Source organism: Gilliamella sp. Gris3-2, from assembly GCF_001690345.1.
In the GTDB taxonomy this organism is placed as follows: domain Bacteria; phylum Pseudomonadota; class Gammaproteobacteria; order Enterobacterales; family Orbaceae; genus Gilliamella; species Gilliamella bombi.
Genome location: NZ_LZHB01000023.1, coordinates 115,343 through 173,013, shown reverse-complemented (window position 1 = coordinate 173,013; position 57,671 = coordinate 115,343). Strand labels below are relative to the sequence as shown.

At 34.7% G+C, this 57,671-nt stretch carries 50 protein-coding genes and 2 pseudogenes (2 of these 52 running past the window's edge); 18 read left to right on the top strand and 34 right to left on the bottom strand.

Annotated elements, in window-relative coordinates; genetic code table 11:
- Positions 1 to 566, bottom strand: the 5' portion of a protein-coding gene (gene recA / locus A9G32_RS04150) for a recombinase RecA (protein ID WP_034913207.1). Its footprint begins 481 nt before the window's first position; the window shows 566 of its 1,047 coding nt (coding positions 1-566); its start codon is at positions 564 to 566; the stop codon falls past the left edge of the window.
- A gap of 516 nt (positions 567 to 1,082) precedes the next feature.
- Between recA and A9G32_RS04145 the strand changes: the two genes are divergently transcribed.
- Genes A9G32_RS04145 through A9G32_RS04135 form a run of 3 tightly spaced genes read left to right on the top strand, consistent with a single transcriptional unit; the run spans position 1,083 to position 4,564 of the window.
- A complete protein-coding gene (locus A9G32_RS04145; protein WP_065589839.1) occupies positions 1,083 to 2,327 on the top strand; it encodes a PqiA/YebS family transporter subunit in 1,245 nt (414 codons plus the stop codon).
- A 15-nt stretch (positions 2,328 to 2,342) separates the two neighbouring features.
- Positions 2,343 to 3,980, top strand: a complete 1,638-nt coding sequence (gene pqiB / locus A9G32_RS04140; RefSeq protein ID WP_065589838.1) for an intermembrane transport protein PqiB — start codon at positions 2,343 to 2,345, stop codon at positions 3,978 to 3,980.
- The gene (locus A9G32_RS04135) at positions 3,977 to 4,564 is read left to right on the top strand and encodes a PqiC family protein (RefSeq protein WP_080702350.1); all 588 of its coding nucleotides are present in this window, start codon (positions 3,977 to 3,979) and stop codon (positions 4,562 to 4,564) included. The genes pqiB and A9G32_RS04135 overlap by 4 nt, the downstream gene beginning before the upstream one ends.
- Before the next feature lie 44 nt (positions 4,565 to 4,608).
- Here the strand turns inward: A9G32_RS04135 and pabB are convergent, their stop codons facing one another.
- The 3 genes from pabB to A9G32_RS04120 form a co-directional block, all read right to left on the bottom strand.
- Positions 4,609 to 6,366, bottom strand: a complete 1,758-nt coding sequence (pabB, locus tag A9G32_RS04130) for an aminodeoxychorismate synthase component I (RefSeq protein ID WP_176701312.1) — start codon at positions 6,364 to 6,366, stop codon at positions 4,609 to 4,611.
- Position 6,367: 1 nt separating this feature from the next.
- Positions 6,368 to 6,943: an anthranilate synthase component II gene (locus A9G32_RS04125; RefSeq protein WP_081296748.1), complete on the bottom strand. Its 576-nt coding sequence runs from the start codon at positions 6,941 to 6,943 to the stop codon at positions 6,368 to 6,370.
- A 472-nt stretch (positions 6,944 to 7,415) separates the two neighbouring features.
- Positions 7,416 to 7,871 (bottom strand): CHAP domain-containing protein, encoded by a 456-nt coding sequence (locus A9G32_RS04120; RefSeq protein ID WP_218055829.1) that lies wholly within the window; start codon positions 7,869 to 7,871, stop codon positions 7,416 to 7,418.
- A gap of 357 nt (positions 7,872 to 8,228) precedes the next feature.
- Between A9G32_RS04120 and yccX the strand changes: the two are divergent.
- The 5 genes and pseudogenes from yccX to A9G32_RS04095 all read left to right on the top strand — a co-directional run bounded on the left by yccX (position 8,229) and on the right by A9G32_RS04095 (position 11,851).
- Positions 8,229 to 8,507: pseudogene (gene yccX, locus A9G32_RS04115) on the top strand (acylphosphatase).
- 80 nt (positions 8,508 to 8,587) lie between these two features.
- The gene (lptC, locus tag A9G32_RS04110; protein ID WP_034913230.1) at positions 8,588 to 9,151 is read left to right on the top strand and encodes an LPS export ABC transporter periplasmic protein LptC; all 564 of its coding nucleotides are present in this window, start codon (positions 8,588 to 8,590) and stop codon (positions 9,149 to 9,151) included.
- A gap of 3 nt (positions 9,152 to 9,154) precedes the next feature.
- On the top strand, positions 9,155 to 9,709 hold the full coding sequence (gene lptA, locus A9G32_RS04105; RefSeq protein ID WP_065589835.1) for a lipopolysaccharide transport periplasmic protein LptA: 555 nt from the start codon (positions 9,155 to 9,157) through the stop codon (positions 9,707 to 9,709).
- 1 nt (position 9,710) lies between these two features.
- A complete protein-coding gene (gene lptB / locus A9G32_RS04100) occupies positions 9,711 to 10,436 on the top strand; it encodes an LPS export ABC transporter ATP-binding protein (RefSeq protein ID WP_034913235.1) in 726 nt (241 codons plus the stop codon).
- The gene (locus A9G32_RS04095) at positions 10,436 to 11,851 is read left to right on the top strand and encodes an RNA polymerase factor sigma-54 (protein ID WP_065589842.1); all 1,416 of its coding nucleotides are present in this window, start codon (positions 10,436 to 10,438) and stop codon (positions 11,849 to 11,851) included. Before lptB ends, A9G32_RS04095 begins: the two co-directional genes overlap by 1 nt.
- A 62-nt stretch (positions 11,852 to 11,913) precedes the next feature.
- Here the strand turns inward: A9G32_RS04095 and leuD are convergent, their stop codons facing one another.
- The 4 genes from leuD to leuA all read right to left on the bottom strand — a co-directional run bounded on the left by leuD (position 11,914) and on the right by leuA (position 16,781).
- Positions 11,914 to 12,516, bottom strand: a complete 603-nt coding sequence (leuD, locus tag A9G32_RS04090) for a 3-isopropylmalate dehydratase small subunit (protein ID WP_065568790.1) — start codon at positions 12,514 to 12,516, stop codon at positions 11,914 to 11,916.
- Between the two features lie 13 nt (positions 12,517 to 12,529).
- A complete protein-coding gene (gene leuC, locus A9G32_RS04085; RefSeq protein WP_065589834.1) occupies positions 12,530 to 13,930 on the bottom strand; it encodes a 3-isopropylmalate dehydratase large subunit in 1,401 nt (466 codons plus the stop codon).
- 156 nt (positions 13,931 to 14,086) lie between these two features.
- Positions 14,087 to 15,166, bottom strand: a complete 1,080-nt coding sequence (leuB, locus tag A9G32_RS04080; protein WP_065561213.1) for a 3-isopropylmalate dehydrogenase — start codon at positions 15,164 to 15,166, stop codon at positions 14,087 to 14,089.
- Positions 15,167 to 15,233: 67 nt separating this feature from the next.
- On the bottom strand, positions 15,234 to 16,781 hold the full coding sequence (gene leuA / locus A9G32_RS04075) for a 2-isopropylmalate synthase (RefSeq protein ID WP_065589833.1): 1,548 nt from the start codon (positions 16,779 to 16,781) through the stop codon (positions 15,234 to 15,236).
- Positions 16,782 to 17,226: 445 nt separating this feature from the next.
- On the opposite strand from leuA, the gene nfsB reads away from it, so the two are divergent.
- The 5 genes from nfsB to ettA all read left to right on the top strand — a co-directional run bounded on the left by nfsB (position 17,227) and on the right by ettA (position 24,725).
- Entirely contained in the window at positions 17,227 to 17,871 is a 645-nt protein-coding gene (nfsB, locus tag A9G32_RS04070) for an oxygen-insensitive NAD(P)H nitroreductase (RefSeq protein WP_065589832.1), read from the top strand.
- A gap of 154 nt (positions 17,872 to 18,025) precedes the next feature.
- Positions 18,026 to 18,373: an HTH domain-containing protein gene (locus tag A9G32_RS04065; protein WP_065589831.1), complete on the top strand. Its 348-nt coding sequence runs from the start codon at positions 18,026 to 18,028 to the stop codon at positions 18,371 to 18,373.
- Between the two features lie 639 nt (positions 18,374 to 19,012).
- Positions 19,013 to 20,056: a hypothetical protein gene (locus A9G32_RS04060; protein WP_065639517.1), complete on the top strand. Its 1,044-nt coding sequence runs from the start codon at positions 19,013 to 19,015 to the stop codon at positions 20,054 to 20,056.
- Positions 20,057 to 20,510: 454 nt separating this feature from the next.
- Positions 20,511 to 22,130 (top strand): hypothetical protein, encoded by a 1,620-nt coding sequence (locus A9G32_RS04055; protein ID WP_141672723.1) that lies wholly within the window; start codon positions 20,511 to 20,513, stop codon positions 22,128 to 22,130.
- A gap of 927 nt (positions 22,131 to 23,057) precedes the next feature.
- A complete protein-coding gene (ettA, locus tag A9G32_RS04050) occupies positions 23,058 to 24,725 on the top strand; it encodes an energy-dependent translational throttle protein EttA (protein ID WP_065640641.1) in 1,668 nt (555 codons plus the stop codon).
- Positions 24,726 to 24,817: 92 nt separating this feature from the next.
- Here ettA and A9G32_RS04045 read toward each other — a convergent pair whose 3' ends face one another.
- The 5 genes from A9G32_RS04045 to A9G32_RS04030 all read right to left on the bottom strand — a co-directional run bounded on the left by A9G32_RS04045 (position 24,818) and on the right by A9G32_RS04030 (position 29,849).
- Positions 24,818 to 26,446 (bottom strand): DUF2813 domain-containing protein, encoded by a 1,629-nt coding sequence (locus A9G32_RS04045; protein WP_065590054.1) that lies wholly within the window; start codon positions 26,444 to 26,446, stop codon positions 24,818 to 24,820.
- A gap of 15 nt (positions 26,447 to 26,461) precedes the next feature.
- Positions 26,462 to 27,265, bottom strand: a complete 804-nt coding sequence (gene rfaP, locus A9G32_RS04040; protein WP_065590055.1) for a lipopolysaccharide core heptose(I) kinase RfaP — start codon at positions 27,263 to 27,265, stop codon at positions 26,462 to 26,464.
- Positions 27,258 to 28,382 carry a glycosyltransferase family 4 protein gene (locus tag A9G32_RS04035; protein WP_065590056.1) on the bottom strand — a complete coding sequence of 375 codons (1,125 nt, stop codon included), beginning with the start codon at positions 28,380 to 28,382 and terminating at the stop codon, positions 27,258 to 27,260. The genes rfaP and A9G32_RS04035 overlap by 8 nt, the downstream gene beginning before the upstream one ends.
- A 240-nt stretch (positions 28,383 to 28,622) precedes the next feature.
- On the bottom strand, positions 28,623 to 28,907 hold the full coding sequence (locus A9G32_RS13565) for a DUF2645 family protein (protein ID WP_176701131.1): 285 nt from the start codon (positions 28,905 to 28,907) through the stop codon (positions 28,623 to 28,625).
- 15 nt (positions 28,908 to 28,922) lie between these two features.
- Positions 28,923 to 29,849: a TIGR01212 family radical SAM protein gene (locus tag A9G32_RS04030; RefSeq protein ID WP_065590061.1), complete on the bottom strand. Its 927-nt coding sequence runs from the start codon at positions 29,847 to 29,849 to the stop codon at positions 28,923 to 28,925.
- A gap of 218 nt (positions 29,850 to 30,067) precedes the next feature.
- On the opposite strand from A9G32_RS04030, the gene glyA reads away from it, so the two are divergent.
- Positions 30,068 to 31,324: a serine hydroxymethyltransferase gene (glyA, locus tag A9G32_RS04025; protein ID WP_065590058.1), complete on the top strand. Its 1,257-nt coding sequence runs from the start codon at positions 30,068 to 30,070 to the stop codon at positions 31,322 to 31,324.
- A 48-nt stretch (positions 31,325 to 31,372) separates the two neighbouring features.
- On the opposite strand, the gene A9G32_RS04020 is transcribed toward glyA, so the two are convergent.
- The 6 genes and pseudogenes from A9G32_RS04020 to A9G32_RS04000 form a co-directional block, all read right to left on the bottom strand.
- The gene (locus A9G32_RS04020) at positions 31,373 to 33,550 is read right to left on the bottom strand and encodes a phage holin family protein (protein WP_065590059.1); all 2,178 of its coding nucleotides are present in this window, start codon (positions 33,548 to 33,550) and stop codon (positions 31,373 to 31,375) included.
- A gap of 57 nt (positions 33,551 to 33,607) precedes the next feature.
- Positions 33,608 to 33,805, bottom strand: coding sequence for an integrase core domain-containing protein (locus A9G32_RS13560; protein ID WP_442902812.1), 198 nt, complete (start codon positions 33,803 to 33,805; stop codon positions 33,608 to 33,610).
- Between the two features lie 245 nt (positions 33,806 to 34,050).
- Positions 34,051 to 34,680 (bottom strand): annotated as a pseudogene (locus A9G32_RS04015) (IS3 family transposase); the annotation flags it as partial.
- 12 nt (positions 34,681 to 34,692) lie between these two features.
- Entirely contained in the window at positions 34,693 to 34,875 is a 183-nt protein-coding gene (locus A9G32_RS04010; protein ID WP_065590062.1) for a hypothetical protein, read from the bottom strand.
- Positions 34,876 to 35,003: 128 nt separating this feature from the next.
- On the bottom strand, positions 35,004 to 36,485 hold the full coding sequence (locus tag A9G32_RS04005) for an MFS transporter (RefSeq protein ID WP_065590063.1): 1,482 nt from the start codon (positions 36,483 to 36,485) through the stop codon (positions 35,004 to 35,006).
- A gap of 11 nt (positions 36,486 to 36,496) precedes the next feature.
- A complete protein-coding gene (locus tag A9G32_RS04000; RefSeq protein WP_065640640.1) occupies positions 36,497 to 37,045 on the bottom strand; it encodes a hypothetical protein in 549 nt (182 codons plus the stop codon).
- A gap of 466 nt (positions 37,046 to 37,511) precedes the next feature.
- On the opposite strand from A9G32_RS04000, the gene A9G32_RS03995 reads away from it, so the two are divergent.
- Positions 37,512 to 38,138 carry a TetR family transcriptional regulator gene (locus tag A9G32_RS03995; protein WP_218055827.1) on the top strand — a complete coding sequence of 209 codons (627 nt, stop codon included), beginning with the start codon at positions 37,512 to 37,514 and terminating at the stop codon, positions 38,136 to 38,138.
- A 238-nt stretch (positions 38,139 to 38,376) separates the two neighbouring features.
- Here the strand turns inward: A9G32_RS03995 and A9G32_RS03990 are convergent, their stop codons facing one another.
- From A9G32_RS03990 to glmU, 3 genes are all read right to left on the bottom strand, one after another.
- On the bottom strand, positions 38,377 to 38,805 hold the full coding sequence (locus tag A9G32_RS03990; RefSeq protein WP_065590065.1) for a hypothetical protein: 429 nt from the start codon (positions 38,803 to 38,805) through the stop codon (positions 38,377 to 38,379).
- 93 nt (positions 38,806 to 38,898) lie between these two features.
- On the bottom strand, positions 38,899 to 40,731 hold the full coding sequence (gene glmS / locus A9G32_RS03985; protein WP_065590066.1) for a glutamine--fructose-6-phosphate transaminase (isomerizing): 1,833 nt from the start codon (positions 40,729 to 40,731) through the stop codon (positions 38,899 to 38,901).
- Positions 40,732 to 40,734: 3 nt separating this feature from the next.
- Positions 40,735 to 42,132 (bottom strand): bifunctional UDP-N-acetylglucosamine diphosphorylase/glucosamine-1-phosphate N-acetyltransferase GlmU, encoded by a 1,398-nt coding sequence (gene glmU, locus A9G32_RS03980; RefSeq protein WP_065590067.1) that lies wholly within the window; start codon positions 42,130 to 42,132, stop codon positions 40,735 to 40,737.
- A 139-nt stretch (positions 42,133 to 42,271) separates the two neighbouring features.
- Here glmU and hemG point away from each other — a divergent pair, with 139 nt between their 5' ends.
- Both hemG and typA read left to right on the top strand, forming a co-directional pair.
- Positions 42,272 to 42,805, top strand: a complete 534-nt coding sequence (gene hemG / locus A9G32_RS03975) for a menaquinone-dependent protoporphyrinogen IX dehydrogenase (RefSeq protein ID WP_081296739.1) — start codon at positions 42,272 to 42,274, stop codon at positions 42,803 to 42,805.
- Between the two features lie 165 nt (positions 42,806 to 42,970).
- Positions 42,971 to 44,797: a ribosome-dependent GTPase TypA gene (gene typA / locus A9G32_RS03970; protein WP_065567901.1), complete on the top strand. Its 1,827-nt coding sequence runs from the start codon at positions 42,971 to 42,973 to the stop codon at positions 44,795 to 44,797.
- A 34-nt stretch (positions 44,798 to 44,831) separates the two neighbouring features.
- Here typA and A9G32_RS03965 read toward each other — a convergent pair whose 3' ends face one another.
- Positions 44,832 to 45,248 (bottom strand): RnfABCDGE type electron transport complex subunit B, encoded by a 417-nt coding sequence (locus tag A9G32_RS03965; protein ID WP_065590068.1) that lies wholly within the window; start codon positions 45,246 to 45,248, stop codon positions 44,832 to 44,834.
- On the bottom strand, positions 45,248 to 46,948 hold the full coding sequence (locus A9G32_RS03960; RefSeq protein ID WP_218055826.1) for a formate--tetrahydrofolate ligase: 1,701 nt from the start codon (positions 46,946 to 46,948) through the stop codon (positions 45,248 to 45,250). The genes A9G32_RS03965 and A9G32_RS03960 overlap by 1 nt, the downstream gene beginning before the upstream one ends.
- Positions 46,949 to 47,115: 167 nt before the next feature.
- On the opposite strand from A9G32_RS03960, the gene sohB reads away from it, so the two are divergent.
- Positions 47,116 to 48,231: a protease SohB gene (gene sohB, locus A9G32_RS03955; RefSeq protein ID WP_065590070.1), complete on the top strand. Its 1,116-nt coding sequence runs from the start codon at positions 47,116 to 47,118 to the stop codon at positions 48,229 to 48,231.
- A 103-nt stretch (positions 48,232 to 48,334) separates the two neighbouring features.
- On the opposite strand, the gene A9G32_RS03950 is transcribed toward sohB, so the two are convergent.
- The 10 genes in view from A9G32_RS03950 to A9G32_RS03905 are tightly spaced (at most 33 nt apart) and all read right to left on the bottom strand, a layout consistent with a single transcriptional unit that may run on beyond the window.
- A complete protein-coding gene (locus tag A9G32_RS03950) occupies positions 48,335 to 49,561 on the bottom strand; it encodes a beta-ketoacyl-ACP synthase (RefSeq protein WP_065590071.1) in 1,227 nt (408 codons plus the stop codon).
- On the bottom strand, positions 49,558 to 50,289 hold the full coding sequence (locus A9G32_RS03945; protein ID WP_065590072.1) for a 3-ketoacyl-ACP reductase FabG2: 732 nt from the start codon (positions 50,287 to 50,289) through the stop codon (positions 49,558 to 49,560). Before A9G32_RS03945 ends, A9G32_RS03950 begins: the two co-directional genes overlap by 4 nt.
- 5 nt (positions 50,290 to 50,294) lie before the next feature.
- Entirely contained in the window at positions 50,295 to 50,768 is a 474-nt protein-coding gene (locus A9G32_RS03940; protein WP_065590073.1) for an ApeP family dehydratase, read from the bottom strand.
- Positions 50,768 to 51,949, bottom strand: a complete 1,182-nt coding sequence (locus A9G32_RS03935; RefSeq protein WP_065590074.1) for a beta-ketoacyl-[acyl-carrier-protein] synthase family protein — start codon at positions 51,947 to 51,949, stop codon at positions 50,768 to 50,770. Before A9G32_RS03935 ends, A9G32_RS03940 begins: the two co-directional genes overlap by 1 nt.
- Complete coding sequence (locus tag A9G32_RS03930) at positions 51,950 to 52,522, bottom strand: DUF3261 domain-containing protein (protein ID WP_065590075.1); 573 nt, start codon at positions 52,520 to 52,522, stop codon at positions 51,950 to 51,952.
- Between the two features lie 33 nt (positions 52,523 to 52,555).
- Complete coding sequence (locus A9G32_RS03925; RefSeq protein WP_065590076.1) at positions 52,556 to 54,877, bottom strand: MMPL family transporter; 2,322 nt, start codon at positions 54,875 to 54,877, stop codon at positions 52,556 to 52,558.
- Positions 54,855 to 55,463, bottom strand: a complete 609-nt coding sequence (locus A9G32_RS03920; RefSeq protein ID WP_065590077.1) for an outer membrane lipoprotein carrier protein LolA — start codon at positions 55,461 to 55,463, stop codon at positions 54,855 to 54,857. The genes A9G32_RS03925 and A9G32_RS03920 overlap by 23 nt, the downstream gene beginning before the upstream one ends.
- A gap of 2 nt (positions 55,464 to 55,465) precedes the next feature.
- Positions 55,466 to 55,882, bottom strand: a complete 417-nt coding sequence (locus tag A9G32_RS03915; protein WP_065590078.1) for an acyl-CoA thioesterase — start codon at positions 55,880 to 55,882, stop codon at positions 55,466 to 55,468.
- Entirely contained in the window at positions 55,872 to 57,623 is a 1,752-nt protein-coding gene (locus tag A9G32_RS03910) for a glycosyltransferase family 2 protein (RefSeq protein ID WP_065590079.1), read from the bottom strand. Before A9G32_RS03910 ends, A9G32_RS03915 begins: the two co-directional genes overlap by 11 nt.
- Positions 57,614 to 57,671 carry the 3' portion of an ApeI family dehydratase gene (locus tag A9G32_RS03905; protein WP_065574790.1) on the bottom strand. The gene runs 305 nt beyond the window's last position, so only the last 58 of its 363 coding nucleotides appear in the window; the start codon falls outside the window, past its right edge — the gene reads right to left on this strand; it ends in the stop codon at positions 57,614 to 57,616. Before A9G32_RS03905 ends, A9G32_RS03910 begins: the two co-directional genes overlap by 10 nt.

Here is a 57,671-nt window from a genome sequence, read left to right as displayed (position 1 = left end):
ACAACTAAACAATTTGCATTTTTGATATTCGCAGTTAGTTTACGTAATGCTTGTGACATTAAGCGAGCTTGTAATCCCATATGAGAATCGCCCATTTCACCCTCAATTTCAGCTTTTGGAGTTAATGCTGCGACTGAGTCGACAATAATAACATCAACAGCACCAGAACGAACCAAAGCGTCGCAAATTTCAAGGGCTTGCTCTCCTGTATCAGGTTGAGAAACTAATAAGTCGTCAACTTGAACGCCTAATTTAGCTGCATAAATTGGATCGAGTGCATGTTCAGCATCAATAAATGCACAAGTCTTACCTTCTTTTTGAGCTTGTGCTATGACTGATAAGGTAAGTGTTGTTTTACCAGATGATTCTGGCCCAAAAATTTCAACAATTCGACCCATTGGTAAACCGCCAATACCTAGAGCAATATCAAGACCTAAAGAACCTGTAGATACAGCATCTACATCTAACGTTTGGGTGTCCCCTAAACGCATAATTGAACCTTTACCAAATTGTTTTTCGATTTGACTTAATGCAGCAGAAAGTGCGCGTTGTTTGTTTTCGTTCATATTATAAAATTCCAATGAGTTAGGATTGGTAATATTATACTGTATTGTTATACAGTATCAAGTTTTTTTCTCAACAATTATTTAGTTAACTATGGAAATTAAGACACAAATTTTATGGATGATTTGTTTTATGTAATAATTGAAACTAACAAATGGTGATGAAATATTGATATTCAAGATTAAATTTATTGAATTATTTTGTTAATTTTATAGCTGTGAATTTTTATCAAACCTAAATTAATATTGATTATTTTAGTATAATGAAAAGAATAACGCATTTTATAAAGATTATATTTGATAATAATCAAAACCCACTAATTTAATTTAGTAATACTTTCATAAAAAAATGTCATTTGATATGATTAGCTTTGGAGCTAATATAACCAACTTTTATTCATTAAAATATTTGTTCTTCAAGAAACTATTTAATAATAACTCATTAATTTCATACTCAAATGTTATATTACTCTGAAATATTTATTTAGGTTAAAATATATTTCGAAATAAAGGAAAACAATGACCATTGATAAACAACATTATGTTTTATGCTCACACTGTGATTTGGTCATAGAATTGACTGATATAACAGTAGGGCACAAAGCTGTTTGTCCACGCTGTAATACTACATTAGCTAAAAATAGTAGCAATATGAAATTTAGAGCTGCTATGTATGCAGCTTGTTCATTAATTATGATTATTGTCGCCTGCGGCTTTGTCTTTATTGATATCCGAATTGTAGGAAATTACATTGGCGTTAGCGTATTAGATATTCCTAAGACCCTTTATTTTGATAAATATAGCTATGTTTCAGCGCTTTTTATTTTATTTGTTTTACTTTTCCCTATATTCAATTTATTAATCATCGTCCTGCTTTGCTCCAGAATTCAATTAACAAAATATCGCAAACGCGATCTACTTATTGTTTATGAAAAATTTCAACATTGGTGTATGCCGGAAATCTTTCTTACTGGTGTTTTGGTCAGTTTTGTTAAATTAATGAGTTATGGCAGTATTGGGGTCACTGGTACGTTTTGGGCGTTTTGTCTATTTGTCTTTTTTTATATAAAATCTTTAGTTATTTTCTCGCCTGAAGTAATTTGGAACGAAATTCATCGTAATAACTTTGCTGTTAATTCATTGAAAGTTGGAAAAACAGGAATTAGTCAAAATCTAAAATTATGTAATTGTTGTCAGGCTATATTACCCATACATTATAAAAAATGCCCTCGATGTAAACAAAAAAGTAAAATTAGGGATCGTGATAAAATACAATGGACTATAGCTTTATTAATTACTTCATTAATTCTTTACATTCCAGCTAATTTATTTGGAATTATGATAACCGTTGTTTTGGGGGCTGCATCAACTTCAAATATCATGGATGGAGTTATTTATATGTGGCAAGCAGGTGATGTACCTGTTGCTCTTGTTATTTTTCTCGCTAGTGTTGTTATACCAATTTTAAAAATTATTTCACTAAGTTGGCTTTGTTATTTTGCATTAGCAGTAAAACGAAAAAATAAGAATAATTGTTTAAAAATGAAAAAATTATATAGTGCAGTTGAGTTTATTGGTAAATGGTCAATGATAGATATATTTGTTGTTTCTGTCGTTTGTTCTTTAGTGAGAAATCAGCAAATGATGGGTGTTTATCCTGATATTGGCGTTACATTCTTTGCAACTGTCGTTATTATCACAATGATTGCATCACAAAAATTTGATCCTCGTTTAATTTGGGATCGTCCGCAAAATAGAAAATAGATTAATAGGAACAATATGGCAACATCAAGTAAATTGGCAAAAATAATTAAAATTAGAGCTATTTCAGCAATATGGATTATTCCCATTGTCACTGCAATTGTTGGTCTATGGATAATCTACTCTCATTATGCTGATAGAGGTACCTCGTTCACATTACTTGCAAAAGACGCAAGTGGCATTGTTGCTGGCAAAACGGTAATTAAAAATCGCAGTGTTGATGTGGGTATAGTCGATGAAGTGACTTTATCTGATGACTACCAGCAAGTGGTTATAAAAGGCCGTGTTTATAGCGATATGGCTCCATTGCTGAAAAATGATTCGATTTTTTGGGTCGTCAAGCCAGAAATTGGTCGTGATGGGGTAACGGGATTAGGTACTATTTTATCGGGTGTCTATATAGAATTAGCCGCAGGGAACGATAATCATAGTTTTCAAAATAAACCTTTTGTGCTTTCTGATGCGCCTCCGTTGTCTGATCCTAGTATCAAAGGTATTCGTCTAAAATTAGAAAGTGAGCAAAATGGTGTGATTCCTCGAGGGGCAGCTATCATGTTTCATGGTTATCGTGTAGGGAATGTGGAGACCTCGGAATTTGATGTTGAATCGCGTAAGATGAAATATCAAATTTTTATTACTAAACCTTATGATGTGTTAGTAACACAAAACGTACGATTTTGGAAAGAAGGAGGTATCAATTTAACTCTTTCATCTCGAGGTGCAAGCCTGGATGTCCCTTCTCTGGATGTATTAATGTCTGGAGGAATTAGTTTTGATTTACCCGAAGGCTCCAAATTAGGTGCACCCGCTGAGCAAAATGCAGTTTATACATTATATGAAGATAAAAAATCTATCCAAGATTCGCAATATACTGAATATAAAGAATTCCTTATTATGCTTTCTGATTCTATATCGGGGTTAACAGAGGGAGTACCAGTTGAATATCATGGTATTAGATTAGGAACAGTGTCTAAAGTACCATTTTATACCGCTGAAATGTTAGAAAAATCATCAATTTTAAATAAAAGGGTGCCGATATTAATTAGGATAGAGCCTGATCGTTTATCTGAATTAGTTGATGAGAAAATCGATATTGCCGCTTTGATAATGAAAGAACAAAAAAATGGGTTAAGAGCGTCATTAAAAACTTCAAATATGTTCACTGGTGCGCTATATATAGATCTTGATTTTTATCCTGAGTTAAAAAATAAGTATGATCCACAACTAGCGAAGCAGTTTGGTTACGATACAATTGAGGCTACTTCGACAGGAATTGCGCAAATTCAGGCAAAAATTATGCAGTTACTTGACAATTTTAATAATTTGCCACTTAACAACACACTATCACAGTTTAATCAATCACTAGCTTCAAGCGAACAGTTAATGAAATCATTAAATCAGATTATGGCAAGTAAAGAGATGCAAAATATGCCAAAAGATCTGCAAAAGACATTACGATCATTAAATGAAACAATGAAAGAATTACAACCTGGCTCTGAACTAAATAACCAAATGAAAGAGAGTTTACAAAAAGTGCAACAGATGATGGATGAATTAACGCCATTACTTAATACTCTCAATGATAAGAGCAATGCACTGATTTTTTCTGCTCCAGCGAAGAAAGATCAAGAGCCTAAAGCAAAAGGTAAAAAATGATGAACAAAATATATAAAAAGCTACTTACAATCATATTTATGCCATTACTTGCAATATTAGTCGGTTGTTCAGCTAACAACCCAAGTAAAAGCTATTTTCAACTAACTAGTAATTTACAGAGTTCAGTATCGCAAAAAATAAAAACTACCAAATATTTTATTTGGATTGAGTCGGTAGATGTGGTGAGTTTTTTAAATAAACCAGGTATTGTATTACAAACTGATAATATCAAATATGAAACAGCAACGCATCATTTATGGGCATCAACACTATCTCAGCAATTGCAAGAACGATTGACGCAAGATTTAACGGTCATGTTACCAAATTATTTAGTCTCTAGCAGATCAATTACAACGCCAACATTGACGGTAAAGTTATTTATTGATGGGTTTCATGGAAGCTATACTGGTGATGCGGTGATTAAAGGACGGTGGGTTGTTACTGATAGTAAAAATAATATTGAAAGCAAACCATTTGAACGCTATGTTCCTTTAGCAAGTAATGGATATGATGCTTTAGTTAATGCGCTATCTAAAGGTTGGCAGGATGAAGAACTAGACTTTGCAAACTCAATAAAACTTTAATGTCATAATAATATTCCGCCATAATGTTGGCGGAATATTTGAATTTAAACGGTAATTGATCTTAATGATCGTTTGAACTGACTAAAAACCTTGTCATCAATTTCTATCCATTTACGAACACTATTGATAAATGCGATTTTATCGGCTTTTAAAAGGTCATCTTTTAAAATCGTTTTTTCTAACAATTGATTGTGATCTAAATAAAATTGTCTCATGGTGCCAGCTAGTAACCCCGATTCTTTTTTAGGGGTAATCCATTGATTATTAATCCGCAATGCGAGGTTACCGTTAACAAATTCAGTTATTTCATTGTGTTGGTTAAAATTAATATATTCTTTTCCTGTAATTAAATTAGGAAAATGCTCCCGATTAGACGTTTTATGATACAAATATACGTTTTGGTTATGAACGCACTGCTTTGCAAATTCGATTTCATTGATCTGCATTGGCGAGTTAATTGTATTCTCGCTAATGGTATATAGCCCATTTTTTTGCAGTAAAATTCTGACTTTATAGATATTTCCAATATTTTTATTAGTTGCATTTGCCAACTTAATAAGTTGCAACTTAATTGCATTGATATCATAGTTAAAATCAAAATAATCAGCTGATTGAGAAAGTCTGCTTAAATGTTCTTCCAATAAGAAAAATTGTCCTTTTTCAAACAATAATGATTCAATGATATATTTGGGAAAAGAAGTGGTACGAGTTAAAATTGCTGTTTTAGCTAAAATCTCATTATATTCATCTTGTGAGGTTGAATCCCAAGTGATCCCACCGCCAACACCATAATGCATTTGTTGATTGTGTATGGTTAAAGTCCGAATTGGGATATTGAATATAGCTTTGTTCATATATGGTTCAATATATCCAATTGTCCCGCAGTAAACTCCACGTGGTGAGTTTTCAATATCTGCAATAATTTGCATTGTACTGGTTTTAGGCGCTCCAGTTATCGATCCACAAGGAAATAGTGCTTGAAAAATATGATATAAATTAACATGTTCTTTCAATTCACCTTGAATCATAGAAGTCAATTGCCAAACGGTTGGATATTTTTCGGCTGAAAATAATTTTGGAACTGTAACTGATCCTGCCTTTGCAACCCGACTTAAATCATTACGTAATAAATCAACAATCATCATATTTTCAGCTTGGTTTTTTTCAGAGAATAATAATTCTAATTGTTGTTTATCTTGATGATTATTTAAACCGCGCGCAGTTGTTCCTTTCATTGGTTTTGTTGTAATAATTTTATTTTCTAACTTAAAAAATAATTCTGGCGAAATTGATAAAATACAATAATCGTCAAACTCAATATAAGCGCAATAGTCGGCTTGATTGTTCTTTTGTAGAAAGTGGTAATAATTAATAGCACTTTCATTAAATGGAGTGGTAAATTGAATTGTATAGTTGGTTTGATAAGTATTGCCTGATTCAATTTGAGATCGAATAAAGTTAATTTTTTGATTATATTCCTCAATTGATGTATCGCTCATCAAATCAAAATTTGGTGGAGTGTAATCACTTATTTCTACATGTTTTTGCTCAATGATAGAAAATTTATCAAAAATACCAAATATCAATAGCGGCAAATCATAATTCTGTTTTGTTTTATTTTCACTATTGAACCCCATTGCGCTTTCATAAGCGAGATATCCAACCGCATAATAGCCTTGTTGTGTGAATTTTTCGATTGAATCAAATTGTTGTTTGATTGTTGAATAATCATCAGACTTTAAAATGGCGATAGGGTTGCAAAAATATTTATGTTGACCTTCAAAGTCGATATGAATTTTCATTTTAGTATTGCTCATGGACAAAATTATGAATCATTTGTAAACCAAATTCGGTTTTAATTGCTTCAGGGTGAAATTGGACTGACTCGATGGGTAACTTTTTGTGACGTAATCCCATAATCAATCCTTGATTGTTTCTTGCTGTTACGATTAATTGAGAGTCTTTTGGTAAAAGCTTATCACAAGCAATTAATGAATGATAACGAACAACCGAAAGAGGGCTTTTGATCCCTTTAAACACGCCTTGACCATCGTGCGTTATCTCATCGACTTTTCCATGCATAGGTGTTGGTGCTTTGATGATCTTATAACCATAATATTGAGCAATCGCTTGGTGCCCTAAACAAACTCCCAATATTGGGCAAATATGACTAAATTCGGCAATAGTTGCGAGTGATATTCCAGAATCGGCAGGGGATCCCGGACCAGGCGAAATGATAATCTTAGAAAAGCTAATTTCTTTTATTTGTTCAATTGTCATTTCGTCATTTTTAATCACTTTAACTTCTGCGCCAACTTGACACAAATAATTGTGAATATTGAAAGTAAAAGAATCATAATTATCTATTAATAATATCAAAATAGAGCCCATTAATTACATAGCGTATTGCTTTAAAACCATTGGCATTTATAACAGCCAAATTCCAGTCATACCCAGAGTTATTATACCGTTAATACAGTTAAAAACAGATATGATTGCCAGTTTGCTATCTTTTTATTTCCTTTTTTATACTGAAACATAGTGTTACCTGAAACTTTTTACCAAAAATTCTCTTTCTCTGTGATAAATCTCACAAAGACATACAGCTCTACTTGTATGGTAGTATTTGTGTTACTTATTACGTTAGCCGAAGCTGGGATTGTCAAAATTTTTTTGCAATAGCTCAACATGAAAACCTTTCGGCTATTTTGGAGACTATAAAAATAGTATCAAAACAGAAGAATGAATGGTTTGTTGATTAATCTTCATTAACGATCTGAATTATTATTTTGAATATTTTCTGTAATTATGCCATTTGTTTTTTTGTTGTAGTTTATTCTGGTGCAGGCAATTATTTATTTTTACGTAAATAACCTAAAACGCCAAAACCTTCTATTATCCATTTTCCATCTTTAAAGATTAAAGGAAAAGTTGCTCTACTACTTGCATTTGGTCCGGGGTTTTGTTGCACAATTTCAATTTCGTTGTCTGTTACTTTACTTATAATGGCAACATGCCCATAATTTGACCAATTAAGGATAATAATATCTTCAACTTTTGGTTTAGTTGGTGAACCATTATGAAACTGTAATAAATTACGTTGACGATTAATTTTTCCATCAACGATTGAAGGGTCAAAGAAATCTTTTGCATGCCCATAGCTATTGGGCATTTTGTGATTGAAGCGTTGATAATAATAGCGTTTGATGAATTCAACACATTGATATTTCAGACCTAAGTTATAGCCGTCTTTAGCAATATTTCTTCCACTTACATTATTGATGCTACCATTATAATAGACTTTCACACCATTAAATTCATCAACGACTTTGCCAATTTTCTGTTTATCAATTTCAACATTAGCAAAAGCACATGAATTAAGTGTATAGTAGCTTAATACTGATAATAGCCAAAGTAAAAAAAGCTTTTTTTTTATATTTTAATAACATATTTATTTCCATTGTTTTAATTATTTATTATTGTTTATTTTATTGAAAAATAAAATTTAGTCGATAAGTAAAAAACTTACTAGTTGCAAGATTATTAATGAATCTAACATTTAACCATGATAAAAAATTATGTTCTGTATTTTCAACCTAAATTAGTATTTCATCATTAAAATTAATATGTTTGAATCCAGGTTATAATAAAATGAGGTCGCAAGATGATTAAGAAAGTTAAGATAAATGTTAGCGGTCGCGTGCAAGGTGTAGGATTTCGTTTTTTTACTTATCAGCAAGCCCAAAAACTGGGTTTAGTTGGTTATGTTCAAAATTTAGATAATGGCGATGTTGAGATTATAGCTCAAGGTGATAGTTTACAAATAAGCAAATTAATAAAATGGATTGAAAATGGCGGTCCTGCATCTTAACGCATTTTACATGTTAATATTTTTGAATTATTACCACAAAACGATTTAACTTCTTTTAATGTTCGATATTAATTTAATAAAAAATAAAGTAGAATAATTAAAATTTTGGCATTCGAAATAATAATTTCTAATTAATGTGAAAAACGTATGTTATGAATAAAAAAAATCTAATCTGTTTTTTACTTCTCATTGTTGTTATCGGTGTTTATTATAATTATCAAAAAGGAGATGAGGTTGTAAATCAATCCACTCTAAATATATCAGATAAGCCGATTTATCAAAGTGATAAAATGTTAACAGATATTTATGACTTATCTGGGGATCTTATTTATAAAATTGAGTCCAGTAATGTAAGACATTTTGATGACTCAAATAATACTGAATTTGATTTGCCCAATTTTACGTTTTATGAACAGAATCATTCAGCTACATGGCATATTAAAGCAAAGAAAGCAACGTTGACAAAAGATAAACTTCTTTACCTTTATGATGATGTTCAATTAGATAATTTGACACAAGAAGCTCAATTGAAACAAGTAAAAACTGATAATGCCGTGATAGATTTAACTTCACAACTAGTCAAATCAAAAGATCCTGTCATCATTAATGGGGTGGGATTTTATTCAACTGGTATTGGTTTAGCGGGTGATTTACATGCCAAAACGGCTAACATACTTGAAAATGTAAAAACATATTATAATACAGAGGCAAAATAAAACATGAGTTCGCTAAAACAGGTTGTTTTTTCATTAATTTTACTGCTACCAATCTCTTTAAGTAGTTTCGCTAATGAACTTACTTCGCAATCTATAAACTCTAAAGAAGAACATAAAATGTTCGCTGATAATAAACCCATTACGATAGATGCAGATAATCAAAAAATTGATATTGAAAATAATACAATTACATTTATTGGCAATGTTGTTATTATCCAAGAAGGATTAACTATAAAAGCTGATAAAGTGGTTATCACTGACACGCAAGATAAAAATAAGCAAAAAATTACAGCTTATGGTAAACCTGTGAATTATAAACAAATTTTACCAGAAAAAAATAAGATTGTAACGGGTCATTCTTCACAAGTTATTTATGATGTAAAACAAAATAATGTTATTTTACGCGGTCATGCTGAATTATTTCAACAAGATAATCATATTGTTAGTGATCTGATTACATACGATGTCAAAAAACAGCAAATATTAGCCAATCCAGGTAAGAATATGCGAGTAAAAAGCACTATTATCCCAAACCAAGTTAAAGGGATGAACAAATAAAATGTCAATTTTAAAAGCGGAAAATCTGGCCAAAGTATACAAAAAAAGACGAGTTGTTGAAGATGTAAGTTTAACTGTCAACTCAGGCGAAATTGTTGGATTATTGGGCCCCAATGGTGCGGGTAAAACGACTACTTTTTATATGGTGGTTGGTATAGTGACATTAAATGCAGGTAAAATTTACCTTGATGATCATGATATCAGCATTTTACCTTTACATGAGCGAGCTCAAAAAGGTATTGGCTATTTACCACAAGAAGCGTCTATTTTTAGAAAATTGTCTGTTATAGATAACATTATGGCGATTTTAGAAACGCGCAAAGATATTGATAAAAATGAGAAAATCGATCGTGCCGAAGAATTACTCGAAGAGTTCCATATTTCTCATATTCGTGACAGCATAGGACAATCTCTATCAGGTGGAGAAAGACGTCGAGTAGAAATAGCAAGGGCGTTAGCAGCTAATCCTAAATTTATTTTACTTGATGAACCTTTTGCTGGGGTTGATCCAATTTCGGTGATAGATATCAAAAATATTATTAAGCATCTACGTGATCGAGGGTTGGGTGTATTAATAACCGATCACAATGTACGTGAAACGTTAGATGTTTGCGAACGTGCTTACATTGTTAATAAAGGACATTTAATTGCTGAAGGTTCACCAAATGACATCTTAAGTAACGAATATGTAAAACGCGTTTACTTAGGAAACGAGTTCAGATTATGATGAAAACCAGTTTACAACTGAAAGTCTCTCAACAATTATCCATGACGCCACAATTACAATTGGCGATTAAATTACTACAGTTGTCAACTTTAGAACTCCAACAAGAAATACAAACTGCGCTTGAAAACAATCCATTGCTTGAAGTTGATGATCAATATGACGAAGTGAACGTTAAACAAAACGATGAAACAGAAAATATTGATACGCGTGAGGCTTTAGATAGCAAAGAGATTCCCGATGATATTCCACTGGATGCATCTTTAGATGATATTTATAGTGCAGGAACTCCATCTGGAACTAACTCAGATTACCGTAATGATGAATTGCCTATCTATCAAGGTGAAACTCACGAAACATTACATGATTATCTGGAATGGCAACTTGAACTAACACCGTTTAGCGATACAGATAGGGCGATAGCGGTATCTATTATTGAAGCTATAGATGAGAGAGGCTATTTAACAGTTTCAACAGAAGAAATACTTGAAGAACAAGGTAATGATGAAATCGAAATGGCCGAAGTTGAAGCAGTATTGAAACGAATATGGAATTTTGATCCTATCGGTGTTGGTGCCAGATCGTTACAAGAGTGTTTGTCTATTCAAATTCAACATTTAGACACTCCACCATTAGTTAAACAAATTATTGATAATTATTTAGACTTATTAGCCATACGCGATTATAGAAACTTAAAAAAAGTGTTAAATACAACAGATGAACAATTAAAAGAGGCTGTTGATTTTATACAACGTTTACAACCTTATCCTGGCGATTTGGTTAATACTGCTTCTCCAGACTATGTCATACCTGATGTCATGGTAAAAAAGGTACAAGGAAAATGGATTGTGTATTTAAATAGTGATACAGTTCCAGCTTTACGTATTAACCAGCAATACGCCGATATGGCAAAATTAGCAAATGAAAGTGATGGGCAATATATTAGATCTCATCTGCAAGAAGCTAATTGGTTTATTAAAAGCATCGAAAACCGTAACGAAACCTTATTAAAAGTCAGCCAATTTATTGTTGAGCATCAGCAAGCCTTTTTTGAACACGGCGCTGAATACATGAAACCAATGATTTTGTCTGATGTTGCAACGGCAATTGATATGCATGAATCGACCATTTCTCGTGTAACAACTCAAAAATATCTGCATTGTCCAAGCGGAATTTATGAACTTAAATTCTTTTTCTCAAGTCATGTTAATAATGATTCAGGCGGTGAGGTTTCATCTACTGCTATCCAAGCATTAATTAAAAAATATATATCGGCAGAAAATAGTAAAAAGCCATTAAGTGATAGTAAATTAGTTTCGATGCTTGAAGAAAAAGGCATTATTATTGCACGTCGCACCGTAGCAAAATACCGTGAAGCCTTATCAATTCCACCATCAAGTCAACGAAAACAGCTTTAAATTTGAATTTAAATTATATCGCTTATTTTAATCATGGGCGCAATTTGCGCCCTTTAATAAAATTAAGCTAAAAAGCTTGGGATTTTATGTTCAAAGTCGCTAATTGCATCTTCATGTTGTAAGGTTAAACCAATATTATCTAACCCATTTAATAGACAATGACGTTTAAATGCATCGATTTTAAATGAATATTGCTTGTCGCCGGCAATGACCACTTCATTAACTAAATCGATGGTAAATTCAACGCCTTCATTAGCTTCGACAATTTTAAATAGCTCATCGATATCTTCTTCGGATAAATTAACCAGTAATAACTGATTGTTAAATGAGTTATTGTAAAAAATATCGGCAAAACTTGAACCAATAATGGTTTTAAATCCATAATCAGCAAGTGCCCATGGAGCATGTTCACGAGAAGAACCGCAACCAAAATTTTCACGTGTTAATAAAATACTGGCACCTTTATAGCGGGGTTTATTCAAGACAAATTCAGGGTTAGGTTGCTCGCCAGCATCATCTAAAAAGCGCCATTCATGAAAGGCATGTTTACCAAATCCAGTGCGTGTTACTTTCTGTAAAAACTGTTTTGGAATGATTGCATCTGTATCAACATTAGCCGCATCCAAAGGAACGACTAGCCCAGTATGTTTTGTAAATTTTGCCATGACAAGTCTCTCCTTAAAATGGTTTGCGAATATCTGTAAAATGACCAGTAATAGCTGCGGCTGCTGCCATAGCAGGACTAACTAAATGTGTTCTAGCATCACGTCCTTGGCGACCTTCAAAATTACGGTTGCTGGTTGATGCACAGCGATCTCCCGGTGCTAATTTATCATCGTTCATTGCAAGACACATAGAGCAACCCGGTAAGCGCCATTCAAATCCTGCATCAATAAAAATCTTATCTAATCCTTCGGCTTCAGCTTGTTCTTTCACTGGTCCTGAACCGGGTACAACTAATGCTTGTACACCTTCAGCCACTTTACGGCCTTTAGCAATTTGCGCAGCAGCTCGTAAATCTTCTATACGTGAGTTTGTACAAGAACCAATAAACACTTTATTGATCTTAATATCAGTCATTTTGGTGCCAGCGGTTAATCCCATATAAGTTAATGCACGCTCTGCAGAGTGTTTTTCAATAGGATCAGCAAAATCATTAGGATTCGGTACTGTTGCATCAATTGAAGTTACTTGACCAGGATTCGTTCCCCAAGTGACTTGTGGTGCGATATCTTTTCCTTCTAACGTCACAACTGTATCAAAATGTGCACCTTCGTCGGTTTTTAGCGTTTTCCAATAAGCAACCGCTTTGTCGAAGTCTTCACCTTTTGGTGAAAATTGACGACCTTTTAAGTACTCAAAAGTCACTTCATCTGGTGCAATTATGCCAGCTTTAGCTCCCATTTCAATTGCCATATTACACAACGTCATACGTCCTTCCATTGATAATGATTTAATCGCATCACCACAAAACTCAACCACATGCCCAGTACCGCCAGCGCTGGTTGTTTTGCCAATGATAGCTAAAATAATATCTTTAGCGGTAATGCCGTCAGCAACTTGCCCTTTAACTTCAATTTTCATGGTTTTAGCACGACCTTGTTTTAAGGTTTGAGTTGCTAACACATGCTCAACTTCGGAAGTACCAATACCAAAAGCTAATGCACCAAATGCGCCATGTGTAGCAGTGTGCGAATCACCACACACAATAGTCATACCCGGTAAAGTCATACCTTGCTCAGGGCCGACTACATGGACAATACCACGTAATGGGCTTTGTAAATCATATAACGAAACACCAAACTCTTTGGCATTTTTTGCCAGTTCGGTTAACTGAATGCGAGCCATTTCGCTACAGGCACTTAAATCATTACTTTTGGTTGAAGTGTTATGATCCATAGTTGCAAAAGTCTTATTGGGCTGGCGAACTTTACGATTCATTGCACGTAAGCCATCAAAGGCCTGTGGAGAGGTGACTTCATGAACTAAATGACGATCGATATATAAAATAGGCGTTTCATTTGGAGCTTCATAAACGACATGCGCATCATATAATTTCTGATACAGTGTTTTTGACATTGCAGATTCCTTATTATTTTTTACAACTGGTATTAGTTTTAAACTTTGACATTATTTACTAATCCTATAATTAATTGAATTAAAAAGGATACAAGTAGCAGTTTATTCTGCATACTTGAGTATCTTTTTACTACACATTTTACATAGCTAATTCAACTAAATAAGCTTACAAATAATGTCTCCCATTTCATCAGTTGAAACGGGTTGTTCTTTTTGTGCAAGATCGATAGTACGATAGCCTTGCTCTAATGCTTTATTTACTGCTGTTTCGATAGCTGAGGCAATATCATCACGTTTAAAGCTGTAACGGACTAACAAGGCTAATGACAAAATTTGTGCAGCAGGATTAGCAATATTTTTGCCAGCAATGTCAGGTGCGCTACCACCAGCAGGTTCATATAAGCCAAAGCCTTGTTCATTAAGACTAGCAGAAGGTAACATCCCCATTGAACCAGTTATCATGGCACATTCATCGGATAATATATCTCCAAATAAATTTGAGCATAAAATAACATCGAATTGAGACGGATCTTTAACAAGTTGCATTGTGGCATTATCGATATACATATGCTCAAGTTCGATATCAGGGTAGTTTTTAGCTACTTCATTAACCACCTCACGCCACAAAATTGAAGTTTGTAATACGTTGGCTTTATCAATTGAAGTTACTTTTTTGCGACGTAAACGTGCGGCTTCAAACCCCATTTTTGCAATACGTTCTATCTCAAAACGATGATAAACTTCAGTATCAAATGCTTTTTCTTGAGCACCACTACCTTCACGTCCTTTAGGTAATCCAAAATAAATACCGCCAGTTAATTCGCGCATACATAAAATATCAAATCCACGCTCTGCAATATCGGTGCGTAATGGGCAAAGATCTTCTAAGCCTTGATATAAACGAGCAGGGCGCATATTAGCAAATAATTTGAAGTGTTTACGTAGTGGCAATAACGCACCACGTTCAGGTTGCTTTTCAGGTGGCAAATTAGACCATTTAGGACCACCCACTGAACCAAATAAAATAGCGTCAGCTTTTTCACAGCCTTCAAGTGTTTCATTAGGTAATGGGCAACCATGAATATCAATTGCTGCGCCGCCCACATCATATTCACTAGTAGTAATAGAAAGCTGATATTTTTGGCGGATAACATCTAATACTTTATAGGCTTGTCTCATTACTTCAGGGCCAATACCGTCGCCGGGAAGTACTGCAATATGGTAGTTTTGTGACATTTTTTATTCCTTTACAATCTAAATTAATTTTCATGTTTTGCTGTTAAACGGCAAAACAAATTATTTTTTAGTCATGATGTAATTTTTGTTTTTCTTGTGCAACTTGATTTGCTCTATATACATTATTCAATACATTAATTAAAGCCAAAGCCGATGAGTGAACAATGTCGGTTGCAAGCCCAACACCATGGAACTTACGACCTTTATATTCGGCAACAATATCAACTTGTCCTAAAGCATTTTCACCTTGTCCTTTAGAAGCTAACTGATATTTTACAATCGAAATAGGCTCGCCAGTAATACGGTTGATAGCTTGATAAACAGCATCAACAGGACCGTTACCTGTTGCAGCATCAGAATACTTTTTATCACCAATTAACAAGCTAACCGAAGCGGTTGAAACAACCGTCGAACCTGATTGAACATTAAAATAATCTAAAACATAATGTTCTTTTTCATCTTTTAATTGATTGATAAATATTAATGCCTCTAAATCATAATCGAATACTTGGCCTTTTTTATCAGCTAATTCTAAAAATGCCTCATAGACTTGATCTAAGTTATAATCTTTATCGTGATAACCAAGTTCTTCTAAACGATGTTTAACGGCGGCTCGTCCTGAACGAGAGGTTAAATTTAATTGGATTTGATTTAATCCGATTGATTCAGGGGTCATAATTTCGTAAGTTTCACGATTTTTTAAAACCCCATCTTGATGAATTCCTGAGGAGTGGGCAAAAGCGTTACTACCAATAATTGCTTTATTACCCGGAATTGGCATGTTAGTAATTTGGCTAACAATTTGGCTGGTACGATAAATCTCTTGGTGATTAATATTTGTGTGAACGTTTAAGATATTTTGACGAACTTTAATCGCCATAATAACTTCTTCAAGTGCGGTATTACCCGCACGTTCGCCTAAACCATTCATCGCCCCTTCAATTTGCCGAGCACCTTCTTGAACCGCGCTAATCGAGTTAGCCACCGACATGCCCAAGTCATCATGACAATGAACAGAGATAATCGCCTTATCAATGTTCGGGACACGTTCAAATAGGGTATGAATAATGCCACCAAATTGATAAGGGACAGTATAACCGACAGTATCCGGAATATTGATCGTTCTTGCCCCTGCTTTAATTGCTGCTTCAACGATACGACATAAGTTATCAATTGGGGTACGGCCTGCATCTTCACAAGAAAACTCCACATCATTAGTATAATTACGTGCACGTTTAATACAGTGCACAGCTCTTTCAATGACATCATCAAATGTCATTTTTAATTTATCCTTAACATGTAAGGTTGATGTTGCCATAAAAGTATGAATTCGAAACTGATCTGCAACTTTTAATGCCTCGGCAGCAACATCAATATCTTTATCAACACAACGAGACAATGCACAAACACAGCTATCTTTAATGGTCTTAGCAATCGTTTGAACTGATTCAAAATCACCGGGAGATGAAACAGGAAAGCCAACTTCCATCACATCGACCCGCATTCGCTCCAAAGCAAGCGCTATTTGTAACTTTTCTTTAACGCTCAAACTTGCTTGTAATGCTTGTTCACCATCGCGTAACGTTGTATCAAAAATAATGACTTGATCGCTCATTGTTTTTCCTTTTATATATTTTAGCGCTATCTCGGTATTTCAAGTTAAAAAAACAAAAAACCCGCACTTTAGCGCGGGTTCTTGTTAATTTGTTGAGTTGTTTATTTAACTACTTCTTTTTACTCCACACACAAGCTATCCGCGCAAGTTAATGCGAGGAGGAGGCTGAGGTCGAGTGATAAATAGTTAACAAACATAAAAAAATCTCTATTTGGATTGTAATTAATGAAAACTAAAACTGATGATATTTTTACCAAATGATATTTGTGGTGTCAATGATTATTTTCTGTCAATCTTAATATATTTATTTTTTATTAAAGAAGTGACAAATATATAATACTAATAAATATTGCTTTACTATTTGACAAATCTATTAAAATAATAAGTTGAGACATAATAAAACCGAATTATAATGGTGAAAAGAATAACTCACGAGGGCATAATAATGAACATAGTTGATATTTCTCAAAAACGCTACACTACCAAACATTATGATCCAACAAAAAAAATTCCTGCCGATAAGATTGAACAATTATTAACGGTTTTAAGAAACAGTCCATCATCAGTTAACTCACAACCATGGCATTTTTATGTTATCGAGAACAACGAGGCAAAGAATAAAATTTTACCAGCTATACTTGAATTTAATCAACCAAGGGTGACTGGCGCTTCGCATACGATTGTCTTTTGTATTAAAACACCATTAGACGACGCCCATTTAGTTAATCTACTCAATCAAGAAGATAAAGACGGTAGATATCCTTCAGCCGATCTTAAACAAGCACAAGATCAAGGTCGTCGGCACTTTGTAAAGCTCAATAGTGCAACCATTGAATCGCAACAATGTTGGGAAAGTAAACAAGCTTATCTAGCATTGGGGCAACTGCTTTTTGCAGCAGCAACAATTGGTATTGATTCAACGGCTATTGAAGGATATGATGCCCAAAAAATGGACGAGATTTTAGATCTCAAAAGCAAAGGACTTAAAAGTATTGTTGTTGCTACATTAGGCTATCGAGCCGAAAATGACGGCAATGCGCATCGACCAAAATCACGCTTACCTAAAGAGCAACTTTTTACGTTTTTATAAAATAACGAGCAATATTCTCTGTATGAATTAAGATAAATATAGAGGATATTTTTTGAACTATGATAAGTTTAATTGTAGGAAAACATTAAGTTGTTTATACTTCATGTGTAGAATTTATTCGCATTATTTACAGTAAATCTGAGAAAATATGGTAATGAATATACGTAAAACAAAATTAACGCCTTATCACAGACAAGAGATATGGCGTTTATATCATAAAGAAAAAATAACCATCACTGATTTGGCTAAACGCTTTATGGTCAGTCGCCCGACCATTTATAGCGTGCTAAAAAAAGCCCGATTAAATTTGTTTGTGCCTTTAACCAGTAAGAACAAACGTTATAAAACGATTAGTTATGGTATTAAACACCTAGTTAAAATTGAAAAATCCATTGAAGATAAATTAAGGCGGCAAGCTAAATTATATAACAAAACAAATCCTGACGAAATGTTACATGTCGGCACCAAATATTTACCTTTACCTAAAAACAAAACAAAATAACTGTGATTGGCTATTTTAATAGGTTGCGCTATCGTGGTTGAAAGTAATGGTCTATTTTAGTTGGTCAGATTTCGGACGTGATCACTATTATTAATTTATTTACAAAAAACAGTACGTCCGAAATCACGATACCATAATATCTTAGCTCGCTATAAACACTTGATTTAACCAAAAACAAAATAAAAAATTTAATAAAATCAATAGTCTACCTGAACGATTTTAGAGCAAAAAAACACACCACTATAAGGTCAATATGCTTGTTTTTTTGCAGTGTCAAAATACGCTAATGACAGAACTAGGGTCGCCGCCAAACAGGACTATTTCATTTGTATGTTTTTTACAAAAATCCACGAAAAAACTAGCCAACTATTTTTAAACGGCTATACTTTTACGGTTATAGGAAAACAAGCTTATTAAATAAGTAAATAATTATAAAAAATCCAAATAAAACAAAACATTACTTGACAGGTAGACAATAATGCATTATCATTTCTGGCACAAGGCACAAGGCACAAGCACTGGCAAACCTACGATTTAAATTTATTAAATAATCCTATTTGCCGAGTTTTTGCACGAAACTCGTTTATATTTTCCAAATTATCTCTCAAATTATCCCGAAAACTCTTGTTGGTGTTGGGCGTGTTATTATTGCCATATTCATGGAGTTTAGAAGCATTAACTAGTAAAAATGGTCGCGTAAATAATCATCGTAGTGATGCCATAATATTACCGTCGTTCGAAAACCCGTGTCTAAAATATGGTACAGACGGAGATGCAGGTTCAGTTGATTTATGGATATGGATATCGAATCCTGATTATTTTGAACCAAGTGCGCCATTGGTTTGTTATGCTCAACCTAATTTATCAAACGATTCCAGTAATAATACTGAATACAAAGATTTAGATGGTCCTGATTGGGTAAAAGGAAAAGGATTTGTACCACAAGATATAAACAATCCACAACGTAATTTCCCATCGACAGGAACAAATAATGTTTATTTTTATTTATTATTAGCAAACGTAACGTCCGAAGAGATTATCTCAGCTAATGGCGCTAGAGTATTTCCGGAATCAGGGAGTGGAGTTAGTTTAGCTTTATCATCTGCAAGAACACCAGGTTGGGGAAAAGGCTCACGAGATGTAGCTTTAAAGATAGTACTAAAAGGACCAGTAAACCGTAGTGCTAATAAAAATTTTAGTCCCTCTACATTTAAGCTTTATTCAGATAGAGCCAAAAGTAACGTCTTGTATAGTTTTAAAATTGAAAGATGGTATATAGCCCAAGGGGCTAATATTAATGCATCTGTGCAAGATGCAAAAAATTACTGTAACCGAATTGGATACCGAGTGCCAAGTGTTGCAGATTATACTAATGCAAATAATGATGATATTTGGACTGGAGGTATTCCTGGAAGAAATATCAATAATTATCGCCGTCAATTAAGCTATCGCGGCGGTAATGGCAAGTGGATTGGTGGGCTATTTAATGAATGGGGAACCTTATTTAACAATCCTAATCACTATTTAGGTCTTGATGACTGGGAAACTAGTCATCCTCAAGATTGGTATTGGGCAATTGATACATACAAAGGAGAACCAATTCGAATCGATTTGGGGGATGGAGATTTATATGATTCTAAATCAACTAATAATAAACTTAGAGCTGCTTGTGTCAAGCCGTAGTTAAATTTGTTTTATTTGTTCAGCAAATAGTTTGATTCTGTAACTTTTTGAAGTTACAGAGGTTATTACGAGTAAGTTAATTATAGAACTTACTCGCATTGTTTACCGTAATGGTATGTCCCCACTTTTTAGTACCAAAAAGATAAGGTTAACGATTCCCATCAACATGCAATGATGAATAATTTGATGATTATTTTTTACAAAATTGGTACCTAATATTTAAAACTATAAAATCAGTCTATTTCTTATTATTTAATATAATTTTCATATGGTTATATATTATTTTTAATAATCAGACTCATTTAATCACATGTTTACAAATCTTAACAAAAAAGTTATTTTTTACATAAAATTAACATAATATAATAAATATGATCAAATTTGCGTTTTATCAGTAGTTATGATTTGGATGCAAATGATTTTTTATAGGAAAAAGTAATTAAAAATGGAAGTTATGAATAATAAAATATACAAAAGCAATAAGTTAGCTTTTGAACAACCTCGAATGTTTATTTTAAAAATAGCTAAGTTTTTTGGCCAAATTTTACGAATTATATCGTCAAGTTTACATGTTAAACATTATGCTTATGGAACTATAATTGCTACGTTGGGTATAATGATATCGGGTAATGTTATTGCCTTATCCGCAACCACAACAAAGGTGATTGAAGGGAGTGCGCCTTATCTACAATTTAAAACGTCTCAGAATGATCAAGTCGGTAATAAACTAAAAAATTTAGATGAGTTGCTAGGTTTTATGATGCCAAGTCAAGAAAGCACTGGCGAACTAATACAAATTGGAGTTAATGATTCAATCTCCAATGGAGGTAAACCGTTAACAGTCCCTTTTGGTACAAAGTTTTCAGATGTTATTGCTTTGGTTACTGCTGATGGACAAGCACATACAATTTCTAACTTGCAAGTGGCGGATGATGATGGTGATGCTTCAATTACTGATAATTTTACCGTCGGTGGTACGTTAACTGCAACTTGGAAAGATGGTTCTCAAGTTGTGAGTGATTTACATCAGGAGTTGGCACTATGTGGGGGGCCTTATACTTTAGAGTTGAGTGCACAAGATATCGCCGTAACGACTAAGTATGGCATTCCCAATAAAAATCATTATGGTAGCAAACCCAAAATAACTTACCAATTTATGCTTTCAGGTGGCCCAAAATTGTGCTACGCTCGACCATATAGTATTTATGTTAATTCAGCTAGTAATGATATAACGAAATATCCTAAAGGCTATAACTCGGCAGTATGGAATGGTAATGGTTATAAGGAGGTTAATCAATTTCGTGTAGGATTTATAGCCGAGTCATTTCGACCTATCACTGGTTTCAAAGGGATTAAGTTTGACTTAATAGGTTCAGGGAATGAACAGTCAAAATACCGTTGTAGACTTGATGCTAGCAATATCAATAATTGGGTAACTTTATCAGGAAACGGAAATAAAGAATTGGGGAAAGGTTGTCAGGTTGTTTATAATAATCGTTTTAAACCGAAGACTCCATTAACCATTAATATGGAGTACACAGAAGATAACGGTAACAGTTGGAAAAATATTGGTAAAGTGACTCTTCCGATACCTAAAAAATGGGCAATTCTTGTTGATCATAGGAAGGATTATAAAAGTAGCGGTTTTATTAACTTTGATCGTGAGTACGTGGCGTTTGATGAATGTCGTAAAATTATTGATGGTCATGCAATACCTGCAACAACACGAGAACAAATTAATGATTTTTCTGACGCAGGAAAATCTTGGCGGCAAAAATATATGTATAGAAGGAATGAATTAATTAATTCACTTGATGCTGATTTACCAGAAGGTACTGCTACACTTCCTACACCAAGGACATATAGACATTCCCGTGATTTAGGTACATTTCTAGGAGAATGGGGAACCGTCTCGCGATATCATAACAATGGATCCTATATTTGGACATCTGAAATGTATCGAGCCAATAAGCCTTTTGCTGTTAATGATTCAGGATATATTTCGGGTGATTATTATGACCTTGGTTCTGTTCAGTCCTCTCAAACATTTTGTCGAGGTGAAAATTTACCATAAAAAATATATAAATCAAATTGATATTTAAAATAGGATTATTAATATGTTTGTTTTATAGCCAGTCATTAATTGATGATTATCTTATTGGTTTATGTGTGTCACTCCAAGATTTGAGGATGTTCAGACGTATTAATAATATTTCATTGTTCACAACCCACAGGGTAGTCTGTGTAGTACCTTAAAGGATAGTGAGTAATAAGTAGTATAGTGCTATAAAATAATCACTAAAATCGTAATGGGCAACTAATGTTGTTGTCCATTACGAGTATTTAAAAATGATCATGCTTTTTATAAAGCCCTTTTCTTATAGATATTAAATCTATTTCTTTATTTTTTCCACAACCAGATTAATTAGCGCAAGTCTTATAAAGCTTAACATAAAAGTTATTTTTTACTTCAACGTCGCATTTTATTTTGATCATAATTCGTCTTGGATATTTATCAGTCGTTATAGGTTAAATAAATGCTATCAAATTTAAAAGTCATTTTTAAATTGATAGCTAACTAATAAATGGGAAAACGGTTTTTAATGATCAATTGGACTATGACATTATTGAGTTGAGGGATACAAAAATTTCTGGGTATCTCTATTACATGCTAAAGGCTATTATTTCTATAAGGGTTCTATGTCTATCTTTAGATTTTCAGAGATGGTGTCGGTATGTGTACCCTCTTAAAAGCGTAGGCGTTAGATTAGAAATTATTCCTATTTTTTCACCGTTACCATTATGGTCGTTGTGGCGAAGCATGAATATACATATACAAGTCCTACATTAAGTTTTGTGTATAGCGAATATTGATTTACCTATATTCTCAAAAATAACCCTAGACCCGATGCTCAGAATCATTACAATATATGCCATCAATTATTTATATAGCAACTGATGTGGTTTGCTATTTTTAAACAAAATTAACGGATGATGTTTTATGGCGCAATATGTTTATACCATGAATCGCGTAGGGAAGATTGTTCCCCCTAAACGCTATATTTTAAAAGATATTTCTTTAAGTTTTTTTCCAGGTGCAAAAATTGGTGTACTCGGTTTAAATGGAGCGGGTAAATCCACTTTACTACGAATTATGGCGGGTGTTGATACCGAAATTGAAGGCGAAGCACGCCCACAACCTGATATTAAAATTGGTTATTTACCCCAAGAACCGAAATTAGATCCTAAACAAACTGTACGTGAAGCCATTGAGCAAGCAGTTGGTGATGCGAAAAAAGCGCTAGCTCGATTAGACGAAGTCTATGCCGCTTATGCCGATCCTGACGCCGATTTTGACAAATTAGCCAAAGAACAAGCAGAGCTTGAAGCCATTATTCAAGCACAAGATGCGCATAATTTAGATAATCAATTAGAACGAGCTGCTGACGCACTACGTTTACCTGATTGGGATGCGAAAATTGAAAATTTATCAGGTGGTGAACGCCGTCGAGTAGCAATTTGTCAATTATTACTTGAAAAGCCTGATATGTTATTAATGGATGAACCGACCAACCACTTAGATGCCGAATCAGTAGCATGGTTAGAACGATTCTTACATGACTACGAAGGTACGGTTGTTGCAGTAACTCACGATCGCTACTTCCTAGACAACGTAGCTGGTTGGATTTTAGAGCTTGACCGTGGTGAAGGAATTCCATGGGAAGGCAACTACTCATCTTGGCTTGAACAAAAAGATCAGCGCCTAGCGAAAGAAGCCTCGACCGAATCGGCACGTCGTAAATCGATCGAAAAAGAACTTGAGTGGGTACGACAAAATCCGAAAGGGCGCCAAGCAAAAAGCAAAGCCCGTCTAGCTCGCTTTGAAGAACTCAACAGTAACGATTACCAAAAACGTAACGAAACTAACGAGCTCTTTATTCCAGCTGGACAACGTTTAGGCGATAAAGTGATTGAAGTAAGTAATCTAACTAAATCGTATGGCGATCGTGTGCTGATTGATAACTTATCTTTTAGTATTCCTAAAGGGGCAATTGTTGGCATTATTGGTCCAAATGGAGCGGGGAAATCAACCCTATTTAGAATGTTATCAGGCAAAGAACAACCTGATTCAGGCACGATTACTTTGGGTGAAACAGTGCAACTTGCATCAGTTGATCAGTTCCGTGACAGTATGGACGACAAAAAAACAGTTTGGGACGAAATTTCAAACGGTCAAGATATTATGCGTATTGGCCATTTTGAAATACCAAGTCGTGCTTATGTTGGTCGTTTTAACTTTAAAGGTGTTGATCAGCAAAAGCGTGTAGGTGAACTTTCAGGTGGTGAACGTGGGCGTGTACATTTAGCTAAATTATTGCAAGTGGGTGGTAATGTATTACTACTCGATGAACCAACCAATGATTTAGATGTTGAAACGCTACGTGCGCTTGAAAACGCATTATTAGAGTTTCCGGGTTGTGCTTTAGTGATTTCGCATGACCGTTGGTTTTTAGATCGTATTGCGACCCATATTTTGGATTATCAAGACGAAGGCCATGTTGAATTCTTTGAAGGTAACTTTACCGAATACGAAGAATGGAAAAAGCGCACATTAGGTGCTGAAGCATTAGAGCCTAAACGTGCTAAATATAAACGAATCTCCAAATAGCATTAATTTTTATTTTATTCCGCCGATTTATATTGGCGGAATAGTTTTATCTTCTTGATAGCGATTTTAAATATTTTTCAAAATGTAATTATCTAAACTAACCCTTTAGATGAACTAATAATTCTCGAAAAAGTATCCATTAGCAAACGCGGTATAGCGTTTATACCACGTGATTTTGCATCATCACAAATGGCAATCGCAAGATCAGGTTTTGAACTTTTATGAATTGCTTTTTGAATAATTTGATGTACAGGCAGATCAATATGCTGTGTTTTATTATAAGCGGCAAGTTTATAGACATGACTAAAACCATGTTTAAATAAAAAGTTTTCAATGTCTCGCGCAGGCAAAACCGTTAAGTAATCATCAGGATTTTTATCTTCACCACATAACGATTTTACCGTATCGGCATATTTTTTACCCGCCATATCCCCATCAGTAATTACATACCAATGAATTCCCATTTTATTGGCATATTTTATAAGCGGTTTTAAACCACACTGAGCAAACTCAATAAGCTGAACTCCCTCTGAACTCAGATGATAACCACTTTGTTCAGCTAGTTCACGTAACAACCACACTTCGGTTTCGCCCTCGACTAACAACCAACATCGTGCAAATAAGGCATTTGATCGGCGATAAAGAATATGAAACGCAATACGGCGACTATCACTAACGCTTAATGAATGAGGTTCAATGTATTTGGCAATAATTTTATCTGGCAGACGAATTAAACGATAAAGGTTTTCTAATGAAAATAACGATACCAGATCACTTGAGTTAGACGTGATAATTTTTTGTGTAGGGAAGTTTTTTAGTAAGCGAAATGCAACTGATAAAATGATTGGATGTAACAAACTTTCAGGCTCTTCTAAAATTAAAATAGGCATTGAACTTTGTGAAAGTGAATAATTCCCTTTAGCATCAATAATAGAGCCGAAAATTCCTAAAAATACCGTTCGTAAATAATCATTATCAAGATTATCCAATACATCATTAATTTGTTCCAAAACATTCCAATCTTCTGATCTTGGTGTACTTTTGGCATTTTTTTGTTTGTAATGATTGCGGTGTGCTTGATCGACAAAATAATACTCTAATAATGAGCGTGCGGCTTGTAGGCCTCGAGCTAATTCATCTTGGGTTAATTCGGCTGAATGGGCTTTTAGTTGGTTTGAAAGTTGGCTAATGTAGTGTTCGGATAATGGTTCGTTAGTAACAGTTAATTGCTCAGGATTAATTGCATTTTTAAGTGTCATTACTGGATTTAGTTTGATTAATGTTGCAATTAATAATTTTTCGTTTTCTATATTAAAGGGATTGCCTTGTGCATTGAGCAATTTATGTTGTGTTATAATTTGGTTATTTTGTTTATTGGCAGAAATTTGATAAGTGATACGATGCAGATTATCTTGGTGTGATTGATACGAAACTGAGCGTAATGGTTGATAATCTTGATTATTTAATTCATGTAAGTGTGATTGGCAATAAGTGATTTTAATAATAATATTATCGCCATAACATTGGTATTGATCATGATAAAAATCGGAATCGACAAATTGATAAAACTTGTTATCTAGTGATAACAATTGCAAAGCGCTGATTAAACTTGACCGCCCCCAACGATTTTCACCCATTAGTACGCTAGAACTTGCATTTAATTTTAAAGATAGTTGACTAATACCTTTAAATCCGGAAATATCAATTTGTTCAATAAACATAGCGTATCCTTATTGTTAAAGATGATACTTTTCTGTCCTTTTACGAATTCGTTCAACTTTTTGATGCGTACTAGCAATTAACTTAGCTTCATTACGCAAAATCGTTTTTAAAGGTTGATTAAAATACACTTTCAAAAAACGCCAAATATCACGATCAGTTAGCCCAATATTCATGGCTGAAAAATAAAGCCCAATTAAATCTTTATCACGCCAACGAACAGGAACTGTTTTACGGATCTGAGCACGGTGTAAATCAATCACCGATAATTTTATTTGCTGATGATTTTCAAAAAGCGGAATATCAAGCAAAAAGTGACACAAATAACAATCACGATGATTAACCCCAGCCGCATGCATTTGGGCAACCATTTTTGCCAAATAAATCACTAAACAACGCTTTATATGATAGCTAGGTGGATTAGTTAACCATGGCTTAGTAAAATCTTCTAAACTCACAGTCGGGTTAAGATCTCTTGTCACAATAAACGAATGACGAGTCAGCGGATTTAGCCCCTTACGACCAAATGCTCGCCCATCCATCGTATTAACGCCAACTTGCTCCAAACGCTCAATCGCATCCCACTCTTGCTTAGCATCTAAAACAGGTAAACGTAACGAAATAAGATTCTTCACAATCTCTTTAATGGTTGTACCACGATGAATTTTAATAAAATACGATTCATCACCAAGCTCAAAATTCAACGTCTTACGTTGCTTAACCGCTCGATAGACTTTGCCTGATATTAACTCAACTTCCGCAAACGGATCTTTATTTTTCCACAAAGCATCAAAAGGGCATTTTAACTTCAACTCATTCATAATGATCACAACCTAAAATAATATCTGCGGCACGCTGGGCTAAATGATATAAATCAGCCGTTTTACCATAATGTATTGCATTGTTGTGCCATGTTAATAACTGATCGTGGTTTGTTATGGCATTTTGCAACGCTTGATTGAGATCTGCTTGTACAAAAGGTTCGGCAAGGATCACCCCAGCATTGGCATCATCAATATGATAAGCATAGCCCGAAGTGCTTGACACAATCACTGGCACTCCAGCGGCTAACCCTTCAATAAGCACCATACCAGCAGCTTCTTGTCTTGCAGGGTGCAATAGCAAATCTGCCGCAAATAAAAAGTCAGGGATATCATTACGGCCTGCAAAAAAACGTACTTGATACTCAATGCCGAGTTGCTTAGCCAGTTTTTGATAAGCTTCGGGATTATCCTGTCCCACTACTAAAAAAGTCACTTTTTGTTTTAAATCGCATGGTAGTGCGGCAATGGCGGTTAAAGAACGATCTACTCCCTTACGCTTAAAATCTGATCCAATTTGCACAATCACAAAATTATGTTCATCAATTTGATTGGCTTGCCTAAATTGCTTACCTTTAGCTAGCGACTCATAATTGTATTGACGATCTTGCGCAATACCGGGTGGCAAAAGGTAAAATCGAGATGGATCAGTATGATAATAGTGCTCAAAATCACTAATTTGCTGTTTTGTTAGTACCATAACTTTGGTTTGGCTATGTTGATTAAATACCGCATCTTCAAAAGCCAAATAGTGCTTACAGCGTTTTGACAATTTATACAAAAAGCCCTTGTGTGAAACCTTTTCGGCATAACAAGTATCACCTGCAAAATAAACATCCAAATCAGGCATTTTATTAAAGCCAACTACACAATCAACAGGATTTGCTTGTAAATGAGTCTTCACCCAATAGTAATAAGATTGATTACGACTATGGTTGGATAAGCCCTTTTTAGGTACCCAAATAATGTCAAACCCACAAGGTACATCGCCTTGCCAATCCATGACATAAACACGAACATTATGTCCTCGATTTTGACAAGCTTTGGCTATTTGCAAAAAATCACGTTGCAAACCACCAAAAGGAAAATATTTATAAATACAAAAAGCCAGTTGCATGCAGATTGTCTCAAGTTTGAAAGGCGTATTATATACTTAGTATTTATTTGGGTGCAAAGTTTGATTTTTATATAACCAAATTTGCTGGAAAATTTTGGTCATAGTGACAGTTGAATAAGCATACTGTCATTTGTAAAAATAATTCAAGAGTCTATACCATTATAATTTGGTTTTATTCTTAGTGTGAGTGCGTTACGCTATTGATAATCTCTCAAACTATAATAATTTTAAATGAAATTGTTAGCACCATTGAAAACGTAAAAAGAATGACCAAAAACAATAGAGAATAGCAAGGGACAAATAGATATATCTTATTTTTCTATTTTTTATAAAAAATAAACTCAAAATTAAGGGAATGGTAAGGATAAGAAAAACGTCTTCACTATTTCTTCCACCTAATGGCAACGTGCAAAGGTTGTCTGGATCACCTGTAAAAATCATCCATTCATATTTATTGGTTGAAAATAAATTAATAATTATTAATAAAAAGGCGAAGTGGATAAATGAAAGGATGTCCTTTTTCATAATCATTAAATCCACTTATGATTTAAAAAAGTAACTATCACCAATAGCACTACCTTGAGCACCAAACTGGCGTAAATTGTGATCAACAGCATTCATCGATTGCCAATGGTTTTCACACCAATCAGGGGCGAGTAAAGTTGGTTTTCTGGCATTAGCTGATATGCGATGATACAAAATATTGGCTGGAGTTTGGCGAATGATATCGCCAGCAATATCGACATATTCATCTAATGATAATACTGGAAGCCGCCCAGCCCGCCACGCTTTTGCCATAATACTACCTTCAACAATATGTAAAGGGTGTAATTTTAAACCGTCCACACCACAGTCGAGCACACGATTAAGGGTTATAAAGTTATCTTGTTTGGTTTCTTTCGGTAAACCAATAATTAAGTGAGTACAGACCTTAATGCCAAGCTTGCGTGCCTTTTGTACGGTTTGATAATAATCATCAAAAGTATGCCCTCGATTAATATCGTGTAAGGTTTTGTTATGAGCAGTTTGTAAACCAAGTTCTAACCAAACTTCATAGCCATTGGATTGATAATTCGCAAGCAAATCAAGTACTTCATCAGGAACACAATCAGGGCGAGTACCAACACAAAGCCCAACAATATCCGCACTATTCAGGGCTTCTTCATACATACTTTTTAGAATTTCAACCTCGGCGTAGGTGCTGGTATAAGCTTGAAAATAAGCAAGGTATCGTTTAGACTTTTTCATCTGTTGGGCTTGCGAGGTTAATTGTTCAGAAATTGATTTAACCTGAATAGATTCATCAATGATTGAGGCAACATTACAAAAAGTACAACCACCTTGACCAATAGTACCATCTCGATTGGGACAACTAAAGCCACCATGTAAAGTAAGTTTATAGATCTTTTCGCCATAACGACGTTGTAAATCGGAACCGAATGTATTAACGACTAAATGAAGTTGCATTATAAACCAAATAAAATTTTTAATTATTTTAGCAATATGTCTTGTATGCCATATCTTATCCATAATACTACTTTTCAACAATATATAAATATTTTTTATAACTCAAAAAAAAGATTGAAATTAAGCACTGATTAAGTAAGGATAATTGGTGTTGTTTTTTTATACTGTAGTGTGCGACAACGTTTAAGGTTTGTTGCGATTAATAACTAGGAGTTAACATGTTTAGTAAAGATATGACTATTGCCGATTATGATGCGGAATTGTGGAATGCTATTAAAGGTGAAGAACAGCGCCAAGAAGATCACCTTGAACTGATCGCATCAGAAAACTACACCAGCCCACGAGTAATGCAAGCGCAAGGTTCGCAATTAACCAATAAATATGCCGAAGGTTATCCCGGAAGACGTTATTATGGTGGTTGTGAGTATGTTGATATTGTTGAAAAATTAGCAATTGATCGTGCTAAGGCTTTATTTGGTGCTGATTATGCTAATGTGCAACCGCATTCAGGTTCACAAGCTAATTTTGCCGTTTATATGGCGCTTTTAAATACAGGCGATACTGTTTTAGGTATGAATTTGTCTGAAGGTGGGCATTTGACGCACGGTTCACCAGTTAGCTTTTCGGGTAAATTTTATCATGTTGTGGATTATGGTGTTGATGATTCAGGGCGTATTGATTATGACAAGTTAGCTAAAACAGCTCAAGAATCTAAACCTAAAATGATTATTGGTGGATTTTCAGCTTATTCTGGGGTGGTGGATTGGCAACGTATGCGTGAAATCGCCGATAGTGTGGGTGCTTATTTTTTTGTGGATATGGCGCATGTGGCAGGGCTAGTTGCGGCAGGTGTTTATCCAAATCCAGTTCCTTATGCTCACGTTGTTACTACTACAACTCATAAAACTTTAGGTGGTCCTCGTGGCGGTTTGATTTTGGCTAAAGGTGGTAGTGAAGAATTATATAAAAAGTTAAATTCTGCTGTCTTTCCAGGAGCACAAGGTGGTCCTTTAATGCATGTAATTGCCGCTAAAGCAGTTGCGTTAAAAGAGGCGATGGAGCCTGAGTATAAAATCTATCAACAGCAAGTGGTGAAAAACGCTAAAGCTATGGTCGAGGTGATTTTGCAACGTGGCTATAAGGTAGTTTCTGGCGAAACACAAAACCATCTGTTTTTAATTGATTTAGTCGATAAAAATATCACAGGTAAAGAAGCTGATGCGGCTTTAGGTAGTGCTAATATTACCGTTAATAAAAATAGTGTACCAAAAGATCCACAAAGCCCATTTGTAACATCTGGTGTGCGTATCGGTACGCCGGCTATTACTCGCCGAGGCTTTAAAGAAGCCGAATCGCGAGATTTAGCTAATTGGATTTGTGATGTTTTAGATAATATCGATGACGAGCAAAACATCCAAGCCGTGAAAGAAAAGGTGCTTGAAATTTGCCGTCGTTTGCCAGTTTATCAGCATTAATGGTTGTTTCATTTCGCCGACGGTTGTCGGCGAAATGGTTTTTTGCTTTTATTTACCAATATTGGCATTTGTGTCAGTTTTGTTTTGGGTTTGTGCTTGTTTGTGCTGTTCGATATAGCGGTCAAGGTAACCTTCATGCCATAACCAGCCTCCTGTAACTCCAACACCAAGTAAAATTGCTAACCAAAAAATAATAACTAATTTGTTGTGACGTTGTTTCATTGGATCGCGCAAATTACGTTTTGCATTGGTAGGGAGCTGGGCTTTGCTAGTGAGCAAGCTTCCTAGCATTAAGTTGATTTTGACTTGCCCATTAATTGCCCAACCAGATGCTTCTAGTAATGGTCCAAGTGTTCTTCGACGTAATTTTAACCATGCTAAAATAACAGAAGGTCCTGAAATAATTAGAAATAATCCAATAAAAACTAAAGGTACTTGCCACCAAGCTAGCGCAAAAATGGCTTGGAATATTGTGGCTAATGCTGTGCCGATTGCGCCAATGGCTAAACCAATTGCAGCAAAAATCCCTACACTTTTACCAATATCAAACTTATTAGCTGGATTTTGTAGTGTTTGTTCACTTGATTTTTCGACATCGGCATCTTTGCTGCTTGCCCATTTGTTAATTTGTTCGGTAATCACACGCCCCATACGTTGATAAGGAGCCCAAATTGCTTGTTGGATGCTGATTGGCTTAGTGATTATTTTCACAACATTGGCATCCCAATCGTTACCTTTATTGTCAATAAACACACCATTGCGACCTTCAATTAATAAATCACCTTGTCCTGCTGTCATTGCTGCTGCAATTAGCTGTTTTTCTCCATGTCTAGTGCATTCACAATAAAGTAAACAGAGTTCAGAATAATTTGCCATGGTTGCGTGTTTGGCAATATTATCGACCGCAACGCAAAGTGTTGCACAGCGACCATCAATGTAGAGTTCACCAAGTTGAAATGCTGCTCGTGTTTCAGGCTGAAAGAAGTCTGCAAAAGAGGCAAAGTTAACTAGCAAACGGTAGAGGTGTTTATGAAATAGAACTAATTTTTCTAACACGAGAATATCTGATGCGGATATCGGTGTTTGATTATCTTGTTCAACCATTTGCTCAAATTCAGTCAGTAAATCATTGTTAGCTAGGTTGGTAATGATGCTAATAGGAATATCATCTATACTGGCCGAAGGCTCAATTTCAACAGTTAAGTGTGCCATTTCGGGCTTAGTGCTAATAAGTGAGGTATATGCTTGCAAGCTTTGTTGTATATTTTGCCATTCTTGTTGTGTTAGTTGGTCTGGGTTGGATAATGATGATTCTATTAATGTCTTAAATCGGCTGATTTTAGCTTTCCAAAGTGGATTTAGCCCATTGACTAGATCTAGAGTATCAGTTGTGTCGATTTTGGATAGCGGTAATTCGGCTAATTCTTCTTCAGATAGTAATCCGTTTTGTGTTGGTACAATATATTTTTCGTCGACATTAAGTGCCGTTTGCGCTTGAGGGGCGTATTGTGCTAATTCAGCACGTAAAAAATAATCATCAATTTTGGGTTTTAATAGCTGAATTAGTTTCCAAATTTCTGCGGTATTTTCACCAAATGGGGTTTGCGTATTACTTATTTTTGTTTGCCATTGTAACCACGTTTGTAGATTTTCAACAAAGGTGGTTGCTATGTTTAAATCAATGCCATCTTGCCCACTCATATCTTTTTGTGCACCAGTAGTTTTGATTGCTGTTGTAATAAACATTTGCATGTTTGGTGACAATTCGCTTGATGGAGGAAAGATTAAATCACCATTATAAAGTTTGTCAGCATTGATTTTTATTGATTGTTGTATATCATCTTGTGTTAAATAATCCACATTTTTTTTATTTAAGCTAGCTAAAATGCTTTGTGCGGTGACTGATAATTTTTTTCCTTGCGGGATCGATGCGTTAATTTGTGATAATGGTAATGTTTCACTTGTACTTAAGATACTATCAAATGAATTGATTTTATCGCAAGTCCAGCTAATGGCATCTAAAATATCAGGTATGCGAATACGTCCGTCATTATCTGAATCGAGTAGAGATAAGGTTCGTTCATCAAAATCCAACCCTGTTGTTGGGCAACTTAAAGCCACCCATAATTTAGGATCTAAATCAGGTAAATTGATAATATCACTGGCACTTTTAAATACGACTTGATCAAGCCCACCAACACGTTGAAATGTCCACATATGGCTCATAATAATCTCCACACAAAAATTTGATAATATCTTTGTTAAAAGAAAACAGTGGGTTGTCTACATTTCATGACTAAAATAACCCTCTAAACACTCATAAGGCTTTTTACTGGATATCGCTTGATGAGATTTAATTGTATTATAATAGCTAATAAATCGCTTAAACTTTTGTTTTCTATTTTTTGAATCTTCGGATATTTGCTGATTATGCCATATCTTCATTAAAGTTCGTACCACTCTTTCTGCTTTTCCATTTATTTATTGGTAGTTAGGGTTAGTGACTTTTTGGTTTATGTGATTATTATGCATTTTAACAAATCGGTGAATGCTACGCTTTCTTTATGATATAGTCGCTGTTGAACCTAGTGAAAAATAAAGCCTAATGGAAAAGGAGATTGTTAAATGAATAAAATAGGAAAAGATGAATTAGTAGTTACCTCACTTTTATCTATACTTTTGGATTGTAAATACCCCCAAACTTAGTACACAACTCACGTAGAAAATCATGCTGCCTGTTTTAGTGTTTTATACTCAATCGGTGTCATGTTATTTAATGCCTCATGCGGTCTTTCGGTATTATAAATCGTTAACCATTCTTCGGTTATTCTCCTTGCTTGTGCTAAGTTGTTAAAAAGATATAAATCGAGTACTTCAGTACGATAGGTACGATTAAATCGTTCAATATAGCCATTTTGATAAGGGCTACCGGGCTGGATATAATCAATGGCTATATCATGTGATTTAGCCCAGTTTATAAAGGTTTTTCCTGTAAATTCTGGCCCATTATCGACCCGTATTTTTAATGGATACCCATGATATTCGGCCAGTTTATCTAAGTAACGGGTAATCCTTCCTGCTGGTAAGCTTACTGCAATATCAATCCCTAACGCCTCACGATTAAAGTCATCGATGACATTGAATGTCCTAAAGCGACGTTGATTACGGCTACTGTCACTCATAAAATCCATTGACCAACATTCACCTTGTTTATTGGGTGCTGATAGCCTTTCTGGGCTTCGTGGAGGAATGCGCTGTTTACGCTTTACCCTGAGATTAAGCTTTAATTGGCAATACACCCGATACACCCGTTTATGATTCCATTTATAGCCGAGCTTTTTGATACGATTAAAGCATTTGGGAAAGCCCTAGCGCAAATGCCGGTCAACGATAGCATTCAAAACCGAAACAATCACCGAATCATCCGGTAACTTAGGTTGATAATAGTAAGCACAACGACTTAAGCCAACAATGGCACAACTCATAGCAATAGTAACCGAATGATTTTGTTGTAGTTGCTGTGCCCACGTTTTACGTGCTTTTGTGGGCACTACAGCTTTTTTATGATTTCTTCCTGAAGCTGGGATTTTAAGCTCAGTTCGGCAAACATCTGCTTAAGCTTGCGGTTTTCATTATGTCAGATATTATATGGATCAAACGCATAATAACTCCCGTAAATTTATTTAGAAATTGATTTAGGAATCCAACAAATTGCTAAAATACCGACAATGAAAGTTAGTGCACTTGCCACAAGGATTGCAATGTGCATTCCATCGACAAAAGCAAACTTTGCCTGATTGATTAATGCAATCGATAAATTCGGATAATCCAGTGTTTCATTTAATGTTCCAGCAACATTTGGTCCAGAAACTCTAAAGTAAAATGCAGCTAAAGAACCCAAGATAGTAATTCCCAATGCATTTCCTATTTCGTTACTTGTTTCTGCTAATGAAGCTGCTGCTCCGGCGTTAGCAGGAGGTACTGCTGAAATAGCTATCTCTGCGACTAGGCTAAAAGATAGTCCATATCCAACACCAGCTATAATAGATGAAATTATTACTGCAATAACTCCGTGTTCTATATTTGTAAATAATAGAATAGCTATTCCCAAGCTAAGGAAAAAATGAGTCATGACTAGAGAATTCTTTTTACCAATACGATCAGCTATTTTATTTGTTACGATACAAGTAATGATTAATACAAACGCACCAGGTAGAGCAAATAATGCAGCTGTAAAAACATCAAATCCTAGAACAGATTGAAGATAAATACCCGTTAAATAGCCCGAAGCAGACCATACGACCAAGGATAATAATCCTGTAGCAATTGCAATTGAAAAAACACGATCTTTAAATAAAGATACATTCAACAGTGGATATTTAATATGATTTTGTCTTCTGACAAACCAAATTAAACTTATGATACCAATCAAACCAATTGTGATTTGTAAAGTAGATATACCATAGGCTGCGGCGTTTTTTATTGAATAAGTGAATAATAAAATTCCTGCAAATGATAAAACTAAACTTAATATGTCTATCTTTCCATAGTTTACTTGCTTAACTTCTTTTAGAAAAATAGGAGAAAAGATCAAAAATAAAATAATTACTGGGATATTAATAAAAAATACAACTCCCCAGTCAAATTTACTTAGAAGAAGTCCACCTATTATTGGTCCAATGGCAAATCCCCCAGCAAATGTAGCTGCAAATATTCCAATTGCTTGTGCAAGCTGCTTTGGATTCAAAAATAAGTTACTTAAAATAGCAAGCCCTGATGGCAGTAATGTAGCTCCTCCTAGCCCCATAATCGCTCGACTAATAATTAACATTTCTGGACTTGATGAAAATGCAGCACAAATTGAACCAACACCAAAAGTTATTGAGCCAAATATAATTAATCGTAGTCTTCCATAATGATCTCCTATGTTTCCAAATACGACTAATAAAGAGCCAACAATAAATCCATAAATATCTAATATCCATAATGACTGATCGGCTGTAGGTAAAATTGAAGATGTAATCTTTGGCATAGCCAAATATAGTACAGAACCATCCATTGAAACCAAAAGTACTAACGCTAATATAGTTATTAACCCAAACCATGCTTTTTTATCTGCTTTCGAGTTAACACTTGAACTGTCTTGATTTTTTTCTGTCATAATTAATTATCCTAAGCTGATAAAGTATTTTTTGTAAAAGTTAATTCTTGATTATCAATAAGAATATTGAATAAGCTTTTTTTAAATATAGATAGGTTTTTTTTGATACTATAGTCTTTGATAGTAGCGAAATATGTTCTCTTTAAAACAAAACTAGCTCCGATTCCGTTGTTAATTTCATTTGAAATGATACTATCTACAAGATTTTTATGTTCTTTATCACTATTACTGTAATGTTCATTTTCGATAAGTAGATTATGATCTTCTATCATTTCTATTATTTTTGTTTGTTGTTTAATTTTCATTACAACAAGAGGAGTTTCGTCATCAACATATTTGAATCCTTTCTCTTTAATTTGTTTAAATGAGATTAATGCTAATACATCATGTAGTTTATTTTGTTTATAATTGAAAGAATCAAACGGAATATCGTCAAGTGTGTCGTAAGTTGCAAAATTGCCAGTAAATACGTCGACTGTGTTGTTGTCTAATTTCGGTCTATAAACGATAGCAAATGAAGTGGGTTGATCTGAAAGAATTGATTCTAAATTCTCGTTCATATTATTTAGTTTCATTTTCAAAAAAATTTAGAAAAAATGTTGCATATCATGAATTAATAATACTGCTCGAGAGCAATCAATTTTCCAATTTGGTATATTTGAGAATAACTCATCTTTTTTGGGGAATGAGTAATTAATTTTAAATGGTATATATTCCATATCAACGGTCCTTTTAATTATGTTAAAAACCCAAACTGTTATATTAAAGCCATACAAGTGAGATAATTACAATTAAAGTGGCATTTTGCGAACTTTATCACTAAGCGACAATTGTCTATTTATGCAATTTGTCACTAAGCGACATATTAAGTATATGAAAAGTATTGCTGCTTGACAAGAATAATTAGTAAAATACTTAGATTTTCTTACATATCTAATATAGCTTTATACTGCTAGAGTCTGTAACTAAAAGGTATGACATATAAGAATGAAGTACTTAATTTAAATTTTAGTGGAGCATTAATACGTGACAAAAACAAACGACTCTCTTCGAGAAAGAAAAAAAATAAAAATGCGAGAAGAGCTAGTTGAAGCCGCATTCAAGTTATTTGTACAAAAAGGGTTTGATAATACCACCGTAAATGATATCGCAGATCTTGCTGATGTATCATCTAGGACGTTTTTTCGTTATTTTTCCTGTAAAGAGGATGTAGTTCTAGATTATCAGCTAGTCGAATATGATGAAATTATCACATCTTTAGAGTTTAGACCCGCAACTGAATCCATATTACTTGCATTACGAAAATCATCGGTAAATGTAACAAAATGCTGTGAAGAGGGAGCTTACGGAATAGATCCAAATAGATTTAAGATACTAAGAGATCTAATTCGGAATCATCCGTCGATTCGTGCAAAAAATAATGAATTATTACAATCAAAAAAACAACTCCTTACCGAATTAATTGCAAAAAAATTAGGGGTAAACCATTTGCATGATATGAGACCAATGATATTATCGACTCTATTAGAGTTTGTATATAGTGCTGCCTATGATATATGGAAAGAGAAAAAGGACTCTGCACCATTTTATGATGTATTAGATGAAACCTTTGTTCTTATAGAAAATGGAATGAACTATCCCTGCGTATATTAAATACATGATGAAGGCACTACCACTACAATTCATCAAAATGAATGGATCGGCTACACTAAGTAGTACCAGTTTTATAAGGTCATTGTTATGATAAACTAAAAAATAAGAGAAGGTAACAACAATGGCAGTCGATTCATCACGAAGAGCAAAACGTAGCTTTACTAACGAGTTCAAAAAACAAATGGTCATACCACTACTTTAATTTATAAAAATCAGACGGCTTTTAGGTCATTTATATCTATTCGTAACTAGTTAAAAGGTTAGAGAATTCATCAAATGACGAAACTAATTCGGTGTCTTCATAGGTTTCAATATCTTTTACTTTTAATAAATCCATACATTTTTTATTTGCTGTCATCAATGGAAAATCTGGACCGGCAATAAACATTGGATGTTCATGAATAAGTAAAAAGATGGCTTTTTCTAACGCTGGATGATCAGAAGGTTTAATAATTTCAATCGACTCTATTATATCCTTGCTGCTCTCTTTGAAGGATAGATATAAGGTACAATGATTGCATATAATCATATCTTCATAAACTTCATCACCATAATCTAATAAATATTCTTCGTCATCTTTTTTAGTACAATACGGGCTGAACGCATTTAAAACAATATCTTGTGTAACACTGTCATCCATTGCAATGATACTATATTCTATTCCCATGAATCTCTCCTTAAATAGTTATAATTCAAATAAAATATTTACACTATAAGTATAACAACACAGTTAAATAAAAATAGTAAGTTGTTTGCGTATCTATTCTACCGTTACCGATTTTGCTAAATTACGAGGCTGATCGACATCGGTTCCTTTGATCAAAGCAACATGATACGCAAGTAGTTGTGTAGGTACTGTGTAATATATTGGTGCAGTAAGTTCTTCAATATGGGGTAGGTTTATAATGTGCATGGTGTCATCACTAACAAATTCCGAATCTTCTTGGGCAAAAACATACAGTTGACCGCCACGCGCTCGAACTTCTTCTATATTAGATTTTAATTTTTCTAGCATTTCGTTGGTTGGTGCCATAACAATCACTGGCATATCCGCATCAATTAATGCAAGTGGACCATGTTTGAGTTCACCAGCAGCATAGGCTTCAGCGTGAATATAAGATATTTCTTTGAGCTTTAGCGAAGCTTCCATAGCGATTGGATACTCATCACCTCGACCTAAGAATAGCGCATGATGTTTATCCACAAAATGACTAGCTAGTTTTTTTATTTGAGGTTCTGCTGTTAGCACCTGTTCAATGCGGTTTGGTAGGACTTGTAGTGCATGCACAATAGCCTGCTCAGTACTTTCAGCAATATTATTTATGCGTCCTAATTTAGCAACTAGTAGCAATAAAACCGTTAATTGTGTGGTAAAGGCTTTAGTTGACGCAACACCGATTTCAACCCCCGCCTTGGTTAATAGAACTAAATCTGCTTCGCGCACGAGTGTTGAGGCTGCCACATTACAGATAGCAAGGGTGCTTAGGTAATTATTTTCTTTGGCTAATCGCAATGCAGCGAGTGTGTCAGCCGTTTCACCAGATTGTGAAAGGGTGATAAATAAGCTATTTTTGCGACGAGCTGGATTTCGATAACGGAATTCTGATGCAATCTCAACATCACAAGGAATTCCTGCTAAAGCTTCAAACCAATAACGTGCAACCATACCTGCATTATAAGCAGTACCACAGGCAACAATTTGAACATGCTCAACCTGTTTAAGGATGGCTTTGGCTTCATCACCAAGTTCGGACAAATCAACTTTACCATGTACCATGCGACCTTCAAGCGTATTTTTTATTGCATTAGGTTGTTCGTAGATCTCTTTTTGCATGTAATGGCTGTAGCCTGCTTTACTACCCGCATCATACTTTGCATCAGATTCTAAACATGGTCTTGCTACTTTTTGATGATTTTTGTCTAAGATTGTTACTTTTCGGTGAGTGATAAGTGCGATATCACCTTCTTCCAAATAGATGAATTGGCGAGTGACGGGTAATAGTGCTAATTGATCGGATGCGATAAAGTTCTCACCTACACCACAACCTATAACTAAAGGACTGCCTGAACGTGCCGCAACAAGTATATCTGGATTGCGAGTGTCCATAATGACTGTACCGTAAGCCCCTCGTAGTTGCGGAATAGCTTTTTGTACAGCGTCAAATAAGGAACAATCTTCTGTTGATATAATGTTATGAATTAAGTGAGCAATAACTTCAGTATCCGTTTCTGAACGAAATTGATAACCTTTGGCGATCAGCTTTTCACGTAGTGGTTCAAAATTTTCGATAATTCCATTATGCACAACGGCAATAAAACCAGATACATGTGGATGAGCATTGTGTTCAGCTGGTTCACCATGAGTTGCCCAGCGAGTATGAGCAATTCCTGTAGATCCTTCTAGTGGATGCTGTTCAATGGCATCTTTAAGTGCTTGTACTTTGCCAACACGGCGAACGCGTTGTAATTCACCTTGTGATGAAATAATAGCCAGTCCTGCCGAGTCATAACCACGATATTCTAATCGTTTTAAACCTTCTAATAATATTTCAGCAACATCACGTTTGGCGATAGCACCTACAATTCCACACATAGTTTATTCCTCGTTAGTTAGCTTTGTTGGTCGTTTCCAACCAGCAAGTTGTTTTTGTTTTACTCGGCTTACGACCAATTCGTTCTCATTCACATTATTGGTAACCGTTGTGCCTGCTGCAATAGTTGCCCCTTTACCCACTTTTACAGGTGCAATTAATTGCGTATCAGAACCGACAAACACATCATCTTCAATAATAGTTTTAAATTTATTTGCACCGTCATAATTACAGGTGATGGTGCCTGCACCTATGTTGACGTTACTACCAATTTCGCTATCGCCAAGATAGCTTAAGTGTCCGGCTTTGCTTGCTTGGCCTAGATGTGCTTTTTTTAATTCAACAAAGTTGCCAACATGGGCTTGTTCATCAAGCTGTGAACCAGGTCGTAGACGGGCGAAAGGTCCAATAGTGCACTGTTTAGCGATAGTTGAATCTTCAATAATGCTATACGGGCTGATTGTTGAATTGTCATCAATTGAGCAATTTTTTAAGACACAGCCTGCACCAATAAATACGTTATTGCCTAGTTTGACATTTCCTTCAATAATTACATTACAATCAATCGTAACATCTTTACCATGCGATAGTGTGCCTCGTAAGTCAAAGCGATTTGGATCAAGCAGTGTTACACCAGCTAGTAATAAATTTTGAGCTTGCAGGTGTTGATATTGTCTTTCTAACATTGCCAATTGTAGGCGATTATTAACACCTTCAACTTCAAATTGTTGAACTGGGTGCGAGGTTAAGATTTCATAACCATCTTGGTAAGCAAAAGCAATAATATCGGTTAAGTAGAACTCTTTTTGCGCATTATTATTGGTTAAACGTAATAACCAACTTTTCAATAATTTTCCGTTAACTAGCATTATGCCGGTGTTAATTTCGTTGATTTTTTGTTGTTCTGGTGTAGCATCTTTTTGTTCAATAATAGCAACAACTTTGCCATTTTTGCGTTCTATTCGACCATAACCTGTTGGATCTTCAAGAATAACAGTTAATAAAGCGATACCTTGCTGGGGTTTACTGGCAATTAAAGTTTGTAGTGTTTGAGCCGATATAAGGGGAGTGTCGCCATATAAAATTAAGATATCTTCGTCATCTTGAATGTAAGGGATAGCTTGTTGCACTGCATGACCAGTACCTAGTTGTTCAGCTTGATATACCAGTTGCACATGTTGCTCTTTAAGCGCATCTTTAAGCGCATCTTTAAGCTGTTGTTTGCCATGTCCATAAACAATATTGATGCGATTTGTATTAAGTTGTTGAACTGTATCAATCACATGTTGTAACATCGGCTTGGCGCCAATTTTATGTAAAACTTTAGGTAGGTTGGAATGCATCCGTGTGCCTTTTCCTGCCGCCAAAATAATTGCACTTAGCTTTGGTGGTGAAATTGCCATAATTGGTTCCGATCTGGTTGAATTAGCGTAACACTATAATCAAAATTTTTAATGAAATCATCCCCAATCTTTTAATTTTTATCATAAAAAAAGTAAAATTGATATTTACCCAAGAGTTTAACAAAAGAGGCAGCAAGTTATGAATTCCGCTATAAAAGTTTTATTACTCTATACCACACATGAAAAACAGACATTTAAGATTATGCAACGTATAAAAACACGACTTAATGGTCGATGTGATTGTGATGTTATTGAGCTGTTACCCGATACTAAAATCGATTTGACACAATACCAAGCAGCCTTATTGGGAAGTTCCATTCGCTATGGATTTTATAGCAAATTAATGAAAAAGTTTATAAATGAGAATTATCAGCAGTTAAATAGAATGAAGTCTGGATTTTTTGGGGTAAATATGGTGGCAAGAAAACCCAACAAAAATACACCAGAAACAAATTTATATACCAAAAAGTTTTTAGCTAAAATAGCATGGAAACCAGCTTTTACTGCTGTTTTTGCTGGTGCGCTTTATTATCCTCAATATAATTGGTTTGATCGCAATATGATCCGCTTTATTATGTGGTTAGGGAAAGGTGATACTGATGTAACAAAACCAGTTATTGAATATACAGATTGGGCAAAGGTAGATGAATTTGCCAAACAGTTTTATACTTAAACGTATAGTTACCTGAAACTTTTTTACAAATAAATTGATATTTTTCTAGAGATATCAAGTGTTCAACTTCTTTTAAAGAAACTTTGTGATATAGATCAACATTTCGGCTAAAAAGGTGTACAATACTGCGCCTATAGAATCTGTCTCCTAATTGGAATTTTAATTGTGATTGAAAATTTAAGAAATATTGCCATTATTGCTCACGTTGACCATGGTAAAACAACATTGGTTGATAAGTTATTAAAACAGTCAGGTACGCTAGATAATCTACGTGGTGACGATAACGAACGCATAATGGATTCAAATGCGCTTGAAAAAGAGCGTGGTATTACCATTTTAGCTAAAAATACCGCTATTGATTGGAATGGTTACCGAATTAATATTGTTGATACCCCAGGACATGCTGATTTTGGTGGTGAAGTTGAACGTGTTATGTCTATGGTTGATTCTGTATTATTGCTCGTTGATGCAATGGATGGACCAATGCCTCAAACACGTTTTGTAACGCAAAAAGCATTTGCTTATGGTTTAAAACCGATTGTGGTTATCAATAAAGTAGACCGACCAGGAGCTCGCCCTGATTGGGTGGTTGACCAAGTGTTTGATCTGTTTGTTAATTTAGGCGCTACTGATGAACAGCTAGATTTCCCTATTGTTTATGCTTCTGCATTAATGGGTATTGCGGGCTTAGATCATGAAAATATGGCTGAAGATATGACGCCACTATTTGAAGCGATTGTTAAACATGTTGAACCACCAAAAGTGGATTTAGATGGTCCATTCCAAATGCAAATTTCTCAACTTGATTATAATAATTATGTTGGCGTTATTGGTATTGGTCGTATTAAACGTGGTCGTGTTAAACCAAATCAACAAGTGACTATAGTTGATAGTGAAGGTAACAAACGTACAGGTAAAGTAGGGCAAGTGCTAGGTCATTTAGGGCTGCAACGTTATGAAGCTGAAGTTGCCGAAGCTGGTGATATTATTGCATTAACTGGTCTTGGTGAACTCGGTATCTCTGACACGATTTGTGATAACAGTTGCGTCGAAGCTCTGCCGGCATTAACTGTTGATGAACCAACAGTAACTATGTTCTTTAATGTTAATAGCTCACCATTTGCTGGTAAAGAAGGTAAATATGTAACATCTCGACAAATTCTTGAGCGTTTAAATAAAGAACTTGTACATAATGTTGCATTGCGCGTTGAAGAAACTCCAGATCCAGATGCTTTTAGAGTATCGGGTCGTGGTGAATTGCATTTATCAGTACTCATTGAAAATATGCGCCGTGAGGGTTATGAGTTAGGAGTTTCTCGCCCTAAGGTTATTTTTAGAGAAATTGACGGTAAAAAACAAGAGCCATTCGAGCAAGTTACCCTTGATATTGAAGAACAACATCAAGGTTCAGTAATGGAAGCTCTTGGTTTACGCAAAGGTGATCTAACCAACATGTTACCAGATGGTAAAGGTCGTGTGCGTTTAGATTATGTCATTCCAAGTCGTGGACTTATCGGTTTCAGAACTGAATTTATGACTATGACTTCAGGTACAGGTTTACTTTATTCTACATTTAGTCATTATGATGATGTTCGCCCGGGTGAAATTGGTCAGCGTAATAATGGCGTAATGATTTCTAACGGTACAGGTAAAGCATTGGCTTATGCGTTATATGGTTTACAAGACCGTGGTAAGTTATTCCTAGGTCATGGTGCTGAAGTATATGAAGGGCAAATCATTGGTATTCATACTCGTTCAAACGATTTAACTGTTAACTGTTTAACGGGTAAAAAATTGACTAATATGCGAGCATCAGGTACCGACGAAGCAACAACACTTTCACCACCAATTAAAATGTCATTGGAACAAGCGTTAGAGTTTATTGACGATGATGAATTAGTGGAAGTAACACCGTTATCTATTCGTCTTCGTAAACGTCATTTGACGGAAAATGACCGAAAACGTGCATTTAGAAGTGGTAATAAAGACTAATTAATATTAGTTCTATCGTAATATGAAAACCTCGCTATTTAGCGAGGTTTTTTTTGGCTTTTACTCTAGCAATGGCATCGGCGATAGACTGTTTTCGGTCGATCGATGTGCTAGTTTTGTTTGCCATCGGTGTGACACGAGGAAACAAAATTGTTGGTGGCACTAATTGATTATGGTTTATTCGCTGTTGCTTTTTCTCAGTTAGCGCTAACTCTTCTGATTCACTTAATACAGTGCCTAAAGTGCTTAATGTAATACAGTCTGTTGGACAGGTATTAATACAATTACTGCACGAGGTACATAACTGTGGCAAAATTGTGTGCAACACTTGTTTACTGCCGACAATGGCATCAGTTGGGCAAACACGAATGCATTTGCCACAGCCAATACAGTTTTCTTCGTCAATAAATGCTTTATATTGTTCTTGGGTTTGCATAATTACTTCTTGCATTAACTTAAACCTACAATATTACCATCCTTGTCAATATCAATATGCCTATAAGCAGGATTAGTACCAAGCCCTGGCATGGTCATCACATTTCCAGCGTAAACACGAATAAAGCCAGCCCCTGCTGAAATAGCCAAATGGCTGATATCAACGTCAAAATTAGTTGGTACATTTTTTAAGTTAGCATCGGCACTAATTGACATTGGTGTTTTAGCAATACAAAGTGGCAAATGATCCAGTTTTAATTCTTCGATCTCTTTGATGTTTTCCAGTGCAGTGGCTGATAAATTAGCTTTGTTAGCACCATATTTTTTTACCATGGTTTGAATCTTATCTGCGAGTGGCATATTATCAGGATAAGGCAATTTAATTTCACTTGGCATTTCACACGCTTTAATAACATGTTTTGCTAATTTTTCAGCGCCTTTACCGCCTTGAGTGAAGACTTCACTCACTTCACAGGCAAATGCACCATGTTCAATCGCATATTTTTGTAAAAACGCTAATTCTTCTTCACTGTCGTGAGGAAAGCGATTAATAGCGACAATTACTTGCAATCTATAGCTTTTGGCATTGTTGATATGCCATGCTAAATTGGCAGCACCAATTTCAAGTAATTCAACGTTAGATTCCGAAATTTCTTTTGGAATTGCTTGCCCAGGTTTAATATTATATTTACCACTGTTAGATTTTAAACTACGAACTGTTGCAACAAGCACTACACATGAAGCTTTAATGCCAGCTTGGCGATATTTGATATTAAAGAATTTTTCCATGCCCATATCTGAACCAAAGCCCGCTTCAGTCACAACATAATCAGCAAGTTGTAACGCAATACGATCAGCAATGACAGATGAGTTACCATGGGCAATATTAGCAAAAGGTCCAGCATGAATAAGTACAGGTGTGTTTTCAACAGTTTGCATCAGGTTTGGATTAATCGCATTTTTAAGTAACACAGTCATGGCGCCAGCAACTTCAAGTTGTTCTGCAGTGATCGCCTCGCCTTGGATACTATAAGCTAAAATAATACGTCCAATGCGCGCACGCATATCTTGTAAATCTGATGCTAAGGCTAAAATTGCCATGAGTTCTGACGCTGCGGTAATTTCAAATCCATCTTGGCGCGTAATACCATTAACGCCACCACCAACACCGACAGTTATTTTTCGAAGTGCACGATCGTTATGATCTATCACTCGCTTCCACACAATGCGATTTACATCAATGTTTAAACGCGGTAAACCTGTTTGTGCAGTAAATTCATCACCTAAACGTTCTTCATGATAAAGCCTTGAATCTAAAGCAGCAGAAGCTAAATCATGTGCGGCAGTAATGGCATGAATGTCACCTGTTAAGTGTAGATTTAATGTTTCCATTGGCAAAACCTCGGCTTTACCACCGCCAGCAGCACCACCTTTAACACCAAATACAGGACCTAAACTTGGTTGACGGATACAAGCGATTGCTGACTTACCAATATAATTTAAGCCCTCACTTAGCCCGATAGTATTAACTGTTTTACCCTCACCAAGTGGCGTCGGCGTGATAGCAGTAACTAATACCAATTTACCGTTAGGTTTGTTTGGTTTGGTTTTAAGAATGGATAGATCAACTTTTGCCACATGCTTGCCGTAAGGCAGGACAAATTCTTCTGGAATGTTGCATTGTTTAGCTATTTCGGTAATTGGATGTAATGGCATATTAATTCTCATCTAACAGTAATTTGGGTTATCAGTATAAATAATTTGATTTGCCGAATAAAGCGACAATTTTATCTTTATCGTTTTTCGGCACAATTCGCAATTATCTTGTTATAATTACTAAATCTATTCAATCAACATATATTTCATTAAAGGATAATAATTAAATGAATTGGTTTTCTGAGTATTCACTTTTTTTAGCTGAAACAGCAACAGTTGTTATAGCAATTTTAGCTGTACTTGTTTTTATATTAAGCCAACGCCGCAAGTCAGCAACGGTGGCAGGGCGGTTATCGGTTAAAGATATTAGCCAAGAATATGAACAAGTTAAAGACGACATGTTAATGTCAAGCATGGATGAGTTAGAAGCTAAGCTGTTTATGAAAGATCTTAAAAAACAGAAAAAAAATGAGAGAAAGCAAGCGAAATTAGCAGCTAAACAAAAAAAGAAACAAGTTAAAAATCAAGAAAAATCTGCCGAACAAACTTCGTCAGATTCAGATAATGTAGCGAAACCAGTAGAAAGTAATACAAACCAACAAGTTAAACCTAAATTATTTGTATTATCTTTCAATGGCAGCATGGATGCACACGAAGTTGAAGAATTACGCCAAGAAATCACTGCTGTATTAGCTGTTATTAAGCCTGAAGATAAAGTTGTCATTAAGCTTGAAAGTCCAGGTGGCGTGGTTCACGGTTATGGTCTTGCTGCATCGCAATTATTACGGTTTAGACAACGTGATATACCTTTCACTGTAGTGGTTGATAAAGTTGCGGCAAGTGGGGGATATATGATGGCTTGTACCGCTAACAAAATTGTGGCTGCACCATTTGCAATTGTGGGTTCAATTGGTGTGGTTGCGCAGATCCCTAATTTTAACCGCTTACTCAAAAAACATGATGTAGATATTGAATTACAAACGGCAGGTGCGTATAAGCGTACATTGACGATGTTTGGTGAAAATACCGAAGAAGGACGTCAAAAATTCAAACAAGAATTAGAAGAAACTCATCTTTTATTTAAAGACTTTGTTAAAGAGTATCGCCCAAATGTCGATATCGAACAAGTTGCAACGGGCGAACACTGGTTTGCAACACAAGCTAAAAATAAAGGCTTAGTTGACGAAATCAGTACGAGTGATGACTTTATTTTATCTCACTTACAAACACATAAAATTATCTCAGTCTGTTATCAACGTAGGCAAAAGCTATCGGAAAGAATTTCGAAGAACGTGATGAAAAGTGTAGAAAGATTGTTTTTCAGACAAGAAAACGGGCTGTAATAGCCCTTTTTGTGATTAACGTCAATTTTTTAATTGATTTGTTGGAGCTAATTATACTGATAATTATAATTAGCTCCCGTTTATCGTTGTGGTGTTGGTTAGATTAAAATCGTTTGATGATAATTGAAGTATTTATCCCACCAAATGCAAAATTGTTGGTTTGAAAATACTCAATATCTAAATTTCGACCAGTTCCCATTATATAGTCAAGGTCACCACATGCAGGATCAATATTATTTAGGTTAATTGTTGGATTGAACCAACCTGAGTGCATCATTTCAAGTGTTAACCAAGCTTCTAATGCCCCACATGCTCCAAGAGTATGGCCGAAATAACTTTTTAACGATGAGATAGGTGTTTGATTACCAAATATTTCAGAAGTTGCATTACTTTCAGCAATATCACCACGATCGGTAGCTGTACCATGAGCACTGATGTAACCAATATCAGCTGGTGATAAATTAGCTTTTTTTAATGCTTGCTCGATACATAGTTTCATTGTTTCTTTACGTGGTTGAGTAATATGGCTTGCATCACAATTTGTCATAAAACCGACTATTTCACCATATATTTTTGCTCCTCGCGCTTTTGCATGCTCGTATTCTTCAAGAATTAAAGCACCAGCTCCTTCACCAATCACTAAACCGTCACGATCTTTGTCAAATGGGCGAGGAGAACTTTTGGGATTATCATTCTTTTGACTGGTAGCAAATAAGGTGTCAAAAACTGCTGCTTCTGAAGGACATAACTCTTCTGCACCACCAGCTACCATTGCTGTTTGCATACCATATTTAATCGCTTCATAAGCATAACCAATAGCTTGGCTACCTGATGTACAAGCGCTAGAAGTTGTAATAACTCTTCCTTTTAATCCAAAGAATAAACCAGTATTGACAACAGTAGTATGCGGCATCATTTGTACATAAGTTGTAGCAGTAATATTATTAGTATGTTTTTCATTTAGCATTGTTGCAAATGAAGCGACGGGTTGTGTACTACCAGTTGAAGAACCAAATGCAATTCCTGTTTTACCATTTGTAATGATTGGGTCATCAAGTAAACCTGATTTTTCGAGTGCTATTTCTGTTGCTTTTGTAGATAATAAAGATACTCTTCCCATGGAGCGTATTTTTTTTCGGGTATAATGCTCTGGGATAGTAAAATTATCAATAGGTGCGCCTAATTTTGTATGCAATCCATCGTAGATTTCCCACTCGGGCATATATCTCACTGCGTTTTCTAGTTTTTTTAACTTTTCTTGTATGCTTATCCAGTCATTACCAAATGCAGTAACGCCACCCATTCCAGTTATGACAACCCTTTTAGTCATACCATCCCTCCGTTGATTGAAATTACTTGGCGTGTTATATATCCTGCTATATCAGACATCAAATAACTTGCTAACCCTGCTACTTCGTCCACTTGTCCCATGCGTTTTAATGGTATTATTCTCATTGCCTCTTGTAATGCAATAGGTTCCATATCTAAAATACCGGTATCAATTAAGCCTGGCGCAATACAATTTACTGTGATCTTGCGTTTAGCAAGCTCAAGTGCTAGAGCTTTACTTGCTCCAATTATCCCTGCTTTTGCAGCACTATAATTAACTTGTCCACGATTACCAACCAAACCAGAAACTGACGTTATACTAATAATTCGCCCACCGCTACGAAGTCCTATCATTGGCATAATACAAGGGTGCAGAACATTATAAAAACTGTCAAGATCAGTATGAATGACATTGTTCCAATCATCTTCAGTTAAAGCAGGAAAAGCTCCATCACGAATGATACCAGCATTATTTACAATACCATAATATGCGCCATAAAGTTCGATATCAGCTTCAATATTTTGTTGACACTGTATGCGATTACTTACATCGAATTGTATTAATCGAGCAGTGCCTCCAAATTGTTCAATATAATTTTTTGTTTCAATTGCTCCTTGCTTATCATTATTGTAGTGAACAGCAATGGCAAAACCATCTTGCGAAAGTTTACAGGCAATAGCTTTACCAATTCCTTTGCTTGCACCTGTTACCAGAATTGTTCGTTTCATTTCTTTTATTCTCCTAATCGATTTTGACCGAATAAATGAGCTAATTCAGTTTGATCAGGCTCATAGACATTGAGCTTTCCTGAAACGACACATTGTTCGTCGATCTTTATTTGACAATCAAAATTAGCTAGTTTGCTATCAAAAAGAACTAAGTTTGTATGGATAACTAAATGGCTGTAGTGAGGAAAGCTCGGTAATAATGTTTTTATTGATCTTCCACCTAGTAACATACCTAATTGTGGTTTTTTATTATTAATAATACCATGGTAACCATTCCATACGCCGATGGTTTGAGCCATTAATTCAATGGCATATAAATTGGGTAATTCATTATTATTATTTAAAAAAGGTGCCAAAATACCATTTTTATTAACTTGAACACTACAAATGCATTGTTCATCATTAATTAAATGAACTTTTTCTACCATTACCATTGGTTCTTCATGAGGTAAATAATAATTCGCTGGGTAATATTGCATTATATTTTTCCAATAATAAGAGATGCATTGTTACCACCAAATGCAAAAGAATTTGACATTATAATTGGAGTATTTAATGTCATACGCTTTGTAACAATATTGATTTTATCAAGATTTTCATCAAATGGTGAGACCGAAAAATCCTGTTGTGGTAAATAAATATTTTGATCAAGCAATAATGTGCTAATGGCTAATTCTGTCGCTGCAGCACTACCTAAAGTATGGCCAGTTAAATGTTTAGTTGAGCTACATGGCGGTAAATTTTGATTGAATAAGCGATAAACAGCTTTACTTTCGGCAAGATCATTCAATATAGTTGCTGTTCCATGAAGGTTGATATAACCAATGTCATTGGTCGTTAATCTTGCATTATCTAAAGCCGCTTGCATTGCTTTTTGAGCGCCTAATCCTTCTGGATGGGGTGATGAAATATGATGAGCATCAGATGATTCCCCAGTGCCCAAAATAACCATATTACTTGTTTCTTCTTTGGTAAGTAAAAATACAGCGCTTGCTTCGCCGATGTTTATTCCATTTCGGTTTTGTGCAAAGGGCATACATGGATTTGCAGAAAGTGATTCAAGTGCATTAAATCCATTAATTGGCATTCGGCTCAGGCTATCAGCTCCACCAACAATTGCTGCATCAACGATTCCTGATTCAATTAATCTTTTACCACTAATAATAGCTTTAGCACTAGATGTGCAGGCAGTTGATATTGTGTAACTAGGGCCTTTTAAACCAAGCAACGCCGTTAAAAAACACGATGGATCACCTAATTCTTGCTGATTATAAGAAAAAGTAGGTAAATGGATATTCGTTTGTAAGTAATGTTTTAAATTGACATCTCCTTCATGAATGCCTGAGGTGCTAGTCCCCATAATAATTGCTATTCGTTTATTCCCATAACGTAAAATAGCATTATCAATATCGGATTGAATTTGTAAGTAAGCTCCATATAATAATTGGTTATTTCGTGTTGAATATTGTGATAAACGTGTAGGAATTTTGGGTAAATCAGCTTTCACTTTACCTACCCAAGTTTTTTTATTGTTTAGCAACCAATTATTTTCTTCAATTAAACAGTGTGGTGCACAATACTGCTTAGTTAAATTCTGTCTAATTTCATTTAGAGAATTACCTAAACTATTGATTGCTCCTATAGCTGTAATATAAACCATTTATTTTGTATCCATACTTTGAATTGCAATTTTATAACCAAATATATGATGTTCAATTTGAATTGGTTTTCTTATCTTAGTTGATGGTTGTTCTGCATAGGTTATATCTATTATGGTTTCTTGTTTGTTATTGAGCAATGTTCTATGTAGCTCGTTATCAACGATTTGCCAGCCAGCAGGTAGTACGGTCAGCCAATCTTGAGTGGGTAAAATACTCAACATAATATCAGATAGAACTTGTTCGGGAGCAGGTAGTTCTTTAACAAATATATTGTGTTTTGTTTTTACTAGCTTGCCATCATAATCAATTTCAAAGAGCCTGATACCTAGAGCAGAAAGACCAATCACCTTTAATTGGTTGTTGCTAATATCAACTATGGCAATAATTGAGTTTTCCAGATTTTTATATTTAAATTTTAACAACTGCTGATCATGATAATTTTGTTTTGTATTTATTACTGGAAGATTAATTTTAACTTCTTTAGTTAACCATGCTTGAGATTGTGTTTTACTAGCACAACTAGTAACAAAAATGACTAATATCATCATGGTTAAAACTAAATATTTTTTCATCTTATATTCCTATTTTTAATTTTTATAAATTTTTTAAGTAATATTTGTCTGTTTTATAGCTAATGGAGCAAATATAAAAGCGGTGAAAATTCCACTCGTCAACACAATTCCAAAACCCATTATGGCATTCGTATTGCTAATTATCAGTAGTCCAAAGGATAGTAATGTCGTTAGCGCAGCCATTGTAACTGCCAATAATGCACTATTAGTTTGGCTTTTATGATTACCTAAAAAGAGACTATAATCGATACCAATACCAATGACAAGAATGAGGGCTAGCATAGAAAATAGATTCAATGGTTGGCGAATAATGCCATGCACAGATAGTGCAACTCCTATTGATAGTAAAGTCGGTAGCGTGCTTTTTAGCGCTATAATTACTCCATATTTGCGATTGTAAAAGATAAAGCAGATACATATGATAATTACTGCACTAGCAATTAACTGAGACAAGTGGATTCTATAGTTGGTAAACATGGTATTAAATTCGGTGTGGCGATCGAGCCAATGGATGCCATTATCTACTTGCGATAATGCACTGATGTCGCTTAATTGATTAACATTTCCAATAGGAATTAATGTTGCACTTTTACCATTTGGTAGTGATAACCATAGCAAATTTTGTCCTTGACTAATTTCGCTTTTCAGCCACATTTCAGGTGTAATAAAATCGTTTGAATCTTCAATGTTCGGTATTTTAACATTAACACCAATTTGTTGAAGTGAAGACACAACTTCGGGAGCTAATTTGTTTATTAAAGCAATATTATATTGCTGTTTTTTTATTGAAGGTAAATTAATAGTCTGATATTGTTGAAAAATACCATGCTGTTTTGCTTGTTCTAATTTTGGTAAAAAAGATTCTAGTCGCTGTAATGTTTGTTCTGCTGTATCACCAAATACGATAAACCATTTTTGATCTGAGGATTGGTGAGTTATGTTTATTATATCTTGCTCCTCTTTTTGGAGATCGGCAGGTAAAACTTGTAACTTACTGATATCATCATCAACCTTTAAATTATTAAAACCATAACCAATAAATACTATAGCAATAGATAAAGTTATCCATTGCATTTTTTTATTTTCCCATAGTTTAAGCCAAAAAGTGGAGAAGCGATGGCCGATATTTTGTCGAACAGGTAAATTTTTTACTAAAAAAGGATACCAACATGTGACAGTTAAAAAGGCTCCAATTAAGCCAAAAACAGCAAAAATAGATAACTGTTTTAATCCTGGAAATGGTGCAATTAGTAAAACTAGGTAAGCAATAAAACTGGTGCACAATGCAATAGTTAAGGTTGATATTAATTTTTTTAAACTGGCATACGGCGATTCATTATTACCATTAAGTAATCGTTCAGTTAAATAATGTAATGAATAATCAATGGTTATTCCAATAACGCTTGTACTCATTACTAATGTCATTACATGAATCTCGCCAAATACCATTAATACTGCGACTAATCCACAAATAATTCCAATTAAAATCGATAATAATGAAAGAAGAATAGGAGTGATAGAACGAAATACAGCAATTATTAGTACAATAATACCAATAATGGAAAGGCTTCCTATTCTCGAAATATCTTTTTTAGCTTCAATACTTGCATTATCACTATAGAAGAGTACACCTCGTTTTAATATTTCTGTTCCGGGGTAATTTGTTTTTAACTGTTCAGTCAATGTTTCCAACTCGGTAACGATTTTGTGTGATTGTTTTAGATCAAATGAAGAACCATTCAGTTGGGCATAAATCATGTACCATACATTACCTTGCTTATCTTTACCTGTTAACCAATTATTTTGAATGGTTAGATTACCCGTATTACTCAGTCGGCTCAACTGTGAGGCACGGGTGAGGAGTAATGGATCTTTATTTAGCTCTGTTGCACTAACTCCACTAAATGGTGAGTATATTTGGCTTTGAACCCAAGCAAATTGTTTATGTGTTTCTAGCCTTTCAATTGTATTTACATCTATTAGCTGATAACGATATTTGTAAGCAAATTGTCCCCAATTTTGTTGAAATTGTTCATCAAAATGCCCATTAACTTGATTAAAATTGGGATCTTTTTGTAACTGTTGATACCACCAGTTTACCGGTTCTAAATTATTGGAGTTAGCTGGTTTAATTAACCAGACAAGTTGCTTATCGAGTCTATCTTGGAAACCATTAATAATTTCAATTGGAACATGGTTAGTTTGTTCCTTAGGTAGTAAGGATAAAACACTACTGTTGAATTTACTGTTAGAAATAAGATGACATGCAACAACCAGTAAGCAAATGACAGTAATGCCCCATAAAATTGCTTTATGTTTAAGTTTTATTATTTTATTTGAATAGCAATTGTTCATGTTGTGTTAATTTTGTTGTTTTGTGATTTTTAAATGTAATTATAGTTTTATCATCTTGTTTATCATCTATGGCGATAGTTTGTAGATATGTGTTGCCGTGTAGTGTTATTTGTTTGAAAATTTTGTTTAATGGAGCAATTTTAGGCGTAAGTATAAGTGTCCATTGGTGATTTTGTTCTGACAGAATTATCTCAAAATTATTTTCTAGCAATTGTTTATCAGCAGTAAATATTGCAGTCAATAAATGATTAAACTGGAACAGTTGAGGTTGGTTTTCTGCTGTAATTATTTGAGGTTGTTGTCCGTCTACACTTTGTTCCATTCGCTGTTGATTTATTTTTAGCGTCATAATAAATGGTGTCAGTTGTTGCCACCATAATCCTAAATCTTGAGAAATAATCATTTTTCCTGATGAATGTAGTGGGGCGGATAAACCATTTATGTAACGTTCTTGTATAAAATCAGCATGAATGATTTTATGTTTACTAAATTGTTGTTGTAAATCTTCTAGTGTAATGGCGTAAATTGATGTGGAAAAGCACATCATCATTACTACGCTAATTATAGTAATTAAGTATTTCTTCATTTTTATAATCCAAAGCGTTCTAAAAAAATTGGAGGTGTAACAAAACTCATTTCTTGGTTTGATGCTGATATTGCTACTTGGATTGTATAGCCCGATGTTGTTTTTTTTCCTGTTAAACTATCTTTTATTGTGTAATTAATTTTTATACGATGTTCATATTCTTCTAAAGTTGCAATAATCTGTAAAGTCTGTTCAGCGATTGTTGGTGCGATATATTTTACTCGAGCATCAACAATAGGCCAAAGGTAACCTGATTCAATCATCTCTTTGTAACCATAATTGAATTTTTGGAATAAAGCTTCTCTAGCTTTTTCAAAAAATTTTAGATAGTTGCCATGCCAAACTACACCCATTGCATCGGTATCATGAAATGAAGTGGTATATTCAATAGTAGAGGTACGTTTAAAATTATTTTTCATTTTTATCTGAATCTTTATTTAGTTTATTTGGTGTTGGTGGACTAAATCTCCAAAAATCGTAAAAGTTAAACCAATCTAGTGGAGAAATGAGGCAATAATGTTCTAATCTTTTTGCATACTCTTGTATTATTCTGTTCAGTTCATCTTGCCGATTTTGTCTTGGCAGCAAAATTTTATCTGAAAAATGCTCAAAGTAGACTTGAAAGCGTCCATTAGGTTTTAGCCCCCAAATTAAATAAACAGGAAAACCTAAAGCAGCAGATAAAATAAAAGGACCTTTCGGAAAAGGAGCAAGATCACCTAAGAAATTAGCCCAACTAATTGAGTTATCGGATGTTCTTTGATGTGGATTGCTTGATGTTCGATCACCAACAATAGCCACCCATTCGCCATTATCTAGTTTTTCTTTGAGTAAAATAGCTGTATCTGGACCTAGAGTATCTACTTGCACCAAATTAATTGCGGATGCTTGATTTGCTTCTTGTAACACTTGCTGAAAACGCATGGCATTTTTTTTGAAAACAAGCGCATTGATTTTTATATTATGTGATAACTCGGCTAGTGCTCTACACATTTCTATATCACCAAGATGTGAGCAAATTAAAATAATACCTCGCTTATCAGAAATAATATCTAAGCATTCTTGATTGTTAGAAAAATAAAGTTGATTGAGTTTAATGTCACCTTGCCAACTTGCTATTTTATCGAGTAGTGATTCTCCAAATCGTTGGAAATGCCGAAATGAGGTAAGCTGATTTTTTTCAACATAAGGGATCTGGTCATAATAGTTTTTAATTTTTTCTAAATAGGATTTTGATGCTTGGCGTTGAGTTTTTCCAGTTAACCAAAAATACGTAATAATTGGAAACATAACTAATTTAGCAAATTTTCTACCAAAAATCTGGTAAAGTTTTAGAATAAATTTGATGCCTAATAGCCCTTTTCTTTCCGGTATTTGAGACCAATGTTTTTGACCTTTAGCTTTATATTTATTTCTTTTAAGTAATAAAGGAATGCGCGGAATCATTCCAAAAAATAAACGAGTATGCATCCATGATATTCGAACATTATCTTTGAAGGTGTGAAAATGTGATACGCCATCTTTAGGGTAAGTTACATGCGTCGGTACAAAAATAGATGGTGTACCTTGCCAGTATAGTCTCACCATTATATCTGTATCAAAATCCATTCTTTTACCTATTTTACACCGCTTTGTGAGACCAACAGTTTGCTGTAGTGGGTATATACGAAAACCACACATACTATCTTGAATTGAAAAAGATAAAGTTTCAATCCATACCCAAAAATGCGTTATATATCTAGCGATTAATCGATGTTTAGGTACAGAATTGTCATAGACAGGATTGCCGGATATTAATGCATCAGGGTTAAGTTGTGACTGTTTTAATAATTGTTTAACAAATTGGCTATCATGTTGCCCGTCAGCATCTATTTGTATGGCATGCGTGAAACCTTGATTAAACGCATATTCAAGGCCTGTCATAACTGCAGTGCCTTTGCCCTGATTAGTTGGTAAGTGTAATAGTGTTACCCATGGATATAACGCTGAAACTTGTTCTAACTTTTGTTTTGCATCTTTAGAACTACCATCATTAATTAAAATGCATTTCAAATTATAAGATTCAATATTTTTTAGAACCGTAGGTAAAGTTTCGCTGTGATTGTAAGATGGAATAACAAAACAATAGTTAGCAAGTAAAGACGATTGTATTAATGACATAAAGTAAGTTTTCCTGTACTTGCTATTTTATTGCTATTGTTTGGTGTG

What these genes read in the sequence shown, in the direction of transcription:
- A9G32_RS04145 (WP_065589839.1), top strand. Translation starts at nt 1,083, where the DNA reads ATGACCATTGATAAACAACATTATGTTTTATGCTCACACTGTGATTTG.
- pqiB (WP_065589838.1), top strand. Translation starts at nt 2,343, where the DNA reads ATGGCAACATCAAGTAAATTGGCAAAAATAATTAAAATTAGAGCTATT.
- A9G32_RS04135 (WP_080702350.1), top strand. Translation starts at nt 3,977, where the DNA reads ATGATGAACAAAATATATAAAAAGCTACTTACAATCATATTTATGCCA.
- pabB (WP_176701312.1), bottom strand. Translation starts at nt 6,366, where the DNA reads ATGAAAATTCATATCGACTTTGAAGGTCAACATAAATATTTTTGCAAC.
- lptC (WP_034913230.1), top strand. Translation starts at nt 8,588, where the DNA reads ATGAATAAAAAAAATCTAATCTGTTTTTTACTTCTCATTGTTGTTATC.
- lptA (WP_065589835.1), top strand. Translation starts at nt 9,155, where the DNA reads ATGAGTTCGCTAAAACAGGTTGTTTTTTCATTAATTTTACTGCTACCA.
- lptB (WP_034913235.1), top strand. Translation starts at nt 9,711, where the DNA reads ATGTCAATTTTAAAAGCGGAAAATCTGGCCAAAGTATACAAAAAAAGA.
- A9G32_RS04095 (WP_065589842.1), top strand. Translation starts at nt 10,436, where the DNA reads ATGAAAACCAGTTTACAACTGAAAGTCTCTCAACAATTATCCATGACG.
- leuD (WP_065568790.1), bottom strand. Translation starts at nt 12,516, where the DNA reads ATGGCAAAATTTACAAAACATACTGGGCTAGTCGTTCCTTTGGATGCG.
- leuC (WP_065589834.1), bottom strand. Translation starts at nt 13,930, where the DNA reads ATGTCAAAAACACTGTATCAGAAATTATATGATGCGCATGTCGTTTAT.
- leuB (WP_065561213.1), bottom strand. Translation starts at nt 15,166, where the DNA reads ATGTCACAAAACTACCATATTGCAGTACTTCCCGGCGACGGTATTGGC.
- leuA (WP_065589833.1), bottom strand. Translation starts at nt 16,781, where the DNA reads ATGAGCGATCAAGTCATTATTTTTGATACAACGTTACGCGATGGTGAA.
- nfsB (WP_065589832.1), top strand. Translation starts at nt 17,227, where the DNA reads ATGAACATAGTTGATATTTCTCAAAAACGCTACACTACCAAACATTAT.
- A9G32_RS04065 (WP_065589831.1), top strand. Translation starts at nt 18,026, where the DNA reads ATGAATATACGTAAAACAAAATTAACGCCTTATCACAGACAAGAGATA.
- A9G32_RS04055 (WP_141672723.1), top strand. Translation starts at nt 20,511, where the DNA reads ATGAATAATAAAATATACAAAAGCAATAAGTTAGCTTTTGAACAACCT.
- ettA (WP_065640641.1), top strand. Translation starts at nt 23,058, where the DNA reads ATGGCGCAATATGTTTATACCATGAATCGCGTAGGGAAGATTGTTCCC.
- A9G32_RS04045 (WP_065590054.1), bottom strand. Translation starts at nt 26,446, where the DNA reads ATGTTTATTGAACAAATTGATATTTCCGGATTTAAAGGTATTAGTCAA.
- rfaP (WP_065590055.1), bottom strand. Translation starts at nt 27,265, where the DNA reads ATGAATGAGTTGAAGTTAAAATGCCCTTTTGATGCTTTGTGGAAAAAT.
- A9G32_RS04035 (WP_065590056.1), bottom strand. Translation starts at nt 28,382, where the DNA reads ATGCAACTGGCTTTTTGTATTTATAAATATTTTCCTTTTGGTGGTTTG.
- A9G32_RS13565 (WP_176701131.1), bottom strand. Translation starts at nt 28,907, where the DNA reads ATGAAAAAGGACATCCTTTCATTTATCCACTTCGCCTTTTTATTAATA.
- A9G32_RS04030 (WP_065590061.1), bottom strand. Translation starts at nt 29,849, where the DNA reads ATGCAACTTCATTTAGTCGTTAATACATTCGGTTCCGATTTACAACGT.
- glyA (WP_065590058.1), top strand. Translation starts at nt 30,068, where the DNA reads ATGTTTAGTAAAGATATGACTATTGCCGATTATGATGCGGAATTGTGG.
- A9G32_RS04020 (WP_065590059.1), bottom strand. Translation starts at nt 33,550, where the DNA reads ATGAGCCATATGTGGACATTTCAACGTGTTGGTGGGCTTGATCAAGTC.
- A9G32_RS04005 (WP_065590063.1), bottom strand. Translation starts at nt 36,485, where the DNA reads ATGACAGAAAAAAATCAAGACAGTTCAAGTGTTAACTCGAAAGCAGAT.
- A9G32_RS04000 (WP_065640640.1), bottom strand. Translation starts at nt 37,045, where the DNA reads ATGAACGAGAATTTAGAATCAATTCTTTCAGATCAACCCACTTCATTT.
- A9G32_RS03990 (WP_065590065.1), bottom strand. Translation starts at nt 38,805, where the DNA reads ATGGGAATAGAATATAGTATCATTGCAATGGATGACAGTGTTACACAA.
- glmS (WP_065590066.1), bottom strand. Translation starts at nt 40,731, where the DNA reads ATGTGTGGAATTGTAGGTGCTATCGCCAAACGTGATGTTGCTGAAATA.
- glmU (WP_065590067.1), bottom strand. Translation starts at nt 42,132, where the DNA reads ATGGCAATTTCACCACCAAAGCTAAGTGCAATTATTTTGGCGGCAGGA.
- hemG (WP_081296739.1), top strand. Translation starts at nt 42,272, where the DNA reads ATGAATTCCGCTATAAAAGTTTTATTACTCTATACCACACATGAAAAA.
- A9G32_RS03965 (WP_065590068.1), bottom strand. Translation starts at nt 45,248, where the DNA reads ATGCAAGAAGTAATTATGCAAACCCAAGAACAATATAAAGCATTTATT.
- A9G32_RS03960 (WP_218055826.1), bottom strand. Translation starts at nt 46,948, where the DNA reads ATGCCATTACATCCAATTACCGAAATAGCTAAACAATGCAACATTCCA.
- sohB (WP_065590070.1), top strand. Translation starts at nt 47,116, where the DNA reads ATGAATTGGTTTTCTGAGTATTCACTTTTTTTAGCTGAAACAGCAACA.
- A9G32_RS03950 (WP_065590071.1), bottom strand. Translation starts at nt 49,561, where the DNA reads ATGACTAAAAGGGTTGTCATAACTGGAATGGGTGGCGTTACTGCATTT.
- A9G32_RS03945 (WP_065590072.1), bottom strand. Translation starts at nt 50,289, where the DNA reads ATGAAACGAACAATTCTGGTAACAGGTGCAAGCAAAGGAATTGGTAAA.
- A9G32_RS03940 (WP_065590073.1), bottom strand. Translation starts at nt 50,768, where the DNA reads ATGCAATATTACCCAGCGAATTATTATTTACCTCATGAAGAACCAATG.
- A9G32_RS03935 (WP_065590074.1), bottom strand. Translation starts at nt 51,949, where the DNA reads ATGGTTTATATTACAGCTATAGGAGCAATCAATAGTTTAGGTAATTCT.
- A9G32_RS03930 (WP_065590075.1), bottom strand. Translation starts at nt 52,522, where the DNA reads ATGAAAAAATATTTAGTTTTAACCATGATGATATTAGTCATTTTTGTT.
- A9G32_RS03925 (WP_065590076.1), bottom strand. Translation starts at nt 54,877, where the DNA reads ATGAACAATTGCTATTCAAATAAAATAATAAAACTTAAACATAAAGCA.
- A9G32_RS03920 (WP_065590077.1), bottom strand. Translation starts at nt 55,463, where the DNA reads ATGAAGAAATACTTAATTACTATAATTAGCGTAGTAATGATGATGTGC.
- A9G32_RS03915 (WP_065590078.1), bottom strand. Translation starts at nt 55,882, where the DNA reads ATGAAAAATAATTTTAAACGTACCTCTACTATTGAATATACCACTTCA.
- A9G32_RS03910 (WP_065590079.1), bottom strand. Translation starts at nt 57,623, where the DNA reads ATGTCATTAATACAATCGTCTTTACTTGCTAACTATTGTTTTGTTATT.